This window comes from Limnohabitans sp. 15K (assembly GCF_002778285.1).
In the GTDB taxonomy this organism is placed as follows: Bacteria; Pseudomonadota; Gammaproteobacteria; order Burkholderiales; family Burkholderiaceae_C; genus Limnohabitans_A.
This window is the reverse complement of sequence record NZ_NESM01000001.1, coordinates 733,065-789,235: the sequence shown is the minus strand read 5'-3', so window position 1 is coordinate 789,235 and position 56,171 is coordinate 733,065. Positions and strand designations below refer to the sequence as shown.

The 56,171-nt window shown below is 56.7% G+C and carries 55 protein-coding genes and 1 tRNA gene (2 of these 56 cut by a window edge); 35 read left to right on the top strand and 21 right to left on the bottom strand.

The genetic code is table 11. From position 1 onward, the window contains the following. Window positions 1-1,011 carry the 5' portion of a magnesium chelatase ATPase subunit I gene (gene bchI, locus B9Z40_RS03700; protein ID WP_100171940.1) on the bottom strand. 30 nt of this gene lie to the left of the window's left edge, so the window shows 1,011 of its 1,041 coding nt (coding positions 1-1,011); it begins with the start codon at window positions 1,009-1,011; the stop codon falls past the left edge of the window. Between the two features lie 342 nt (window positions 1,012-1,353). Here bchI and dxs point away from each other — a divergent pair, with 342 nt between their 5' ends. The 7 genes from dxs to B9Z40_RS03665 all read left to right on the top strand — a co-directional run bounded on the left by dxs (window position 1,354) and on the right by B9Z40_RS03665 (window position 10,864). Continuing rightward, entirely contained in the window at window positions 1,354-3,231 is a 1,878-nt protein-coding gene (gene dxs / locus B9Z40_RS03695; protein WP_100171939.1) for a 1-deoxy-D-xylulose-5-phosphate synthase, read from the top strand. After that, window positions 3,232-4,485, top strand: a complete 1,254-nt coding sequence (gene hemA, locus B9Z40_RS03690) for a glutamyl-tRNA reductase (RefSeq protein ID WP_100171938.1) — start codon at window positions 3,232-3,234, stop codon at window positions 4,483-4,485. A 61-nt stretch (window positions 4,486-4,546) separates the two neighbouring features. Further along, window positions 4,547-5,434 (top strand): chlorophyll synthase ChlG, encoded by an 888-nt coding sequence (gene chlG / locus B9Z40_RS03685; RefSeq protein WP_100171937.1) that lies wholly within the window; start codon window positions 4,547-4,549, stop codon window positions 5,432-5,434. Then, window positions 5,431-6,783 carry a BCD family MFS transporter gene (locus tag B9Z40_RS03680; RefSeq protein ID WP_100171936.1) on the top strand — a complete coding sequence of 451 codons (1,353 nt, stop codon included), beginning with the start codon at window positions 5,431-5,433 and terminating at the stop codon, window positions 6,781-6,783. The genes chlG and B9Z40_RS03680 overlap by 4 nt, the downstream gene beginning before the upstream one ends. A 3-nt stretch (window positions 6,784-6,786) precedes the next feature. After that, the gene (locus tag B9Z40_RS03675) at window positions 6,787-7,998 is read left to right on the top strand and encodes a geranylgeranyl diphosphate reductase (RefSeq protein ID WP_100171935.1); all 1,212 of its coding nucleotides are present in this window, start codon (window positions 6,787-6,789) and stop codon (window positions 7,996-7,998) included. Between the two features lie 56 nt (window positions 7,999-8,054). Next, window positions 8,055-9,803: an ABC transporter transmembrane domain-containing protein gene (locus tag B9Z40_RS03670; RefSeq protein ID WP_100171934.1), complete on the top strand. Its 1,749-nt coding sequence runs from the start codon at window positions 8,055-8,057 to the stop codon at window positions 9,801-9,803. Window positions 9,804-9,835: 32 nt separating this feature from the next. Beyond that, window positions 9,836-10,864, top strand: coding sequence for an NAD(P)H-binding protein (locus B9Z40_RS03665; protein ID WP_100171933.1), 1,029 nt, complete (start codon window positions 9,836-9,838; stop codon window positions 10,862-10,864). 19 nt (window positions 10,865-10,883) lie between these two features. On the opposite strand, the gene B9Z40_RS03660 is transcribed toward B9Z40_RS03665, so the two are convergent. Genes B9Z40_RS03660 through hemC form a run of 3 tightly spaced genes read right to left on the bottom strand, consistent with a single transcriptional unit; the run spans window position 10,884 to window position 14,030 of the window. Beyond that, entirely contained in the window at window positions 10,884-11,879 is a 996-nt protein-coding gene (locus tag B9Z40_RS03660) for a protochlorophyllide reductase (RefSeq protein ID WP_100171932.1), read from the bottom strand. A 45-nt stretch (window positions 11,880-11,924) separates the two neighbouring features. Continuing rightward, window positions 11,925-13,040, bottom strand: a complete 1,116-nt coding sequence (gene hemE, locus B9Z40_RS03655) for a uroporphyrinogen decarboxylase (RefSeq protein ID WP_100171931.1) — start codon at window positions 13,038-13,040, stop codon at window positions 11,925-11,927. Between the two features lie 12 nt (window positions 13,041-13,052). Then, the gene (gene hemC / locus B9Z40_RS03650; protein WP_100171930.1) at window positions 13,053-14,030 is read right to left on the bottom strand and encodes a hydroxymethylbilane synthase; all 978 of its coding nucleotides are present in this window, start codon (window positions 14,028-14,030) and stop codon (window positions 13,053-13,055) included. 306 nt (window positions 14,031-14,336) lie between these two features. Between hemC and ccmA the strand changes: the two genes are divergently transcribed. The 12 genes from ccmA (at window position 14,337) to B9Z40_RS03590 (ending at window position 24,473) form a co-directional block, all read left to right on the top strand. Next, window positions 14,337-14,951 carry a cytochrome c biogenesis heme-transporting ATPase CcmA gene (ccmA, locus tag B9Z40_RS03645; protein ID WP_100171929.1) on the top strand — a complete coding sequence of 205 codons (615 nt, stop codon included), beginning with the start codon at window positions 14,337-14,339 and terminating at the stop codon, window positions 14,949-14,951. Next, window positions 14,948-15,613 (top strand): heme exporter protein CcmB, encoded by a 666-nt coding sequence (gene ccmB, locus B9Z40_RS03640; protein ID WP_199172486.1) that lies wholly within the window; start codon window positions 14,948-14,950, stop codon window positions 15,611-15,613. Before ccmA ends, ccmB begins: the two co-directional genes overlap by 4 nt. A 13-nt stretch (window positions 15,614-15,626) precedes the next feature. Next, on the top strand, window positions 15,627-16,382 hold the full coding sequence (ccmC, locus tag B9Z40_RS03635) for a heme ABC transporter permease CcmC (protein ID WP_199172485.1): 756 nt from the start codon (window positions 15,627-15,629) through the stop codon (window positions 16,380-16,382). Next, window positions 16,379-16,570: a heme exporter protein CcmD gene (ccmD, locus tag B9Z40_RS03630; protein ID WP_100171927.1), complete on the top strand. Its 192-nt coding sequence runs from the start codon at window positions 16,379-16,381 to the stop codon at window positions 16,568-16,570. Before ccmC ends, ccmD begins: the two co-directional genes overlap by 4 nt. Further along, window positions 16,567-17,013: a cytochrome c maturation protein CcmE gene (ccmE, locus tag B9Z40_RS03625; protein WP_100171926.1), complete on the top strand. Its 447-nt coding sequence runs from the start codon at window positions 16,567-16,569 to the stop codon at window positions 17,011-17,013. The genes ccmD and ccmE overlap by 4 nt, the downstream gene beginning before the upstream one ends. A 30-nt stretch (window positions 17,014-17,043) precedes the next feature. Next, window positions 17,044-19,002 (top strand): heme lyase CcmF/NrfE family subunit, encoded by a 1,959-nt coding sequence (locus B9Z40_RS03620; RefSeq protein ID WP_100171925.1) that lies wholly within the window; start codon window positions 17,044-17,046, stop codon window positions 19,000-19,002. 9 nt (window positions 19,003-19,011) lie between these two features. Then, window positions 19,012-19,602 carry a DsbE family thiol:disulfide interchange protein gene (locus B9Z40_RS03615; protein WP_100171924.1) on the top strand — a complete coding sequence of 197 codons (591 nt, stop codon included), beginning with the start codon at window positions 19,012-19,014 and terminating at the stop codon, window positions 19,600-19,602. Next, entirely contained in the window at window positions 19,599-20,102 is a 504-nt protein-coding gene (locus tag B9Z40_RS03610) for a cytochrome c-type biogenesis protein (RefSeq protein WP_199172484.1), read from the top strand. The genes B9Z40_RS03615 and B9Z40_RS03610 overlap by 4 nt, the downstream gene beginning before the upstream one ends. Further along, window positions 20,099-21,337, top strand: a complete 1,239-nt coding sequence (ccmI, locus tag B9Z40_RS03605; protein WP_100171923.1) for a c-type cytochrome biogenesis protein CcmI — start codon at window positions 20,099-20,101, stop codon at window positions 21,335-21,337. Before B9Z40_RS03610 ends, ccmI begins: the two co-directional genes overlap by 4 nt. Window positions 21,338-21,882: 545 nt before the next feature. Then, the gene (locus B9Z40_RS03600; RefSeq protein WP_100171922.1) at window positions 21,883-22,365 is read left to right on the top strand and encodes a GreA/GreB family elongation factor; all 483 of its coding nucleotides are present in this window, start codon (window positions 21,883-21,885) and stop codon (window positions 22,363-22,365) included. A 298-nt stretch (window positions 22,366-22,663) separates the two neighbouring features. After that, window positions 22,664-23,014, top strand: a complete 351-nt coding sequence (locus tag B9Z40_RS03595) for a helix-turn-helix domain-containing protein (protein ID WP_100171921.1) — start codon at window positions 22,664-22,666, stop codon at window positions 23,012-23,014. After that, the gene (locus B9Z40_RS03590; protein ID WP_100171920.1) at window positions 23,007-24,473 is read left to right on the top strand and encodes a HipA domain-containing protein; all 1,467 of its coding nucleotides are present in this window, start codon (window positions 23,007-23,009) and stop codon (window positions 24,471-24,473) included. Before B9Z40_RS03595 ends, B9Z40_RS03590 begins: the two co-directional genes overlap by 8 nt. A 252-nt stretch (window positions 24,474-24,725) precedes the next feature. Here the strand turns inward: B9Z40_RS03590 and B9Z40_RS03585 are convergent, their stop codons facing one another. Beyond that, complete coding sequence (locus tag B9Z40_RS03585; RefSeq protein WP_100171919.1) at window positions 24,726-25,982, bottom strand: type II toxin-antitoxin system HipA family toxin; 1,257 nt, start codon at window positions 25,980-25,982, stop codon at window positions 24,726-24,728. Beyond that, window positions 25,979-26,347, bottom strand: coding sequence for a helix-turn-helix domain-containing protein (locus B9Z40_RS03580; RefSeq protein WP_100171918.1), 369 nt, complete (start codon window positions 26,345-26,347; stop codon window positions 25,979-25,981). Before B9Z40_RS03580 ends, B9Z40_RS03585 begins: the two co-directional genes overlap by 4 nt. A gap of 29 nt (window positions 26,348-26,376) precedes the next feature. On the opposite strand from B9Z40_RS03580, the gene B9Z40_RS17040 reads away from it, so the two are divergent. Next, entirely contained in the window at window positions 26,377-26,580 is a 204-nt protein-coding gene (locus tag B9Z40_RS17040) for a hypothetical protein (protein ID WP_143473920.1), read from the top strand. A gap of 174 nt (window positions 26,581-26,754) precedes the next feature. Here B9Z40_RS17040 and B9Z40_RS03575 read toward each other — a convergent pair. After that, a tRNA-Leu gene (locus B9Z40_RS03575) sits at window positions 26,755-26,839 on the bottom strand. 39 nt (window positions 26,840-26,878) lie between these two features. Here B9Z40_RS03575 and cysM point away from each other — a divergent pair. Genes cysM through B9Z40_RS03560 form a run of 3 tightly spaced genes read left to right on the top strand, consistent with a single transcriptional unit; the run spans window position 26,879 to window position 28,580 of the window. Then, window positions 26,879-27,781, top strand: coding sequence for a cysteine synthase CysM (gene cysM, locus B9Z40_RS03570; RefSeq protein WP_100171917.1), 903 nt, complete (start codon window positions 26,879-26,881; stop codon window positions 27,779-27,781). A gap of 14 nt (window positions 27,782-27,795) precedes the next feature. Next, window positions 27,796-28,353: an NUDIX domain-containing protein gene (locus B9Z40_RS03565; protein ID WP_100171916.1), complete on the top strand. Its 558-nt coding sequence runs from the start codon at window positions 27,796-27,798 to the stop codon at window positions 28,351-28,353. Continuing rightward, the gene (locus B9Z40_RS03560; protein WP_199172483.1) at window positions 28,353-28,580 is read left to right on the top strand and encodes a sulfurtransferase TusA family protein; all 228 of its coding nucleotides are present in this window, start codon (window positions 28,353-28,355) and stop codon (window positions 28,578-28,580) included. The genes B9Z40_RS03565 and B9Z40_RS03560 overlap by 1 nt, the downstream gene beginning before the upstream one ends. Here B9Z40_RS03560 and galU read toward each other — a convergent pair whose 3' ends face one another. Both galU and B9Z40_RS03550 read right to left on the bottom strand, forming a co-directional pair. Next, window positions 28,581-29,465, bottom strand: a complete 885-nt coding sequence (gene galU, locus B9Z40_RS03555; RefSeq protein ID WP_100171914.1) for a UTP--glucose-1-phosphate uridylyltransferase GalU — start codon at window positions 29,463-29,465, stop codon at window positions 28,581-28,583. A 26-nt stretch (window positions 29,466-29,491) separates the two neighbouring features. Further along, window positions 29,492-32,491, bottom strand: coding sequence for a valine--tRNA ligase (locus tag B9Z40_RS03550; RefSeq protein WP_100171913.1), 3,000 nt, complete (start codon window positions 32,489-32,491; stop codon window positions 29,492-29,494). 253 nt (window positions 32,492-32,744) lie between these two features. On the opposite strand from B9Z40_RS03550, the gene B9Z40_RS03545 reads away from it, so the two are divergent. The 3 genes from B9Z40_RS03545 (at window position 32,745) to B9Z40_RS03535 (ending at window position 35,229) form a co-directional block, all read left to right on the top strand. Beyond that, complete coding sequence (locus tag B9Z40_RS03545; protein WP_062408037.1) at window positions 32,745-33,167, top strand: rubrerythrin family protein; 423 nt, start codon at window positions 32,745-32,747, stop codon at window positions 33,165-33,167. A 110-nt stretch (window positions 33,168-33,277) separates the two neighbouring features. Beyond that, the gene (locus tag B9Z40_RS03540; RefSeq protein WP_100171912.1) at window positions 33,278-34,627 is read left to right on the top strand and encodes a (Fe-S)-binding protein; all 1,350 of its coding nucleotides are present in this window, start codon (window positions 33,278-33,280) and stop codon (window positions 34,625-34,627) included. A gap of 11 nt (window positions 34,628-34,638) precedes the next feature. Further along, a complete protein-coding gene (locus B9Z40_RS03535; protein ID WP_100171911.1) occupies window positions 34,639-35,229 on the top strand; it encodes a DUF3501 family protein in 591 nt (196 codons plus the stop codon). Between the two features lie 72 nt (window positions 35,230-35,301). Here the strand turns inward: B9Z40_RS03535 and B9Z40_RS03530 are convergent, their stop codons facing one another. From B9Z40_RS03530 to B9Z40_RS03515, 3 genes are all read right to left on the bottom strand, one after another. Further along, window positions 35,302-36,273, bottom strand: a complete 972-nt coding sequence (locus tag B9Z40_RS03530) for a tripartite tricarboxylate transporter substrate binding protein (RefSeq protein WP_100171910.1) — start codon at window positions 36,271-36,273, stop codon at window positions 35,302-35,304. Window positions 36,274-36,301: 28 nt separating this feature from the next. Next, entirely contained in the window at window positions 36,302-37,423 is a 1,122-nt protein-coding gene (locus B9Z40_RS03525) for an NADH:flavin oxidoreductase/NADH oxidase (RefSeq protein WP_100171909.1), read from the bottom strand. Between the two features lie 256 nt (window positions 37,424-37,679). Further along, the gene (locus B9Z40_RS03515; protein WP_100171907.1) at window positions 37,680-38,390 is read right to left on the bottom strand and encodes a pseudouridine synthase; all 711 of its coding nucleotides are present in this window, start codon (window positions 38,388-38,390) and stop codon (window positions 37,680-37,682) included. Here B9Z40_RS03515 and yaaA point away from each other — a divergent pair. From yaaA to B9Z40_RS03475, 8 genes are all read left to right on the top strand, one after another. Continuing rightward, window positions 38,389-39,165, top strand: coding sequence for a peroxide stress protein YaaA (gene yaaA / locus B9Z40_RS03510; RefSeq protein WP_199172482.1), 777 nt, complete (start codon window positions 38,389-38,391; stop codon window positions 39,163-39,165). The genes B9Z40_RS03515 and yaaA overlap by 2 nt on opposite strands. 2 nt (window positions 39,166-39,167) lie before the next feature. Then, window positions 39,168-40,013: an NADPH-dependent 7-cyano-7-deazaguanine reductase QueF gene (gene queF, locus B9Z40_RS03505; protein WP_100172895.1), complete on the top strand. Its 846-nt coding sequence runs from the start codon at window positions 39,168-39,170 to the stop codon at window positions 40,011-40,013. 23 nt (window positions 40,014-40,036) lie between these two features. Next, the gene (locus tag B9Z40_RS03500) at window positions 40,037-40,477 is read left to right on the top strand and encodes a PACE efflux transporter (protein WP_100171905.1); all 441 of its coding nucleotides are present in this window, start codon (window positions 40,037-40,039) and stop codon (window positions 40,475-40,477) included. 215 nt (window positions 40,478-40,692) lie between these two features. Then, entirely contained in the window at window positions 40,693-41,181 is a 489-nt protein-coding gene (locus B9Z40_RS03495; RefSeq protein WP_100171904.1) for a low molecular weight protein-tyrosine-phosphatase, read from the top strand. A gap of 45 nt (window positions 41,182-41,226) precedes the next feature. Further along, complete coding sequence (locus B9Z40_RS03490) at window positions 41,227-43,281, top strand: AAA domain-containing protein (protein ID WP_233204769.1); 2,055 nt, start codon at window positions 41,227-41,229, stop codon at window positions 43,279-43,281. 100 nt (window positions 43,282-43,381) lie between these two features. Beyond that, a complete protein-coding gene (locus tag B9Z40_RS03485) occupies window positions 43,382-43,741 on the top strand; it encodes a type II toxin-antitoxin system RelE/ParE family toxin (protein WP_100171902.1) in 360 nt (119 codons plus the stop codon). Beyond that, entirely contained in the window at window positions 43,738-44,025 is a 288-nt protein-coding gene (locus tag B9Z40_RS03480) for a helix-turn-helix transcriptional regulator (protein ID WP_100171901.1), read from the top strand. Before B9Z40_RS03485 ends, B9Z40_RS03480 begins: the two co-directional genes overlap by 4 nt. Window positions 44,026-44,050: 25 nt before the next feature. Then, entirely contained in the window at window positions 44,051-44,260 is a 210-nt protein-coding gene (locus B9Z40_RS03475) for a C-terminal helicase domain-containing protein (RefSeq protein WP_199172481.1), read from the top strand. 357 nt (window positions 44,261-44,617) lie between these two features. Here the strand turns inward: B9Z40_RS03475 and B9Z40_RS03470 are convergent, their stop codons facing one another. From B9Z40_RS03470 to B9Z40_RS03460, 3 genes are all read right to left on the bottom strand, one after another. Continuing rightward, window positions 44,618-45,661 (bottom strand): hypothetical protein, encoded by a 1,044-nt coding sequence (locus B9Z40_RS03470; RefSeq protein WP_100171900.1) that lies wholly within the window; start codon window positions 45,659-45,661, stop codon window positions 44,618-44,620. A gap of 257 nt (window positions 45,662-45,918) precedes the next feature. Further along, window positions 45,919-48,708 carry a DNA methyltransferase gene (locus B9Z40_RS03465; RefSeq protein WP_100171899.1) on the bottom strand — a complete coding sequence of 930 codons (2,790 nt, stop codon included), beginning with the start codon at window positions 48,706-48,708 and terminating at the stop codon, window positions 45,919-45,921. Between the two features lie 163 nt (window positions 48,709-48,871). Beyond that, window positions 48,872-49,195, bottom strand: a complete 324-nt coding sequence (locus B9Z40_RS03460) for a DNA-binding protein (RefSeq protein ID WP_100171898.1) — start codon at window positions 49,193-49,195, stop codon at window positions 48,872-48,874. Between the two features lie 293 nt (window positions 49,196-49,488). On the opposite strand from B9Z40_RS03460, the gene B9Z40_RS03455 reads away from it, so the two are divergent. Then, window positions 49,489-50,895 carry a Fic family protein gene (locus B9Z40_RS03455; RefSeq protein WP_100171897.1) on the top strand — a complete coding sequence of 469 codons (1,407 nt, stop codon included), beginning with the start codon at window positions 49,489-49,491 and terminating at the stop codon, window positions 50,893-50,895. 75 nt (window positions 50,896-50,970) lie between these two features. On the opposite strand, the gene B9Z40_RS03450 is transcribed toward B9Z40_RS03455, so the two are convergent. From B9Z40_RS03450 to B9Z40_RS03425, 6 genes are all read right to left on the bottom strand, one after another. After that, window positions 50,971-52,023 carry a histone deacetylase family protein gene (locus B9Z40_RS03450; RefSeq protein WP_100171896.1) on the bottom strand — a complete coding sequence of 351 codons (1,053 nt, stop codon included), beginning with the start codon at window positions 52,021-52,023 and terminating at the stop codon, window positions 50,971-50,973. Then, entirely contained in the window at window positions 52,020-52,460 is a 441-nt protein-coding gene (locus tag B9Z40_RS17410) for a DUF2384 domain-containing protein (protein ID WP_100171895.1), read from the bottom strand. The genes B9Z40_RS03450 and B9Z40_RS17410 overlap by 4 nt, the downstream gene beginning before the upstream one ends. Window positions 52,461-52,657: 197 nt before the next feature. Then, window positions 52,658-53,500, bottom strand: a complete 843-nt coding sequence (locus tag B9Z40_RS03440) for an enoyl-CoA hydratase-related protein (protein ID WP_100172894.1) — start codon at window positions 53,498-53,500, stop codon at window positions 52,658-52,660. Beyond that, window positions 53,466-54,713, bottom strand: coding sequence for a DNA polymerase IV (gene dinB, locus B9Z40_RS03435; RefSeq protein WP_100172893.1), 1,248 nt, complete (start codon window positions 54,711-54,713; stop codon window positions 53,466-53,468). The genes B9Z40_RS03440 and dinB overlap by 35 nt, the downstream gene beginning before the upstream one ends. An 83-nt stretch (window positions 54,714-54,796) precedes the next feature. After that, the gene (locus tag B9Z40_RS03430; protein ID WP_100172892.1) at window positions 54,797-55,951 is read right to left on the bottom strand and encodes an alpha-hydroxy acid oxidase; all 1,155 of its coding nucleotides are present in this window, start codon (window positions 55,949-55,951) and stop codon (window positions 54,797-54,799) included. 154 nt (window positions 55,952-56,105) lie between these two features. Continuing rightward, on the bottom strand, window positions 56,106-56,171 hold the final stretch of the coding sequence (locus tag B9Z40_RS03425; protein ID WP_100171894.1) for an NAD(P)-dependent oxidoreductase. It continues 756 nt past the right edge of the window; the window shows 66 of its 822 coding nt (coding positions 757-822); its start codon lies off the right edge, out of view — the gene reads right to left on this strand; it ends in the stop codon at window positions 56,106-56,108.

Here is a 56,171-nt window from a genome sequence, read left to right as displayed (position 1 = left end):
GTTGACGCGTTCACCGGAGTCGGTATCGTCCAGTGGGTTGCGCCGCAAGCGGTGGCGCAAGGCCAAGGGTGCAATGGTTTTGAGGTGTTCGGTGGTGACCTTCTTGTGGCCTTGCATCGCCGCCAGGGCGCGTGTGGCTCGGAGCAGGGTCAACTCTGCGCGCAAGCCATCGGTGCCAAGCTGCTGGCAAAGCCTGGCGCACAGGGTGAGCATGTCGTCATCGACCACCACCGATGCCAGCAATTTGCGTGCTTTGACAATGCGCTTTTGAAGCTTGTCGCTTTCACCTTGCCATTGCGCTTTGTAGGCAGCAGGGTCTTTGTCAAAGGCGTCACGTCGCTTGATCACGTCCACCCGAAGCGCCACATCTTGGGGTGTTTTGACCTGAACCGACAAACCAAATCGATCGAGCAGTTGGGGCCGAAGTTCCCCTTCCTCAGGGTTGCCGCTGCCCACCAAGACGAACCGAGCAGGGTGCCGGATGCTCAAGCCTTCTCTCTCGACCAAGTTTTCTCCAGAAGCGGCCACGTCAATCAGCAGGTCTACCAAATGGTCATCCAACAAGTTCACTTCGTCGATGTACAAAAAACCGCGATGTGCTTGTGCCAACAGGCCAGGAGAAAACTCTTTGATGCCTTGGGAGAGGGCTTTTTCCAAATCGAGCGCGCCCACTATGCGGTCTTCTGTGGCACCCAATGGCAAGTCCACGACGCTCACAGCCCTGCTTTCGGTCGCCAATTTGCAAGCGGATCGTCCCTTCAAGGGCTTTTGAGCCTGGCAGACGGGGCAGGCTTGAGCGGGTTTGGCAGGATCACATTTGTAAGGGCATCCCTTGACCACTTGAATGGGGGGGAGCAAATCAGCCAAAGCTCTGACCGCGGTGGATTTGCCAGTACCCCTGTCACCTAAGACCAACACCCCGCCCACGGTCGGGTCAATGGCGACGACTTGAATGGCCAGCGTCATCTCGTCTTGACCGACGATCGCTGCAAAGGGAAACGTAATAGCCATGACTGATTTCTTTTAACCCAGTGATTGGACAGATGCCCATCATCCAAAGATCCTCCAAAACTGTCAAGTTGAATTTACACTTTTCGGGTTTTCACCATGTTTCAAACCCGAATCAGAAATGAAAGCTTGTTGGAGTCGTCGCCGTTGTTTCGTTCAGCTTCAAAGCTTGCAAAAAGTCATTTCTCCTCTGACGAAGATGCCATCGAGCACGCATGACACCTAGGGAAAACACTCAATTTTCGCGATTGTCAATGAAATAAAACACTCAAAGTGTCAATTTAACTTGACGTTTTTTTGAATCCCGCTAAATTAAGGCTTGGTCAAACCTCTCGCACGTCCATCATGGAAGCTTTACTCGAACAAATTGAATCGCCTTCTCATTTGAGAAAGCTCTCGCGTGAAAGTCTGAAAGGACTGGCCACAGAGCTTCGATCGCGTTTGATTGAAACGGTTTCCCAAACAGGGGGGCACTTCAGCTCCAACTTGGGCACCGTTGAATTGACCATTGCGCTTCACTATGTGTTCAACACACCAGAAGATCGCATCATTTGGGATGTTGGCCACCAAACCTATTCGCACAAAATATTGACGGGTCGAAACGCCCGCATGGGCACCATCCGCCAGCAAGGGGGCCTCAGTGGTTTCCCTCGGCGCGAAGAAAGTGTTTACGACGCTTTTGGCACCGCACATTCATCGACCAGCATTTCGGCCGCTTTGGGGATGGCCGCCGCTGCGCAGCTGTCCGGCAGTCAACGCAAAGCGGTGGCCATCATTGGTGATGGCGCTTTGACCGCCGGCATGGCTTATGAAGCTTTGAACAATGCAGGCGCAAGTACTTGCGATGTGCTGGTCATCTTGAATGACAACGACATGTCGATCAGCCCACCCGTGGGTGCTTTGAACCAATACTTGGCAGAGTTGATGTCAGGCCGCTTTTATGCAGAGGCTAAAAAACTGGGCAGTGAGGTGTTGCGCAATGCCCCGCCATTGTTCGCTTTGGCCAGGCACATCGAAAAACAAACACAAACCCTGATCCAGTCGAACACCATTTTTGAAAAACTTGGCTTTACCTATACGGGGCCTATCGATGGTCATGATGTGAACGGCTTGGTTGAGGCGCTTGAAAAGTTGTCCAAAGCCAAGGGGCCGCAGTTTTTGCATGTGGTCACCCGAAAAGGTCAGGGGTACGAAAAGGCCGAAATCGATCCGGTGACTTACCACGGCCCGGGAAAGTTCAATCCCTCGGTCGGTGTGGTGCCCAGTGCGAGCACAAAAACCACCTTCACCCAGGTTTTTGGCCAATGGCTCTGCGATATGGCGGCCAAAGATCCGCGCTTGGTGGGGATCACGCCAGCGATGCGAGAAGGTTCAGGCATGGTGGAATTCAGCCAGCGCTTTCCCAATCGTTACCACGACGTGGGCATCGCTGAGCAGCATGCCGTGACCTTTGCTGCAGGTTTGGCGTGTGAAGGTTTCAAACCTGTGGTGGCCATCTACTCGACATTTTTGCAGCGCGCATACGACCAACTGATTCACGACGTGGCTTTGCAAAATTTGCCAGTGGTGTTTGCACTCGACCGAGCGGGCCTGGTGGGGGCAGATGGACCGACCCATGCGGGGATGTATGACATTGCCTTTACCCGCTGTATTCCAAACATGAGCGTCGCCTGCCCTGCAGACGAAAACGAGTGCCGCCAGTTGTTGAGCACGGCGTATGCACAAGACCATGCGGTCACGGTGCGTTACCCCAGGGGCGCAGGCGTGGGCACCCCGTTGCAAAAAGATTTAACGCCTTTGCCTTTTGGCAAAGCAGAGCTCGTTCGCCAAGGTGAAAGCCTTGCCATTTTGTGTTTTGGCCCTTTGCTCCACGAAGCGCTCAAAGTGGCGCCATCGTTGAATGCCACGGTCGTGAACATGCGATGGGCCAAGCCCCTGGATTTGCAAATGCTGCGTGAAATCGCCCAATCGCATGATCGGCTGGTCACGCTGGAAGACGGGACGCGTTCAGGTGGTGCAGGCTCAGCGGTGCTTGAGGCCTTGCAAGAGATGCAAATCTCCAAGCAAGTGCTGGTCGTGGGCTTTGAAGACGAGTTCACCGAGCATGGTGACCCTGCTTTGTTGATGCAGCAATATGGATTGACAGCCATCGGCATCCAAAAAAGCATTGAAGCGCGTTGGCCGGTGGCTCAGCCCTCGTCCAATCTCAGAAGGGTTGTTTGAATGGCTGTTTGGACGTTAGGTCTCAATCACCGCACCGCACCGATTGATTTGCGTGAACGGTTTGCCTTTGCTTCGGAAAAGCTGGCGCAATCTTTGCAGGGCTTGCAGCAAAAGTTTGCAACGCACAAAGAAGTGACCATTTTGTCGACCTGCAACAGAACTGAAATTTACTGTGCAGGCGATGAAACCCACTTGCCTCAAACCCTGGCTTGGCTGGCAGAAACGGGCCAAACACAGGTTGATGTGTTGGCATCCCACACCTACCGACTCGAAGGGGATGCATCCGCGCGTCATGCTTTCCGAGTGGCCAGTGGCCTTGACTCGATGGTGTTGGGTGAGTCTCAGATCTTGGGGCAACTCAAAGATGCGGTGAAGTTGGCAACCGACACCGGTACCTTGGGCACCACGCTCAATCAACTCTTTCAACGCTCCTTTGCGGTGGCCAAAGAAGTTCGCACCATGACTGAAATTGGCGCCCACTCCATCAGCATGGCCGCAGCCAGTGTGCGATTGGCGACGGGCATTTTTGAAAACATCAAAGACACCCGCATTTTGTTTGTCGGTGCTGGAGAAATGATCGAATTGTGTGTGGCGCACTTCGCGGCCAAGTCACCGCGTTCGATCACGATTGCCAACCGATCGCCGCAGAGGGCTGAGGCCTTGGCGTCTTTGCACGGCGCAAGTTGCATTGCATTGGCCGACCTGCCTAAAAAGTTACACGAATTCGACATCGTGATCAGCTGTACGGCCAGTACCTTGCCTTTGATTGGTTTGGGGGCTGTTCAAAGTGCACTCCGCGCCCGAAAAAATCGGCCCATGTTCATGGTCGACCTGGCTGTTCCCCGAGACATTGAGCCCGAAGTTAAAAAATTGAACGATGTGTATTTGTACACCGTCGACGATCTGAACGACATCATCCAAAGTGGTCAGGCTCATCGGCAGGCTGCCGTCACGGATGCAGAGGTCATCATTGATCAGGGTGTTCACAAGTTCATGTCTTGGCTTGAGCACAGAAGACATGTGCCTTTGATTCTCGAACTGAATGTGCAAGCAGATGCCTGGCGACAGGCTGAATTACACAAAGCCCGAAAACTGATCGAAAAGGGCGACGATTTAGACGCCGTCTTGGAATCGCTGTCCATGGGGTTGATGAAAAAAATGCTGAACGGACCCTTGCGAGAACTCCACCATGCAGAGGATGCGCACCTCGAAACGACCCGCGATGCGATCCGACACATGTTTTTAAAGGCCTAGCCAAACCAGCAAAGGTGTAAACCCTGATTGACACTATGGGGCTTGATGACAAAATTGACACATGCAACGACCTGCCTTATCTACCGTCGCTGAGCTTTTGAAGCCCATCACATGGTTTCCACCGATGTGGGCGTTTGCGTGTGGCGTGGTGTCCTCAGGCAAGCCGCTTGCCGATAACTGGTTTTTGATCATTTGGGGCATTTTGTTGGCCGGCCCTCTTGTGTGTGCCAGCAGCCAAGCCGTGAACGATTGGTTTGACCGGCATGTCGATGCCATCAACGAACCGAATCGCCCCATTCCTTCTGGACGGATGCCCGGAAATTGGGGCTTTTACATCGCGGTGATGTGGACCCTGCTGTCTCTGCTTTGGGCCTGGCCGCTGGGCACTTGGGGTTTTGCGGCGACGGGCTTGGGTTTGCTCTTGTCGTGGGCTTACAGCATGCCCCCGATTCGCTTGAAAAACAACGGCTGGTGGGGCAACGCGGCTTGTGGACTGAGTTACGAAGGCTTGGCCTGGGTCACTGGGGCTGCCGTGATGCTGGGGGGAGAGATGCCCACAGACAAGACCATCGTGTTGGCTTTGCTTTACAGCTTTGGCGCCCACGGCATCATGACCTTGAACGACTTCAAAGCGGTACAGGGCGATGCGCACATGGGTGTGCGCTCACTGCCCGTACAACTGGGCGTGACCCGAGCAGCTTGTTACGCCTGCACATTCATGTTGGTGGCGCAATGGGCTGTGGCCATCTTGCTCTGGGTATGGGGTTCTCCCATTTCTGCTTTGGCAGTGTTGGTGCTGAGCCTTTGCCAACTGCCATTGATGATCCCCTTTGTGCGAAGCCCTGTTGACAAAGCACTGAGTGTCAGCGCCTTTGGTGTGCCCCTGTTTGTGAGCGGCATGATGGTCAGTGCTTGGGCCTTGAGGGCGATGGAGGAAGCGTCTACATGAACGCATTACCTCCTTTGGGTTGGTTGCACATCGCACGCTTGGGTTTGGTCCAAGCTTGTATGGGCGCGATCGTGGTGGTGACCACATCGACGCTCAACCGCATCATGGTGGTGGAGCTGGCACTTCCGGCCATGCTTCCGGGCTTTTTGGTCGGCTTTCACTACCTCGTGCAAATGGTGCGTCCCCGCATGGGCTTTGGTGCTGACCAAGGCAGGCGTTGTACCCCCTGGATGATGGGCGGCATGGCGGTTTTGGCGCTGGGCGGATTTTTGGCAAGTCTCGCCACAGTTTGGATGGCAAAGGATTTGAGCCAAGGCATTGCCTTGTCGATCTTGGCCTTCATGCTGATTGGCTTTGGTGTGAGTGCCTGTGGCACTTCCTTGTTGGTCCTCATGTCCAAGCGGGTTGCAGAGACGCGACGCGCCCCAGCAGCCACCGTTGTTTGGATGATGATGATCGTCGGCTTTGCTGTCACCGCCATCACCGTTGGCAAGTTGCTCGACCCCTACACACCTGAGCGTTTGTTGGAAATCAGTGGCGTACTCAGCTTGGTCGTGGTCCTGATCTCGTGCCTGTGTTTGTGGAATTTAGAAGGGCATGCCGGCTCTTCGGTACCAGCAGCGTCAATCCAGGCACAGCCGGAAAAGAAGCTGGATTTCAAGAAAACATTGCACATGGTTTGGTCTGAACCACAGGCCAAGGCCTTTACGGTGTTTGTTTTCTTGTCCATGTTGGCCTACAGCTCTCAAGACCTCATCTTGGAGCCCTTTGCGGGCGCTTTGTTTGGTCTGACCCCAGGTGAAACCACGCAGTTGTCTGGCTTGCACCACACGGGTGTTTTGTGTGGCATGTTGGCCGTCGCATTGGCCGGCAGCGCCCGTGTGGCAGGTCGTTTGGGGTCGATTCAAAGTTGGATGGTGGGTGGCTGCTGGGTCTCCGCCCTGGCGATGTTGGGCTTGTGTTGGGCGGCTGCTGATGGCCCGCCTTGGCCCTTGAAGCCCAATGTGATTTTGCTGGGCATCGCCAATGGCAGTTTTTCGATCGCAGCCATTGCCACCATGATGCGTTTAGCCACTGCTGGCGGTGATCAGCACGCGGGCACCCGCATGGGCTTGTGGGGTGCCGCACAAGCCATCGCTTTTGGCCTGGGCGGTTTGCTGGGCACTGCTGCCAGTGACTTGGCGCACCATGTTTTGGCAGAACAAGGCACGGCTTATGCCTACGTGTTTGGCTTTGAAACAGTCATGTTTGTGTTGGCGGCCGCGTGTGCTATTTGGGTGGGTCAGTACGACCGCAAAGATGCAGCAAAAAGCCACTCCCCTTTGTCGTTGGTCCTGGAAAGGAATTGAGCCATGAGTACTGAAACCTATGATGTGGTTGTGATTGGTGGCGGACCTTCTGGGTCCACGGCAGCCGATGATCTTGCTGGCCGAGGTTGGAATGTGCTGTTGCTGGACCGTCAAGGTCGAACCAAGCCCTGTGGCGGCGCCATCCCCCCACGATTGATCAAAGACTTTGAAATTCCGGACCATTTGTTGGTGGCCAAAGCGCGTTGCGCCAGGATGATTTCGCCCAAAGACAACAAAGTTGATATTCCCATTGAAAATGGGTTTGTCGGGATGGTGAACCGTGATGAATTTGATGAATGGTTGCGCGAAAGAGCGCGATCGCATGGCGCGCAACGCATGCGAGGCACATTTGAAAAATTGACCCGTGATGACGACGGGGTTGCACGGATACACATCGCCTTGCAATCGCCAGCACCGTCTCATGGACAGGCTTCGCACCCAGAGGTCACGAGTATTCGCACACGGTTTGTGGTCGGAGCCGATGGCGCCAAGTCAGAAGTCGCCCGCCAAACGGTCAAAGGCGCAGAGCGCACCAAGTATGTGTTTGCTTATCACGAGATCGTCAAGGCACCCAAGCAACAAGCGGACTACGATGCCGACCGATGCGATGTCTACTACCGCGGCGCTTTGTCACCCGATTTTTACGGCTGGGTCTTTCCACACGGCGACACCATGAGCATTGGCACCGGCAGCGCAGACAAAGGTTTTTCTTTGCGCAACGCTGTGGCCAGGTTGCGCGAAACGGCCGGCTTACAAAACGCCGAAACCTTACGTCGAGAGGGTGCGCCCATCCCCATGAAGCCTTTGCCGCATTGGGACAACGGCAAAGACGTCGTTTTGGCGGGTGATGCAGCTGGCGTTGTCGCACCGGCTTCGGGTGAAGGTATTTATTACGCGATGGCTTGCGGTCGCATGGCGGCCGATGCGGTTGAACAAGCCTTGAAAACAGGACAGTCTTCTTGCCTGAAGAAAGCGCGCAAAACATTCATGCGGCAGCACGGCACCGTGTTTTGGGTGTTGGGCATCATGCAGTATTTTTGGTACAAGAGTGACAAACGCCGTGAGAAGTTTGTCACCATCTGCGAAGACAAGGATGTGCAACAACTCACGTTTGAGTCCTACATGAACAAAGTGCTGGTGAGGAAGAAACCGATGGCACATGTGCGCATCTTCTTCAAAGACTTGGCACACCTGTTTGGCATGGTCAAAACATAAACTTGGCGGATCCTCTGGGCGAAGATTTTGACTTCGTGCAGCGTTAAACTGTGTCGATGACTTCTTCGCCCAAATCGCTTTCTGGATTACTGCCTTTTATTCGCCCTTACCGCAAGCAGGTCGTGTTGGCGGGTTTGTTTTTGCTGCTCGCTGCAGGCACAACACTGGCGTTTCCATTGGCCCTCAAGGTCTTGATTGACCAAGGCTTGGCGGCGACAGCAGGCACGGATGCATTGGCTGAAAAGTTCTTTGAATTGTTTTTGGTCGCTGCTGCACTGGCTTTTTTTTCCGCTGGCCGTTTTTACACGGTCACTTGGCTGGGTGAAAAAATCACGGCGGATGTGAAGAACAAGGTCTATGCCCATGTGCTGGAGCAAAGCCCTACTTTTTTTGAAACGACGCAATCGGGTGAGGTGTTGTCACGCTTGACCAGCGATACCACCTTGGTCCAAACCGTGGTGGGTTCATCGTTGTCGATGGGTTTGCGCAATTTGGTGATGGGCTTGGGTGCAGTGGGCATGTTGGTTTGGTCCAATCCCTTGTTGATGTTGCAAGTGATCGGTGTCTTGATCGTGGTGGTCTTCCCCAGTGTGTATTTGGGTCGCAAAGTCAGGCGCCTGTCACGGGCCAGTCAAGACAGGGTGGCCGATTCAAGCGCCATTGCTTCTGAGGTTCTCAACGCCATTTCGGTGGTGCAAAGTTACACCGCTGAAAAACGTGAAGCAGACCGTTTCACGTCCTCCACGGCCCAAGCTTTGGGCACAGCTTTGCGGCGCACACGCGCTCGCTCATTCTTGGTGGGCTTCATCATTTTGGCCTCCAGCGCTGCATTGTTGTGGGGCTTGTATTTGGGCACCTTGTCGGTGCGTGCGGGTCAGACCACTGCTGGTGAATTAGGGCAAACCATCGTGTACGTGATCTTGTTGGCCAGTGCATTTGCGGTGCTGGGTGAGGTCTACGGCGATGTGCTGCGTGCGGCAGGTGCGACCGAACGGCTGATGGAGTTGCTGCACACACGTTCAGATGTGGGTTCTCCCTCGCATCCGAAAAAGGCGGCGTGGCCTGTGAATGGGTCTGGCTTGGTTTTGCGGGGAGTCAATTTCAATTACCCCTCGCGTCCAACGCAGCAGGCCTTGAATGGCTTGTCTGGCGAAGTGCGTGCGGGTCAAACCGTGGCCATTGTCGGTCCCAGTGGTGCAGGAAAAACCACTTTATTTTCTTTGTTGATGCGTTTTTATGCGCCGCAACAGGGCGAGGTCTTGTTAGACGGCATACCCATCGAACAAATGGATTTGCATGATTTGCGCCAGCGCATCGGCGTTGTGCCGCAAGAGGCGGTTGTTTTTTCTGGTTCGGTGATCGAGAACATCCGTTACGGCAAACCGGGTGCCAGTCACGATGAGGTGGTGGCTGCGGCCCATGCCGCTTTTGCGCACGAATTCATCACCGACTTGCCTCAGGGGTACGACACCTATTTGGGTGATCGAGGTGTGCGTTTGTCGGGGGGGCAGCGGCAACGCATTGCCATTGCCCGAGCCATTTTGAAAAACCCACCGCTTTTGTTGCTGGACGAGGCCACCAGTGCGCTGGACGCCAACAGCGAGCGCATGGTGCAAGCGGCTTTAGAAACCGCCATGAAGGGACGGACCACTTTGGTGATTGCCCATCGATTGGCCACCGTTCAACGTGCCGATTGCATTTGGGTGCTGGACAAAGGGCAATTGGTGGAGCAGGGCACACACACCGAGCTTATCGCTCGTGGTGGCTTGTACGCCAGTTTGGCCGCCTTGCAGTTTGCTGGATAAATTTTTCATCGACACAGAGACGAGAGCGCTCTATGGCATCGACTGAAACTTCCTCGAAATGGACAGCCGGTCCTGCACGCAGAGTGTTCTTGCTTGGCGCCACGGGCACGATCGGTTTGGCAACGGCTCAAGCACTGATCCAGCAGGGGCATGATGTGGTCTGTTTTTTGCGCCCCCGTCAAGGTGTAAAGCAGGAGGCCTCAGAAAACCTGAAGTTATCGGCCTTAAAGGGTGCCACGATTCGTTATGGTGACCCCACCGATGCGGCGTCTTTGGTGCGAGATGGTTTTGCCAATGAGCGCTTTGATGTGTTGGTTTCATGCATGGCCTCAAGAACCGGTAGCCCCCGGGATGCTTGGCGTGTCGACCACCAAGCCCATGTGCATGCACTTGAAGCAGCACCCGCTGCAGGGGTCCAGCATTTCGTGTTGCTTTCAGCGATTTGCGTTCAAAAACCTCTGTTGGCCTTTCAGCATGCCAAGCTTGCTTTTGAAAAGGCGTTGATCGAGTCAGGATTGACCTATTCCATCGTGCGTCCGACAGCCTTCTTCAAATCGTTGTCAGGTCAATTGGATCGGGTTAAAAAAGGGAAGCCTTTTTTGATTTTTGGCGACGGCCAGCTGACCGCTTGCAAGCCCATCAGTGACCATGATTTAGGCGACTTCATGGCCGGTTGTTTGGATGAACAAAGTCGGCACAACCAGATCTTGCCCGTCGGCGGCCCCGGCCCCGCCATCACACCCCGTCAGCAAGGTGAGTACTTGTTTCAACTGCTGGGAAAAGAGCCCCGTTTCAAAAGTGTGCCCGTGGGATTTTTAGACGTCATCATTGGCGTTTTAAATGCGATTGGCAAACTCATTCCAGCCGTTGCGGACAAAGCCGAACTGGCCCGCATTGGTCGTTACTACGCCACTGAGTCCATGCTGGTGTGGAATGCCGCATCGAACCAATACGATGCAGAGATCACCCCCTCACACGGCACGCAAACACTATTCGAGTCTTACGACAAGTGGGTGAACGGCCAAGCTGCACCCGACAGAGGCGAACACGCCGTTTTTTAAGTCGATCCAGTGCAGCGGGTCAATCTGCGATGCCCACAAGTTGGTTGCTGAGCTCCCAAAGTCGAATGCCCAGCTGCAATTGTGTGGCCTTTGCGGACAGGGGCTGCGCAAACGCTTGGCGACCTGGGACTTGACGGTTGCCCCAGCTCCAATGCACCCCTGACGTGGAGAAATCTTTGTCGACCACCACTTGTGCCACGCGTTGTCCTGCCAAGGTTTGGGTGACATAGCCCTTCGTGATGTTTTTTTGGAACCAAGGAAAGATGGTTTGAAAAGCCTGGGGTGTGTCGCGAAACAGCGCCGTGTCTGCCACGCACCCGGGATAGACCGTGCTGAAGATCAGGCCGGTGCTGTCGTGGTAACGGCGGTGCATTTCCCGGCTGATGATCATGTTGCACAGCTTGCTGTCTTTGTAAGCTTTGCCGGCTTTGAAGGCCTTCCCGTCAATCATCGCGATGGGCTCGTGAAAGCCTTGTTCGAGCCCTGCGAGATCCCCCAGATTGGCGGGTGCGGGAATCGGCACCTTGCCGCCAAACTCTTCAGAATTGGCAGTGACGGTGCCCAAGGTCACCAGCCGTGAGTGAAAATCCGGATGGGATACGCGTTCAGAGTCTTGTGTGCGGATCAGCAAGGGCATGAGCAAACGGCTCAGCAAAAAATGGCCCAAGTGGTTGGTGGCAACGCTGAGCTCATAGCCTTCAGGCGAGCGGGCGGGTGTTTTCAGACGCGGCTGATAACTCGCTGCGTTGTTGAGCAGTGCGTGCAAGGGCAACCCCTTGGATTCAAAGTCTTTCACAAATTCGCGAACACTTTGCAAAGAGCCCAAGTCCAATTTCATCAGGCTGAATTTGGACGCTTCCAGTTGCATTTCAGCAGCCACACGCGCTGCTTTTTGCAAGTCTCGGCAGGCCATGACCACATGCCAACCCTGTTGAATGAGTGCCACCGTGGCGTAAAGCCCGACGCCTGAAGAAGCGCCCGTGACAATGACATGTGGTTTTCGGAGGGTATTCATACAAGGATTCTTATTTCAAGAAATTTGCAAGTTCATGAACCGCGGTCAAACTTTGCTGTGCATGCGTTGGGCCCGTGAATACCGGTGCACAGCCTCGACCAACACGGCGACATTTTCTGGCGGCGTGAACTGGCTAATGCCATGGCCGAGGTTGAAAATGTGCGTGGGGCCTGAAGTGTTGGGGTCTGTATGGGGTGTTCCAAAGTCATCCAGAACTTTGTGGACCTGCTGTTCAATGGCCGTTGCAGAAGCAAACAAGACATTGGGGTCCAAATTGCCCTGCAACGCTTTGCCCGCTTGACCGGCCAAACCGCCGACGGCTTGTCGTGCCTTGGCAAGGTTGACGGTCCAATCCAGCCCCAAGACTTCGCAGTCCAGAGTGTTCATGTCTTCCAACCACAAACCACCACCTTTGGTGAACACAAGGCGGGGAATGGTCTGGCCTTCATGGCTTCGAATCAGTTGGTCGAGCACCCTTTTGGTGTAAGCCAAGCTGAAATTTTGAAATGCGCCATCGGCCAACACGCCGCCCCAGCTGTCAAACACCATCACCGCTTGCGCGCCGGCTTGGATTTGTGTGTTCAAGTAAAGCGCTACGGCATCTGCATTGATCTGCAAAATGTGGTGCATGAGGTCGGGTCTGCTGTACATCAATGTTTTGACATGGCGGTAGTCGTCTGAGCCCGCACCCTCCACCATGTAGCAGGCCAATGTCCAAGGACTGCCTGAAAAGCCGATCAAAGGCACACGGCCGTTCAAGGCTTTCCGAATGGATGTGACGGCGTCAAAAACATAACGCAGCTTGTTCATGTCCGGCACGGCCAATCCGGCGACAGCGGCTTCATCGCGGACGTTTTTGGCAAAGCGCGGCCCTTCGCCTTGTTCAAAGCTCAAGCCCAAACCCATGGCGTCGGGCACGGTCAAGATGTCACTGAACAAAATGGCGGCGTCCAGTGGGTAACGGTCTAAAGGCTGCAAGGTCACTTCGGTGGCGAAGTCGACGTTGGTGGCCAGTCCCATGAAACTGCCCGCTTTGGCGCGCGTGGCGCAGTACTCGGGCAAATAGCGTCCTGCTTGTCGCATCAACCACACAGGCGTGTGGTCAGTCGCTTGGCGCATGCAAGCTTGCAAGAAGGTGTTGTTTTGAAGAGGAGCGAACATGGGATTAGAAACTCAAAGGGTTTGGGAATGAGGCAGGGCGCTGGGCTGTGTGCTTGGCTGTTGGCTTGGAACAGCCCCTTGAGCGATCAATTTTTGAGCCACCGATTCACCCAATGCGCTGGCAACAGCGAGCATATTGGGGTCTTGCAAATCAACGTGGGTTTGGTCCTGGGCATGGATCAAAGGTGCACCTGCGTTCAGGTGATCGCCCCATGCCGAATGGATCGTCAAAATGCCACCATCCAGGGTGGCGTGTGCGGCCAATGGCATAGAGCAACTGCCCCCCATCGCTCGGCTGACGCCACGTTCCGCGTAAACGGCAGCAGCCGTGGTGATGTCGTTCAAGCCCGCCAGCGTTTGCACCAAGTCCATGCGGTCTGCACTGATTTCGATGCCAATCGCGCCTTGACCTGCAGCGGGGATCATTTGTTGGAGGTCAAAGATGTGCCTGATCTGATCTTTCAGACCCAGTCTTTTCAAGCCTGCCGATGCCAGGACGATGCCCGCGTATTGGCCTTCTTTGAGTTTCTTCAAACGTGTGTCCAGATTGCCACGCAGCGGTTCAATCTGCAAATCAGGGCGCAGCGCTTTCAACAAAACGGTTCTTCTCAGGCTCGATGTGCCCACCACAGCGCCACGGGGCAGGCTGTCCAAGCTTTTGAAGTGGGGTGACACCCAGGCGTCTCGCGGGTCTTCGCGCGACAAAATGCAGGCCAAATGAAAACCTTCTGGCAAATCCATGGGGACATCTTTGAGCGAATGCACCGCGATTTGGGCCGAGCCATTGGCCAGCGCGACCTCTAACTCTTTGATGAACAAGCCTTTGCCCCCAATTTTGCTCAAAGGCTGGTCCAGGATTTGGTCCCCCAGTGTGGTCATGCCCATGAGTGAGACCAAATGCCCGTTCGCCTCCAAGAGCTGCTTGACGTGGTTGGCTTGCCACAAAGCCAGGCGGCTCTCGCGTGTGGCAATGGTCAGTTGTGTTGTCATGTAAAAAGAATGGCCTCAATTGAGAGGGTGGATAGGGTTGTTGAATATGCATACCCACTTTTTCAAACGGGTTGAGTTTCTCGACGGAATGACACATCCATGAACGAGAAAGAACATATCAGATTAAATCGCTCTTGAAAGCCGAAAAAACCATTAGCCGTGTCACCGACGGCGCACATTTATCCATCTTCAATTCGCAGTGCCGAAAAGCCTTTTGAGTCATGGGTTTAGGGTAATTCACAATGGTCAAATCTCTCAAATAGAGATCAAATCGGTGTAAGTAGAAAAGCCCATGATTTAAGTCATATGTTGTCTGTGATGAATCTTTCTTGTGACCGCGGTGACCGACGCCTTTTTTCAGGCGTTGGTTTCCAATTGAGCGCGGGAACTTGCTTGCATTTGCAAGGCGACAACGGTGTCGGTAAAACCAGTTTGCTTCGACAAGTCAGCGGCTTGTCTCCGGTGTCTGAAGGCAATGTTTCTTGGTGCGGGCAGCCGATTGCTGACAACGAATCTTTCCGCGCTGAGCGTATTTACGTGGGACATGACCTTGCCATGAAAGAGGATCTGTCGGTCATGGAAAACCTGCAAACGGATGCCGCCATTGGCGGGCAAACGGTTCATCCAGAAACCGTGCTGATTGCTTTGAAAAGTTTGGGCCTTAAAGGGCGCGAACATTTGCCATTTCGGGTTTTGTCGCAGGGTCAAAAACGCCGAGCTGCATTGGCGAGGTTGATGACCCGCCGGGCCACTTTATGGATCTTGGACGAGCCGGTCTCGGCGCTCGATGTGCCTGCTCAAGCGGCCGTCGCCAAAATTCTGGAAGGCCATTTGGACCAGGGTGGCATGGTGTTGTTCACCAGCCATCAGCCCTTGCCCGTACCCAGCACGTCCTTGGCCGCTTACAGGTTAAAGGGATGAACCCCTACATGGCGGTGGTGCGCCGAGACTTGTCGCTGGCCTTGCGCCGTAAAAGCGAAGTCATGACCGCCGTTTTCTTCTTTGTCGTGGTGTCTTCTTTGTTTCCTTTGGGTATCGGACCCGAAATGAACACTTTGCGCCTGATTGCACCGGGTGTCTTGTGGGTGGGGGCCTTGTTGGCCAGCATGCTCTCTTTGGGGCGCTTGTTTTCGGGGGACCAACGAGATGGCACGCTGGAGCAAATGGTGCTGTCTTCCGCGTCATTGCCGGGTCTGGTGGGGGCCAAAATTTTGGCCCATTGGCTCCTCTCTGGTTTGCCTTTGGTCTTGTTATCGCCATTGCTGGCGCTGCAATTTGACTTGAGCACCGAAGCCATCGAAGTGCTCATGCTCACCTTGCTGCTGGGCACTCCCTTGTTGTCCTTGATCGGTGCAGTGGGCGCGGCTTTGACGCTGGGCGTGCGTGGCGCAGACGTTTTGTTGTCCCTTTTGGTACTGCCCTTGTACATGCCTGCGCTGGTTTTTGGGACGGGCGCAGTACAAGCCCAAACGGCAGGTTTGGGGGCTTCGGCCCATCTGTCTATTTTGGCGGCTATGCTGCTTGTTGCAGTGGTTCTGAGCCCTTGGGCATGCGCTGCGGCCCTGCGCATTGCACTTGAATAAATACCCGATGCTTATGTCTCAGCATTCCAATGTTCTGTTTCGTTTCGCTGCACCGCAGGCTTTTTATGGCTTGGCGTCTCGGCTGTGGCCGTGGTTGGCGGTTTTGGCTGCCGTGCTGGGTTGCTGGGGCTTGTGGATGGGGCTGTTCGTAGCGCCCATCGACTACAAGCAAGGGCAGGCTTACAGAATCATCTTCGTGCATGTGCCTGCGTCTTGGATGTCGATGCTGATTTACCTCGCTATGGCATTTTGGGCGGTGTTGGGTTTGGTCTTCAATACCCGTCTGTCCGGCATGATGAACCGTGCGCTCGCACCGACGGGTGCCATGTTTGCGTTCCTGTCCCTGTGGACGGGCGCACTTTGGGGCAAGCCCATGTGGGGAACATGGTGGGTCTGGGATGCCAGGCTGACTTCTGAGCTGATTTTGTTCTTCTTGTATTTGGGTTTCATGGGTCTGACCGCAGCGATTGATGACCCTCGCCGCGCGGACAAAGCGGGTGGATTGTTGGCTTTGGTGGGGGCGATCAACGTGCCGATCATTTATTTTTCAGTACGTTGGTGGAACACCTTGCACCAGGGCTCTTCGATTTCTGTGTCGCAAGGCGCCAGCATGGAACAAACCATGCTTTGGGCCATGTTGCTGATGGTCTGTGCTTTTTGGTTGTACTCCATTGCCATCGCTTTGTACCGGGTCCGCACGATCATCCTTGAACGTGAAAAACATGCGCAATGGGTCAATGTTGAACTGCGCACTGGAGTGTCAGCATGAATTGGAACAGCGCCAGTGAATTTTGGGCCATGGGCGGATATGGCCTGTACGTGTGGGGCAGCTTTGGTGTGACGGCTTTGGTGATGGGGCTTGAAGTGGTTCAGGCCTTCAACCGCCACAAGCACATCCGCGAAAGTTTGACAAAACAAGCTGCGGTGCAGGATTCGGCACAGGATTGGCAAGCATGAAAACACGGCACAAACGGTTTATTCTGATTATGTTGGGATTGCTTTTGCTGTCCGGGGCAGCCGTGCTGGTGTTGAACGCCTTCAACAGCAATTTGGTTTTCTTTTTCACGCCCACGCAGGTGGCCGCTGATGAGGCGCCACGGGGCAAAGCATTCCGTGTGGGCGGTATGGTCAAAGAGGGCAGCCTCTTGCGTGATTCAGAAACAGGCCGTTTCGTGGTGACCGACACCCAGAAAGATGTTGTGGTCCTTTACAAAGGCATGTTGCCCGACCTGTTCAAAGAAGGTCGTGGTGTCGTGGCGCAAGGTCGGCTGAATGCACAGGGTGAATTTGTCGCCAGTGAAGTCTTGGCCAAGCATGATGAAAACTACATGCCACCCGAAGCCAAGCACGCCATGGACCAGGCGGCTGCTCGACGCGCCCCCGAAACAACCAAACCATGATCCTTGTGGATTGATTTGAAAGAACGCTGAATGATTCCCGAACTTGGACACTATGCCTTGATATTGGCTTTTTGGATCGCGTTGGGGCAGGGCGTTCTCCCGCTGGCTGGCACTGTGTCCGGGCGTCTGGCTTGGCAATCCATCGCCAAGCCCTTTGCCACACTGCAATTTGTGTTGTTGCTCTTGTCTTTTCTGGCACTGACATGGTCTTTTGTGCAGAACGATTTTTCGGTGCTGTATGTCAGCCAACATTCCAACTCTCTTTTGCCCACGGTATTCCGAATAGCCGCAGTCTGGGGCGGTCATGAAGGCTCTTTGCTCTTGTGGGTCTTCTTGCTCGCCTTGTGGTCGGTTTCTGTCGCTGCTTTTTCGCGCACATTGCCGATGGCCATGTCAGCCAGAGTGCTCGGTGTTTTGGGTTTGATTTCCAGTGGTTTTTTGGGCTTCATCCTGACCACCTCCAACCCGTTTGATCGCTTGTTGCCCGCCGCAGCTGAAGGGCGCGATCTGAACCCCTTGCTGCAAGATGTGGGATTGATCATTCACCCCCCCATGTTGTACATGGGCTATGTGGGGTTTTCTGTGGCTTTTGCTTTTGCCATTTCCGCTTTGTTGTCCGGCCGTTTGGACGCGGCGTGGGCCAGATGGTCTCGGCCGTGGACTTTGGTGGCTTGGATCTTTTTGACCTTTGGCATCGGTCTGGGTTCTTGGTGGGCTTACCGCGAACTGGGGTGGGGTGGCTGGTGGTTCTGGGATCCGGTTGAAAACGCCTCTCTCATGCCTTGGCTCATCGGCACTGCCTTGATCCATGCCCTGATGGTCACCGAGAAGCGGGGCGGCTTCAAAGCTTGGACAGTCTTGTTGGCCATCGGTGCTTTTTCTTTGACATTGCTGGGGACCTTCCTGGTGCGTTCTGGCGTACTCACTTCGGTGCATGCTTTCGCATCCGATCCCAGCCGCGGCGTGTTCATTTTGATTTTTCTGGCAGTGGTGGTCGGCAGTTCACTCACGCTCTTTGCGTGGCGTGCGCCCAAGGTCAGCATGGGTGGCCACATTGGCTTGATTTCTCGAGAATCTTTCTTGTTGTCCAACAGTGTTTTGTTGGTCGTCGCCACGGGTGCCGTGCTCTTGGGCACCATTTATCCTTTGGTCATCGATGCCTTGAACTTGGGTAAATTGTCTGTGGGTGCGCCCTATTTCAATGCGGTTTTTGTGCCCTTGCTGGCACCCTTGCTCTTCTTGATGGTGCCTGGCGTTGCGGCTTCATGGAAAGAAGCCCGTTTGGCCCAGCTGGCCCATCGATTGCGATGGGTGGCGTTGGGGTCCTTGTTGCTCGCTTGTGCTGTCCCTGCCTATCTGGAAATGCGTAACCAGGGTGAGTGGCTGTGGAGTACGTCCCTTGGCATCCTCTTGTCCGCGTGGATCACGCTCGGGTCTTTGCAACATGTGGTGTTGCGCCTGCGCCAATCTGGACGGCCCCCCTTGTCCTATTGGGGCATGCAAGTCGCGCATCTGGGTATGGCCGTCGTCGTTTTGGGGATCACGATGGTCAAGGGCTATGAGCTCGAACGCGATGTTCGCATGGGCATAGGCGAGACGGTCACGCTCAGAGATTTCACCTTTGAGCTCAAACGTGTGGAGCAAGTCGATGGGCCCAATTACAAGGCCTCGCGTGCCACGCTGACCGTCAAAAAGGACCAACGCACCGTGGCGGAACTGCAACCGCAAAAGCGCAACTATTTCTCATCGACCATGCCGATGACAGAAGCGGCCGTTGACCTGGGTTGGTCCCGTGATCTTTATGTGTCCCTGGGTGACCCAGTGGAGCCTCACCCACAAACCAAAGCGCCCAGATGGAATTTGCGCGTCTACGACAAGCCTTTCATCTCCTGGATATGGGCAGGTGCTCTGTTGATGGTTTTGGGTGGTTTTATGGCGGCCATAGACAAACGGTACCGCCGCAAAACTGCGCGCAATGCCAACGCTTGAGGCCTCGCCATGAAAAAGCTTTTTTTGATTCCGCTGGTCTTGTTCTTGGGGCTGGTCATTTTTTTGGCGGTGGGCTTGCAGCGAGACCCCAAAGAAATTCCTTCGCCGCTTGTGGGTAAACCGGCACCTGCATTCAAACTTTTTACTTTGGCCGCAAACGATCAAACCTTTGAGCCGAAAGACATGCAAGGCCAAGTTTGGATGCTCAACGTCTGGGCCACATGGTGTGTTGCCTGCAAAGTGGAGCACCCCCTTTTGGTTGAGTTTTCCAAAATGCAAAATTTGCCCATCGTGGGCTTGAGCTACAAAGAAATTCAGCCACAAGATGAGCCCCTCGGCGTCAAGATGACCCCCGAGGCCAAGCTGCTTTTGGCCAGACAGCGCAGCGTAAATTTTTTACAGGCACAAGGTAACCCGTATGTTCTTACTGCCTTGGACATGGATGGTCGGGTGGGCATTGATTACGGCGTGTATGGCGTACCCGAAACCTATGTGATCGATCAACAAGGGGTGATTCGCTACAAACTTGTGGGGGCCATTACCCCAGAGATTTTGCTGAAGAAGATTTTGCCGCTCGTCAATGAACTGAAAAGAACATGAGTCTCCTGATGAATCGTTTTCTGCGTCTTTTCTGCCGGCCATCCTTTGTTCTCGCCTTCATCGGGCCACTCTTGGCTTGCTCTGCGATGGCGACGGAGGCACAGCCCACGGCCCAAGACCCCGTGGTCGAAGCTCGGTTGGTGAACATCTCCGGCGATTTGCGTTGTTTGGTCTGCCAAAACGAATCACTGGCTTCGTCGCATGCCAAATTGGCCGATGACTTGCGTGAAGAAGTGCGCAGCTTGATCAAGAAAAATCAAACGGATGAGGAGATCAAAACCTTTTTAACCGCACGGTATGGCGATTTTGTGTTGTACCGCCCGGTCGTCAAACCCATGACATGGGCTTTGTGGTTTGGTCCTTTCGTGCTCTTGTTGGTGGCTTTGGCGGCCATGCTGGTTTATTTGCGTCAACGGCAAAGGCAAGCCCCTGCGTCAGCATGGACCGACGAAGAGTTGAAAAAAGCTGAGCGGCTTTTGAAAGACGGAGAGTCTGCGTGAATCCCAATTTTGTTTTTATTTTGAGCGCCTTTGCCTTGACCGCTTTGGTGGTGGCCGTGGTGGTGTGGAGTTTTCTGCGCAACCGAGTGACGCAGGAGTCAAGTCAAGACAAGGCCAACACCAAGATCTACCAATTGCAGCTGTTGGATTTGGAAAAAGAGCATGCACAAGGCCTGATCTCGTCTGCAGCCTTTGAACGGTCTCGTGCCGAGTTGCTGGGCCGGATGCTGGAGGATACGGCGCTCGCCGATACACATGCAGACAAAAAAACGCAGCGAGCTTGGGTCAGTGCGGTGGTCGTGGCTGTTTTGTTACCAGTGGCTGCCATGTCGACCTATATGTGGCTGGGCCAGCCGCAAGGGCTTGAGCGGACAGTGGTGGCCACTGAAGAGTCTGACAACTTTGCCAATCTCGAAGGTATGGCGGCCAGCTTGGCGCAAAAACTGGCAGCCAATCCCGGTAACCCAGAGCAGTGGGTCATGCTGGGCCGCACTTACCGTGCTTTGAGTCAATTTGACAAAGCACTTCCCGCTTACCAAAAAGCATTGGAACTTGCGCAGGTGGATGACATCGCCTTGGAGCGTGCAGAAGTTTTGGCATTGATGCGCGGTGGCGATTTCAGCGGCGAACCTTGGGCTGTGATTCGGCAGGTGTTGGCCAAAGATGCGCGCCATTTCAACGGCCTGATATTGGCCGGAAGTGCATCTTATGCGCAAGAGGATTACAAGAAAGCCGTTCAATATTGGCAACAGGCGCGCAGCCAATTGGACGACAAGGCCCAAGCGGTAAAGGGCTTGGACGATGCGTTGAGCAAGGCGCGTGAAAAAGCAGGCGAGGCGTTGCCGGCGGCAAAAGGCGTATCTTCATCGCCTTCAAGCGCCCAGACCTCTGGCGCTGTGCTGAGCGGTCGGGTGTCTATCGATCCGGGTGTCAAGGCAAAGATGGCACCCACAGATGTGGTTTTTGTGTACGCCACGCCTGCCGATGGCCAGAAGATGCCCTTGGCCATTGTGCGAAAAACGGCCGACAACTTGCCTTTCGACTTTGTGCTGGACGACAGCACGGCCATGAACCCTGCAAGCAAGCTCTCTTCCCAAACCAAAGTCACACTGAAAGTGCGCATCTCTAAATCTGGAGACGCCATGACACGTTCAGGCGATTGGACGGGGGTCTTGGAAAACGTGGCTGTGGGTTCGCGCAATTTGAAGTTGGTGGTCAACCAGCAGGCACCCTGATCACGCCGTAGCGGCAAAAAAAAGGCCAACCCGTGAAGGTTGGCCTTTTTCGTTTGGAAACACCATGCTTGATGGGTTTCCAAAGATGGTGCCCGGGATTAAAAGTTCATTCCAAGCCCTAAAAATCAAGGGTTTCTCCATTAGCCTCTTGGAGTTACTGCAAGAGGCCTATACAACACAAGATTGCCCACACGCTAACGCTCAAGCCAGATCACAGGACTAAGTCTGCGTCTACTAAGACCCAGGAGCAAATATTGCATGTCATGGGGCAGCTTCAGGCTGTAAGCGGACTACGACAAGCTGGCACCAAGGGCAGTAACCGACGACAAAGCGGAAGTCCAAGCCAACAGGTTTGGCGTAGTCAAGCAGTCATTGATCATGGCCTGCGGCGGTCGGCCGGTTCCTACCGTTCGATGCACGGAAATGAGCGAGAGGACAGTGCGCATAGCTGAATTTAAGCTGCAGCCAACACAGGCGTAGAAGGCTAGTGGAGTCCCTCATAATCAAAACCTGCCCCTCTCTTGTCGATGTGCCGACCTTTCATCATGGATAAATTCTTGCTGCAGCAGCAGGTGCTGGACCGGCTCGCCGAGGACCTTCTGCAAGCAGAACAGGCAGTGCGTTCGGCCCATGAAACGGCGACTCACGAAGAAAACATTGCCGAAAACAAATACGACACACTTGGACTCGAAGCCGCCTACCTTGCCACCGGCCAGGCTCGGCGCGCTGAAGACATTCGCCAGGCGATGGCCAATTGGCGCCAATTCCGCCCGCGCCCCTATGACGCTAGCAAAGGTATACAGCTCGGCGCTCTGGTCTTCTTAGTCGATTCCGCCGACAAGCAGCAACTGCTCTTTCTCGGGCCGGATGGGGGCAGCATGAAGTTGGTCAGCGGCGCACAGCTCATTCAGGTCATCAGCAGCGAAGCCCCTTTGGGTAGGGCCATGCTGGGTAAATACGAGGGTGATGAGGTTTGGATACAGGTTGCTCCAATCCGACAGCAATTTGAGGTGCTGCGGGTCGATTAATCAGCAAGCAAGCCCAAGCCAAATTGGCATGCTGGCCCAGTGCCTGGCACCAAACCCAAGTGGCTGCTATTGGCCGGTATTTGCCCTCCTGCGGACCAACGCCGATGTCCGCTCCCGCTGCAGAGTTGTCTTCGACCTCAATGTTCAAGTTATTAAAAAGCAGGTATCAGTAAAATTCCTATTAATGTAGGAATATTTCAATTGAAGTGGTCGTGGAAATAAAAATTCCTTTTTTGGTAGGAAAATCATTGACTTTTCTGTATTGCCAATTAATAATTCCTGCGAATTTAGGAATTCCATGCAAATACCTCTTTCCTCTGTCCAAGACGCTGGTGTTGCCATTCGCACGATGCGTAAGCGAGCAGGCATTCGCATCGACGACTTCGCATTGACCGCCGGCGTGAGCAAACAATTCATGACCGACCTAGAAAATGGCAAGCCCTCGGTGCAAATGGGCATGGTGCTGAGTCTGCTTCAGCGGCTGAACATACGTGCCAGCCTAGACCTGCCCGATACAGCTATGGACACCTTTAGGACCGAATCCCTCAAGGTGGACAGCCGCCGCGCTAAGAAAGTCGCGTCCAAAAATCCTGACACTGATGTTGACTTGAAGGAGCGTTCTGCCACAGGTGAATCCTTCAATGACTAAAGAATCAACAGTGGAACTGACTGGGTTCAGCAGAAGCCTGAACATTTACATCAATGACGACCTGATCGGCACGCTCATTGAAGACAACGACATCTGGGCGCTGGCATATGACGAAAAGTGGGCGCATATGGAGGGCAGCTTCGACCTATCGCCAGCCTTACCACGCAGTCAGCTGTTCCACCGAGACGGTGCGACCATGCGCCCAGTGCAGTGGTACTTCGACAACCTGCTTCCAGAAGAAAAGTTGCGCGAGCAGATCGCGCTCGACGCAAGCCTTCGTGACAAGGACGATGCGTTTGCTTTGCTTGAATACCTTGGTGTGGAGTCCGCTGGGGCAATGATTTTGCTGCCACCAGGGCAGTCGCCCGAACGACATGCCGCTCTCAAGCCGCTCACCTACTCAGAACTAAGCCGGCGTATTTCAAATTTGCCAACAACTACGCTGACAAAAGAGGCCCCAAAGCGGATGTCTCTGGCGGGTGCCCAGCACAAGCTATTGGTTGTGCTCAAAGGGGATGATTTTTATGAGCCGGTAAGCGGAACACCTTCTACCCACATCCTCAAGCCTGACCATCCAGACAAACAGACTTACCCTGCCTCAACTTACCTAGAGTGGTTAACCATGCGATTAGCGATGGCCGCTCGCATGGAAGTGCCTTCGGTACGCTTGTTGACCGTGCCGGAGCCGGTGTACGTTATTGAACGATTTGACAGACGCTTCGCTCCCAAAGAATTGGCATCACAGTCGGGTTCTGAGCCCGCAGATGTGGAACGTTTGCACATCATCGATGCATGCCAATTGCTCAATAAATCGCGGGTCTATAAATACGCTGGGGCAAGCGTGCAAACGCTGCGAGAGATAGCGCTAGCTTGTTCTGACGAACTGGCTCTTCCGACACGGCTCTTTCGCTGGTTGGTTTTTAACTTGCTGGTGGCCAACGACGATTGTCATCTGAAAAATCTGTCTTTTCTCGTCTCTCCAAGTCGCTTCGAGCTGTCACCCCATTACGACCTATTGGCCACCGGGGTTTATCACACACGAGCCTTTGCTGATGAGCGTGCCACATGGCCTGCGGTGCCTCTGGCCGTCAGACTTTCAGAGCAAGTCACGCGGTTTGACCAGGTGACGCCTGCATCAATAATCAAAGCAGCCAGTGAATTGGGCTTACCCGCCTCTGTGGCGAAGCGCATCACCGGGGAAGTGATTCAGCGAACGATGCGTGAATTTGATGTGATTTTTGCAAGCCACTATCCAGAAGAACCAACGCTCGTCGAGCCCAAGGGCAGACCAGGCCCAAAGGTGTCGAAACAGCCCGCGTTATTCGATGAAGCAGTTGCAATAAAAGATGACGAAAAAACCTCGGACTGTGTCTCTCCTGAAGTGCTGGCACAGCAGCTAAAGATTTTGCGGGTCCTCAGATTCGTGGTGTTGCCAGAAATGGCGAAACGCCTAGTGTGATGGGCGCTGACCCAAGGGCCTGGCGTGCATGGGATGCCGTGGAACTGGTGGCCGCTGCGCGCTAGGAAAAGCTGCACCTGTTGGTGGACCAGGGTGATGCCGATGAGTGGCTTTATTTACACCAAGGTTGATCCATGTTGCTGCATGACATGGGTCCGGGGCGTTAACAGGGTAGGTTGAGATGGCGCACGCCTGATTGTTAGAGGCGTAAATTGCGCAACAACTAATCATTTTTTGGGCATAGAGATCGTTTCATGGCCTTTGCCAAGCCTCATGCGCACTGAACGCAGAGGCCGTGAGTTCGATATCTGCCCGAGAAATGCGGACGTGGCTCGCTACATCGCGCCAAGTGCCCACGACATCCATCACCTCGTCAACGATATGCCGCCCTTGTGCGGCCGTCAGGCCGTAAAACGCGGCCGTGTTCAACGCGGTTTGCAAGTCAGGACGGTTGTCCATATCGTCAATGTTCAGCACATGCTCGGCTTTGTCGATGTTCGGGTTCACATCAAACGCGGGTGCCAAACGCCAGCCCGTTGAGCTCAACACAAAGCCGTGATTGCGCAAATGGTCGTCCCGATTGCCTACCGCCACATTGAACACCACGCGCCTGAACAGCTGAGCCAGATCTGATTGAACCGTCGCTGCATCGCCACTGGCCCGCAGAAACTGCGCCAATTCCAGATAACTACAGCCCTCGCTTTGCTCCTTGCGCAGCAGCGTCATGGCCGATGCATAAAACCGCCGCTGACCACCGACACGGTCGAAGCGCTGCACACAAAAAGTATGAAACTCACCACCCAGGCGCAACAGCTTTGCAGCAGGGACATCGATGCCTGCACGTTGGGCCATTTGATGTGTGACGAACTCCCAAGCCCCGACATCACGGTCATCATCACGCGCCGGGAATTTGCCAATCCAAAGAGAACCGTCCAGCTCTGAGAAGTTGGCTTTGGGCCGAGCGCCCCCCAACGAAGCACCCGGTGCCACCAGAACCGTTAACCATTTGCGCAAAGCATCGAGATCGTCAATGCGCTTATGGGTCAGTTGCCAAGCCACCTGCTCCAGTTCGCGCAGCGTGGTCACGGGTGGCGCTGCAAAAGCATCGTTGCCCAAAAACGTTTGCGTGCCAGATGGGCGAAACCGCAACGCCCCTTGCCGCGTGACATCCTGCACGCCGATCAGGAAATCCCACGCATAAAGTGTTTTGGCCGGACGCTTTTGGTCCTTGGCCAGCAAGGCCTCACGCCGTTTCATCAGCGTCTGTCCCCAGCGGTCGGGTGATGAGTCGAGAAACACGCCAAAGTTGCCCAGCTCCGGCTTGGGGAAAAACGGGTGCGCGTCCAAAGACAAATCGGGGTCCAGCGCAAAAGCCCTCGGGTCGTTCAGCCAATCTTTGTCGTAATGAAAGCGAATCTGCCCTCGGTCATGCGACAAGTGGCCCACCAGACAAGCGGGCCCCAAATCGCAATCCAACCAGACCTCTAGCCCATCGAACTGCCCCGTCATGGCAGCACCTCAGAAGTGCTGTTGGCGGGCAATGTTGACTGTGTGCTTGTCCGACGCTGCCGCCGCGTTGCAGGCGATGGTGCCAAAGCCAAATCCTGCAGCTTGCGCCCCACTTTGTCGTCGGCGGCCAAGGCATTGAAATCTGCCTGCAGCCCGAGCACCGCCAGCACGCGCAGATAAGTGCCCAAAGTGGCACCCGCATCGCCGGCTTCGACCTTGTATACCGAAGTGCGCGACATGCCTGCCCGCTGCGCCACCACGGCCGTGCTCAGTTTGCGGCGCAAACGGGCTAGCCGCAGGCGCTCGCCCAAGGCCGTGATCAGCGTTTGCTCTTGGGGAAAAACAACTGGGGGCTTGCTAGACATTTCGCCATTATGGACAAAATTATTGATAAATGTCTATTTTGATTGAAATCAAGCCATGTTTTATGGCGCAGGCGCTATTCAGCCTGATCAACATTCATCACCTGGAACCCATCAGCAAGAGCAACACCTTGCGGGGGTTTCAGCGCTTGGATAGTCCGGTCGCTTTTGATCAATCTCATAGCTCTGTGTTGCCATTTCGTGTGTCACAGCTGTTGAAGGATGTGATGCAGTAACTTTTTTGCGGCAGCTCTCATTTTGAAAAGTTACTTCAGCAAAGACTGCAAAAGTGGCTGGTTTGAGGCGTTTTAATTCGGACTGTCTCGGACAGTACCGGACAACAAAAAAGCCCTAAGCTGTTGAAAGCAAAGGGCTTTTTGTATTTCGTCGTACTTTGACGAACTTAGCAGTGGTGCCCGGGGCCGGACTCGAACCGGCACGCCTTGCGGCGGGGGATTTTGAGTCCCCTGAGTCTACCAATTTCACCACCCGGGCAGGTATTCGTGAAGATATGAATTATGGCACATTATTGGGATGATTTATCCAACCATTGAAGATGCGATCGGCAAAACACCTTTGGTGGCTTTGCAGCGTTTGGGCGCAACCGACACGGCCGCTCGAAACAACGTGATTTTGGGCAAGCTGGAGGGCAACAACCCGGCAGGTTCTGTCAAAGATCGCCCGGCTTTGTCGATGATTCGACGGGCCGAAGAACGCGGCGAGATCAAACCGGGTGACACCCTGATCGAGGCCACCTCGGGCAACACCGGCATTGCCTTGGCCATGGCCGCGGCCATCAAGGGCTACCGCATGATTTTGATCATGCCCGAAGATTTGTCCATTGAGCGTGCACAGACCATGAAGGCTTTTGGCGCCGAGCTGATCCTCACGCCCAAGAGCGGGGGCATGGAATACGCCCGCGATTTGGCCGACAACATGGCCGTGCAGGGCAAGGGCCGCATCCTGGACCAATTTGCCAATGCCGACAACCCGCGCATCCATTACGAAACCACTGGCCCAGAGATCTGGGAGCAGACGGGCGGCAAGGTGACCCACTTTGTGAGCGCCATGGGCACCACCGGCACCATCACGGGCGTGTCGCGCTTTTTGAAAGAAAAGAACCCAGCCATTCGCATCATTGGCGCTCAGCCCAGTGAAGGTTCTCGCATTCCGGGCATCCGTAAATGGCCGGAGGAATACCTGCCCAAGATTTACGACCCGAGCCATGTGGATGAGCTGATGTATGTCAGCCAGACCGATGCCGAGGAGACATGCCGTCAGATGGCGCGCTCTGAAGGCATTTTTGCGGGCATTTCGGCTGCTGGCGCTTGCTGGGTGGCCCAGCAAGTGGCCAAGACAGCGCAAAACGCCACCATCGTTTTCATCGTGTGCGATCGCGGTGACCGTTATTTGTCGACGGGTGTTTTTCCCGCTTAATCGGAGTTGTTTGAATGGCTGAATACCGTTTTTGCCCCCAGTGCGCCAGCCCTCTTGCGTGGGTTTCACAAATGGAAGACGGAGGCGAGACCATGCGCCTGCGTTGTACGGCGTGCGACTTCACACACTGGAACAACCCAACGCCAGTGCTGGCGGGTATCGTGCAAGTGGGTGACCAAATTTTGTTGGCCCGCAATGCCGCATGGCCAGGACGCAGGTTTGCGCTGATCACCGGATTTATGGAGGCGGGCGAGACCCCCGAAGAAGGCATCACGCGTGAGATTGCCGAGGAAACCAATCTAAAAGTTACGGCGCTCAAGCTGATTGGTGTGTACGACTTCCAGCGCATGAACCAAGTCATCATTGCCTACCATGCAGTCGCCGAAGGCGAGGTGCGTTTGTCGCCCGAGTTGGCTGAGCACAAGATGTTTGATTTCAAAGATTTGATTTGCTGGCCAGCGGGCACAGGCTATGCCTTGGGCGACTGGTTGCGCACCATCGGCATCGAGCCAAAATTCATGTCATGGGAAGAGCGTGCCGCGCAAAGCCAAGAGCAGAATCAGGAGTCATGATGCAGATTGACAAAGAAATTGACACCAGCGGCTTGAACTGCCCTTTGCCCATCCTGAAGGCCAAAAAGGCATTGAACGACATGGTCAGTGGCCAGGTGCTCAAGGTGATCGCGACAGACCCTGGTGCTTCACGCGATTTTGAGGCCTTTGCCAAACAAACAGGCCATGAATTGGTCTTGCAGGAAAAGACAGAAGCGCACTTCGTCTTTGCTCTCAAGCGCCGTTGATCAGAGGCTCAGGCCTTTGAGGTATTCGCGGAACGACTCGCCCACCTGTGGGTGCTGCAAGGCCAGCTCGACAGTGGCCTCCAAAAAGCCCTCTTTGCTGCCGCAGTCGTAGCGTTTGCCTTGGTATTGAAAGGCGTACACCGCTTCGCGCTGCATCAGGCGAGCAATGGCATCGGTCAACTGAATCTCGCCCCCCACGCCTGTGGGTTGGTTGCGGATCTCTTCAAAAATGCCCGGCGTCAAAATGTAGCGGCCCGCCACACCCATGCGTGAAGGCGCTTGGTCTGGACTGGGCTTTTCCACGATCTGCTCTACCCGAATGAGCTGTTTGCCTGCGGGTTCACCGGCCACGATGCCGTAGCGTTTGACCTGCGCCAAAGGCACTTCTTGCACCGCCAAAATCGAGCGGCCTTGTTGGGTGTACGCAGACACCATCTGGCTCAAAACCGAGGGGCCACCTTGCATGCCGACCATCAGGTCGTCGGCCAGCAGCACTGCAAAAGGTTCATTGCCCACCATGGCTTCGGCGCACAACACCGCATGGCCTAAGCCCAGCGAACGGGGCTGACGCACATACGCACAGACCATGTCGTCGGGTTGCACCGAGCGGACCAAGGCCAACAGTTCGTCTTTGTGCGCTGCCTCCAGTTCGTTTTCGAGCTCGTAGGCGGTGTCAAAGTGGTCCTCGATGGCGCGCTTGCTGCGACCCGTGACAAAGATCATGTGACGCACACCCGCGCTGTAGGCTTCTTCGACTGCGTACTGGATCAGCGGTTTGTCCACCACGGGCAGCATCTCTTTGGGTGCCGCTTTGGTGGCGGGCAAAAAACGGGTGCCGAGGCCCGCGACGGGGAACACGGCTTTGCGGATGACGTTGTGGCTCACGGTCGATTCCTTGTCGAAGCAGGGCTTTAGCCCATGCGTTGCAGTTGCTGGCGGATTTTGTCGAGTGTGGCGCCGAAGTCGGCCACGCGCTTTTTGGTTTCGTCGAGCACGGCTTGCGGGGCTTTGGACACAAAGGCCTCATTGCCGAGTTTGGCATTGGCCTTGGTGATTTCGCCTTCCAAGCGAGCAGCTTCTTTAGTCAAACGAATTTTTTCTGCGGCGGCATCGACTTCGATGAACAGGCACAGGCGCGCTTCGCCCACCACGGCCACGGGTGCGGCTTGTGCAGCGGCAATCCATTCGGCTTCGGTTTCAAACACCTTGACTTCGCTCAGTTTGGCCAGCGATTGCAAAACCGGTGCCACGCTTTGCATGTAAGCGGTGTCGCCCAGCACATACATGGGCATGCGGGTGGCGGGCGAGACGTTCATCTCGCCGCGCAGGTTGCGGCAGGCGTCGACCAGCGTCTTGAGTTTCGCCACATGGGCTTCGGCATCCAAGTCGATACGTTCGGGCTGGCTCACGGGGTAGGCCGCAATGCTGACCGACTCACCCGGAAGACCCGCGACCACCGACACTTTTTGCCAGAGCTCTTCGGTGATGAAAGGAATGATGGGGTGCGCCAGGCGCATGATGGCTTCGAGTGTGCGAATCAGGGTGCGGCGAGTCGCCCGTTTTTGTGAGTCGTTGCCGATGTTGATCTGCACCTTGGCAATTTCGAGGTACCAGTCGCAGAACTCGTTCCAGACAAAGTCATAGATCGTGTTGGCCACGTTGTCCAAGCGGTACTCGGCAAAGCCTTTGGCCACGTCGGCCTCGACGCGTTGCAGCTGAGAGCTGATCCAGCGGTCGGCTTGGCTGAAGTTCATGTAGCCGTGCGCCGGACCACCCGGTTGGCATTCGGCTTTGGTGTGATTTTTCAAGCCGCAGTCTTGGCCTTCGCAGTTCATCAGTACGAAGCGGGTGGCGTTCCACAGCTTGTTGCAGAAGTTGCGGTAACCCTCGCAGCGCTTGCTGTCAAAGTTGATGCTGCGGCCAAGAGATGCGAGCGCCGCAAATGTGAAGCGCAGCGCATCGGCACCGTAGGCCGGGATGCCTTCGGGGAACTCTTTTTCGGTTTGCTTGCGCACCTTGGGGGCGGTCTCGGGCTTGCGCAGGCCTTGCGTGCGTTTGTCGAGCAAAGGCTCCAGCGTGATGCCGTCGATCAGGTCGACCGGGTCAAGCACGTTGCCTTCGGACTTGCTCATCTTCTTGCCTTGGGCATCGAGCACCAGGCCGTGGATGTAGACGTGTTTGAAGGGCACTTTGCCGGTGAAGTGGGTGGTCATCATGATCATCCGGGCGACCCAGAAGAAGATGATGTCGTAGCCTGTCACCAAGACGGAGGAAGGCAGGTAGAGGTCGTAGTCTGTTCCGCTGGCGAGCGTGCCGGAACCGGTCTTGCTCCCACTCGCTTCGCTCGCCATGTCGCTGCGTCCGGCTCCTGCACTCTCGCCAGCTGCGTTGCTTGTGTTTTCGTCGTTGCCCCAGCCCATGGTGCTGAACGGCACCAAGGCGCTGGAATACCAAGTGTCGAGCACGTCTTCGTCGCGCTTGAGTGTTTTGCCGGGGGCTTGGGCCTGCGCTTCGTCTTCGTTGCGGGCCACATACACCTTGCCGTCTTCGTCGTACCAAGCTGGAATCTGATGGCCCCACCACAGCTGACGCGAGATGCACCAGTCGGTGATGTTGTTCATCCACTGGTTGTAGGTGTTCACCCAGTTCTCGGGCACAAAGCTCACTTCGCCAGACTGCACCGCGTCGATGGCTTTTTGGGCAATGCTCTTGCCGGTGGCGTCGCCTTGGCCGACTTGGTTCATGGCCACAAACCACTGGTCGGTCAGCATGGGCTCAATCACCTGGCCCGTGCGGGCACAGCGGGGCACCATCAGTTTGTGTTTCTTGACTTCCACCAAAGCGCCTGCAGCTTCGAGGTCGGCCACCATGGCCTTGCGGGCCACAAAGCGGTCCAGGCCTTGGTACTTTTCTGGCGCATTGGTGTTGATCGTGGCGTCCAGGTTCAGCACGCAGATCATGTCCAGCTTGTGGCGCTGGCCGACTTGGTAGTCATTGGTGTCGTGCGCGGGCGTGACCTTCACCACGCCGGTGCCGAAGTCTTTGTCCACGTAGTCGTCAGCGATCACAGGAATGGTGCGGCCGCACAAAGGCAGGTTGACCTGTTGACCAATCAGGTGTTTGTAGCGCTCGTCTTCGGGGTGCACCATCACAGCCACGTCGCCCAGCAGGGTTTCGGGTCGGGTGGTCGCCACGGTCAGGCTGCCTGAACCATCGGCCAAGTCATAGCGGATGTGCCACATCGAGCCGTCTTCTTCGGCGCTTTCCACTTCCAGATCGGACACCGCGCTTTGGAGCACCGGGTCCCAGTTGACCAAGCGCTTGCCACGGTAGATCAGGCCTTGTTCATACAGCTGCACAAAGGTTTCGGTCACGGTCTTGGACAGCTTGGGGTCCATCGTGAAGTATTCGCGGCTCCAATCCACGCTGTCGCCCATGCGGCGCATCTGGCTGGTGATGGTGCTGCCGGACTCTTCTTTCCACTCCCAAACCTTGCTCACAAAGTTCTTGCGGGCTTCGGCAGGTGTGGGGCCCATGTCGTGGCGGCTGATGCCTTTGGCTTGCAGCTGGCGCTCCACCACGATTTGGGTGGCGATGCCCGCGTGGTCGGTGCCCGGAATCCAGGCGGTGTTGTGACCCAACATGCGGTGGTAGCGGGTCAACGAGTCCATGATGGTCTGGTTGAACGCGTGGCCCATGTGCAGCGTGCCGGTCACGTTGGGGGGCGGCAGCTGAATGGCGAACGCTGGCGCACCGTCTTTAGGCGCTTGTGTGCCTCGAAAACCAGCCACGCCGTAACCGCGTTTTTCCCACTCGGGGCCCCAATGGGCTTCAAGGGCTGCGGGCTCGAACGATTTGGACAGGCTCTCAAGTCCGGGTTGTTGGACTGGGGTGGCTGGGGCGTTGCTCATGGCGGGGGTCTTTTCAAAAATGAGAACGGCTGCTCAAAAAGAGGCCGCTCAGGACGATCAGCGTCCTAATGAAGTGATTTTACCTAGCCCCCTTTGAACATCTTGTGTCAGATACAGCCCGATGTGCTGATAGTTTCGATAAATGACGGGAATTGCATCAATTAATTGGGCGTTCCGCATTTAAAAGACTAATCTGTTGGGTCTCTGGCAATTTTGTCAGGGCAATCAACGTAAAACCCACAAGGAGATACCCATGGCAGCACTCAAAGGCTCGCGCACGGAACAATGCCTGAAAGACGCCTTCGCAGGCGAATCCCAGGCCAACCGTCGCTATCTGTACTTCGCGAACAAAGCTGACGTTGAAGGTCAGAACGACGTGGCAGCGCTGTTCCGTTCCACCGCCGAAGGTGAAACCGGTCACGCCCACGGCCACCTGGAATTCCTGGAGCAATCCGGCGACCCAGCAACCGGCATGCCCATCGGCTCGACCCGCGACAACCTGGCTTCGGCTGTGGCTGGCGAAACCCACGAGTACACCGACATGTACCCCGGCATGGCCAAAACCGCTCGCGAAGAAGGTTTTGACGAAATCGCCGACTGGTTCGAGACCCTGGCCAAGGCTGAGCGTTCACACGCCAACCGTTACCAGAAAGCCCTGAACGAACTGGTGGATTGATCCCCGGTGATTCGGCCTGCTGCACGGCCCCGTGCAGCGGGTTTTTCTCAGAACTTTCAAAAAGCAGAGTTCTCAGGCAAACCCAAAACAAAAAAATACAGGAGCACAACATGGCCAAAGAAGGCAACCTCGAAGCCCCCACACGACACGCCCTCGGCTGGGAGGGCCCCGACTTTTATAACGAAGAAAAATGCTTTGACGAGCTTGAGCGCATTTTTGACATTTGCCACGGTTGCCGCCGCTGTGTGAGCCTGTGCAACTCTTTCCCCACTTTGTTTGACTTGGTGGATGAGTCCAGCACCATGGAAGTCGATGGCGTCGACAAGAAGGACTACTGGAAAGTGGTGGACCAGTGCTTCATGTGTGACCTGTGCTACATGACCAAGTGCCCCTACACCCCGCCGCACGAGTGGAACCTGGACTTCCCGCACACCATGCTGCGGGCCAAGGCCATCAAGTTCAAAAAAGGCGAAGTGGGCGCTGCCGAAAAGTTCTTGGCTTCCACCGACACACACGGCTCGTTTGCAGGCATCCCGATCGTGGTGCAAGCCATCAACGCCATCAACAAAACCGAAGCTGCTCGCAGCATCATGGAAAGCGTGGCGGGCGTGGACAAAAACGCTTGGCTGCCTTCCTTGGCCACCCAAAAGTTCCGATCCAGTGCCCCGGATGCCCAGTCGGTCAAAGTGGTGGACGGCGAGAAAACACCGGGCAAAGTGGCGATTTATTCCACTTGCTACATCAACTACAACGAGCCCGGCATTGGCCACGACTTGCTCAAAATCCTGGACCACAACGCCATTCCTTATGTGCTGGTTGAGAAAGAAAAGTGCTGCGGCATGCCCAAGCTGGAGTTGGGCGATTTGGACTCGGTCAAGGACTCCAAAGAAGCCAACATTCCGGTGTTGGCCCAATACGCTAAAGACGGCTACGCCATCATCGCGGCGGTGCCCAGCTGCGCCTTGATGTTCAAGCAGGAAATCCCGCTGATGTTCCCCGATTGCGCCGACACTCAGTTGGTCAAAGAAGCCATGTGGGACCCGTTCGAATACTTCATGGCCCGTAAGCGCGACGGCTTGCTCAAGACCGAATTCCCGCAAGCCTTGGGCAATGTGAGCTACCAAATTCCTTGCCACGGCCGGGTGCAGAACATCGGTAAAAAAACCGAGGAAATGCTCAAGATGATCCCGGACACCGAGATCAACACCATCGAGCGTTGCTCGGGCCACGCTGGCACCTACGGCGTCAAAAAAGGCTCGCACGACATGGCCATGAAAATCGGCAAACCCGTGTTCAAGGCCATGGCCACCATGAAAGACGGCTCCAAACCCGACTTCATCAGCTCGGACTGCCCGCTGGGCGGCCACCACATTGCCCAAGGCTTTGAGGTCAACGGTTTGGGCGCTCCAGAACTGAACCACCCCTTGACCCTGGTGCGCAAAGCCTACGGTCTCAAATAAGGAAAACCGCCATGCAACTGACCGGAAAAATCACGCCCGAGACCCTGATGTCTTTGGAGGCGTACACCAAGTGGCGCAAGGTCCACAAGCCCGAGGTGATCGCCCACCGCAAGCTGCGCAGCGTACAGTTGGGTGAACACATCAACGTGCAGTTTGAGAGCGAAACCACCATCCGCTATCAAATTCAGGAAATGCTGCGCATCGAAAAAGTCTTCGAAGAAGAAGGCATCCTGCAAGAGATCGAGGCCTATGCCCCGCTGGTGCCAGACGGCAGCAACTGGAAGGCCACCATGATGATCGAGTACGTCGACATCAACGAGCGCAAGCGCGAGCTGGCCAAGCTGATCGGCGTGGAAGACCGCATGTTTGTCGAAGTCGAGGGCCATGCCCGCGTGTACGCCATTGCCGACGAAGACCTGGACCGCGAGACTGAAGAAAAAACCTCAGCGGTGCACTTTGTGCGCTTTGAACTCACCCCCGTCATGTGCGCGGCCGTGAAGGCGGGCGCTGGCGTCAAGATGGGTTGCGACCATACCCACTACCCCTCTCACCTCGATATCGCTGCTGACACCCTGGCCAGTTTGGCGGGCGATCTCAAGTAAACGACTGCGTTCAGCCCACAAAAAAGCCGGAGCAGGCCGCAAGGCCCACTCCGGCTTTTTGATGTCTGGTGCTCAGTCCAACTTGATGTTGGCGGCCTTGATGGCTTGCGTCCAGTCGGCGATGTCGCGGTCCAAAATTTTGGTCATTTCGGTGGGGGCGACAAAGCGCACTTCAATGCCAGCAGCATCGGCGCGTTGTTTGCTCTCGGGCAAGTCCAGGCTGCGCTTCACGGCGTCGGCCAATTGGGTCACCACGGCAGGTGGTGTGCCCGCTGGGGCGTACAAAGCCACCCACGATTCGAGGTCAAAGTTGGGGTAACCGGCTTCGGCCATGGTGGGTACTTGGGGCATGCCTGCGTGGCGCTTTTTGCCCGTGACGGCCAGGGCCTTGAGCTTGCCGCCCTGGATGTGCTGCATCACCGAAGGCGGTGTGGTCATGAAGACTTGCACTTGCCCGCCCAACACATCGGCAATGGCTTGGCCCGAACCCTTGTAGGGCACATGCACCAGGTTCACCCCGGTTTGCTGTTTGAAGATTTCGGTGCCGATGTGCGAGACGGAGCCGTTGCCCTGCGATGCATAGTTCAGCTTGCCCGGGTTTTGCTTGGCGTAAGCAATGAACTCTTTCATGTTGTTGGCTGGCACCGAGGGGTGCACCGCCACCACGTTGGTGGCTACGGTGATCAGGCCCACGGGCGTCAGGTCCTTCAGTTCCCAAGGCAGCTTGGTCATCAAGATGGGGTTGGCGACGTGGTAACCCGAGTAAGACACCAGCAGCGTGTGACCGTCTTTGTGCGCACGCGCCACTTGTTGGTAAGCCAAGTTGCCACTGGCGCCGCCTTTGTTTTCCACCACGATGGACTGGCCGATCAAGCGGCCCAAAGGCTCAGAAATCAAGCGGGCCGAGGTGTCGACCAAGCCACCGGGCGGCACGGGCACGACCAAGGTGATGGGCTTGCTGGGGAAGGCTTGCGCCATCAAGGCCAGGGGGGCGCAAAGGGCGGCCAATGCGAGCAGTTTGGAAACTTTGCGACGTGTGTTCATGTTTGTCTCTTTTTAAAGGGTGTGTAAATTAGCGCATGCCAATCTTGGCGTCGTTGAAAATGTTTTTGGCTTCGCGGGGCAGGCTGCGCCAGTACTGGTGTTGTGAGTCGACCGTGCCGCCCAAGGTCACGGCCGCTTCCCAGCCCCAACGGGGCTTGTACAAAAAGCTACGGGCCAGCGCCACCAAGTCGGCGTCGCCACGCTGCAGCACGGCTTCGGCCTGAGCAGGCTCGGTGATCAGACCCACGGCAATGGTGGTCAGGTCCGATGCCTCTTTGACCGCTTTGGCCAAGTGCACTTGGTACTCGGGACCTAAGGTAATTTTTTGCAGGGGCGAGACACCGCCCGAGGAGATATGCACGAACTGCGCCCCGGCTTGCTTGAGCTGCACGGACAGTTCTGCGGTTTCTTCGACCGTCCAGCCGCCGTCCACCCAGTCGGTGCCCGAGATACGCATGCCCAGCGTGCCGCCAAAGGCTTCGCGCACGGCTTTGAAGACTTCCAGCGGAAAGCGGATACGGTTTTCAAACGAGCCGCCGTATTGGTCAGTTCGCTGGTTAGACAAAGGCGACAAAAACTGGTGCAACAAATAGCCGTGCGCGGCGTGCAGTTCCACCGCCTCGATGCCCAGTTCGTGGCTGCGCTTGGCGGTGTTGACGAAGTCGGCCTTGATTTGTGCGATGTCCGCCAAGCTCAACTCTGTGGGCGCGGTTTCTTGGGGCAAGTGGGGCAGGGCGCTTGGCGCCACAGTCTGCCAGCCGCCGTTTTCGGGTGCGATCAACATGCCGCCGTCCCAAGGTGCTGCGCTCGAAGCTTTGCGGCCTGCATGGCTGATCTGGATGCACACAGGCATGTGCGGGGCCAGGCGGCGGGCGCGGTGCAGTTTGTCACCCAGCGCCGCTTGCGTGGCGTCGTCCCACAGGCCCAAACAACCGGGGCTGATGCGGCCCACGGCCGACACGGCGGTGGCCTCGATGGTGAACAGGCCCGCGCCGCTGTTGAGCATATTGGTCCAGTGCGTCAGGTGCCAGTCGGTGGCTTGGCCCTGGTCGGCCGAGTACTGGCACATGGGCGCGACCACGATGCGGTTGGGCAAAGTCAGGGGGCCAGCTGGGGCTTCGAAGGTGAAAGGCGAAAAAAGCAGGCTCATGAAATGGGTCGTCACGGTTTGTAAAAGCTTGGCGCACGATGGCGTCCGAGTTCGGCATCTTATGGAAAACCGGGCTGAACGTTATCCGTTGGGAGACAACCGCCCCTGCTGTGGGGATTTACCCTTGTGGGAGCGACGCCCCCGTCGCGAAAAGCCTTGTGCACCGCCACCTATCGCCCCGAGGGCGGGGCTCCCACAAAAATGGGGCGCAGTACCCATGTAGGAGCGACGCCCTCGTCGCGAAGGTTTTCTGAATTCAGCCGGATGCCCGTATGGCAAAAGCATCCCAAAGCCCCCACTCGTCAGGCAGTGGCGCAACCAAACGCAACAGCTGCCCAGTGACCGGGTGAGGCATTTCCAGACTTTCCGCATGCAACCACAGCCGCTGCAGCCCGATCAAATCTGCTACGGCCCGGTTGAGCGGCCCCTTGCCGTGCGTGGCGTCGCCGATGATGGGGTGGGCGATGTGTTTCATGTGTCGGCGCAGTTGGTGGCGGCGGCCCGTCAGCGGTTCCAGCGCCACTTCGGCACATCGGGTGCTGGCAAAGCCCTGCTGGGGCAGCGGTAGCTCAAAGTGGCGCAGGGTGGCAAAACGGCTTTGGGCGGGCTGGATTTCGGTGCGCTCGGTGCGCATGTCGTCGGGCATGCGCTTTAAGGGGTGGTCGATCAAGCCCTCATCGGCGGGCCAGCCCCGCACCACAGCGCGGTAAGTTTTTTGCAGACCATCGCCGCTTTCAAAGGCCTGGCCCAGCGTGCGCGCCACCTCGGCGCTCAGCGCAAACAGCAGCACGCCGCTGGTGCCTTTGTCCAAGCGGTGCACGGGCCAGACGTGCTGCCCTATTTGGTCACGCAGTGCTTGCAGCACAAAGCGGGTTTCACCCCTGTCCAACGGGGTGCGATGCACCAACCAGCCGGCGGGCTTGTTGACGATGGCGAGATAATCGTCCAGGTAAAGGATGTCGAGCATGTTGTTCTTATTGTCACCCGCTAAATCTCTGGATTACGAAACCCCCGCAGCGGGCGTGCCCCACACGCTGCCCCAGTTCGTGCCGCAATCGCAAGCCCTGATCGAGGTGTTGCGCCAAAAGTCGCCCCAGCAAATCGCCGAGCTGATGGACTTGTCGGACGCGCTTTCGGCCCTGAACGTGGCCCGCTACGAAGCCTGGACGCCCAAGTTCACCGCCAAAAACGCCAAGCAAGCCGTGCTGGCTTTTAATGGCGACGTTTACGAAGGGCTGGACGCCAAGACCTTGTCCGCGCAAGACCTGGACTGGGCGCAAACCCATGTGGGCATTTTGAGCGGCCTGTACGGCGTGTTGCGCCCGCTGGACTGGATGCAACCCTACCGCCTGGAAATGGGCACCACGCTGCAGACCGACAAGGGCAACAACCTGTACAAGTTTTGGGGGCCGCAAATTGCCGACTACCTGAACACCCAGCTGGCCAAAGACAAAACCCCGGTCATCGTGAACCTGGCCTCGCAGGAATACTTCAAATCGGTCGACCGCAAAACCCTCAAGGCTCGGGTGATCGAATGTGTGTTTGAAGACTTCAAGGGCGGCAAATACAAAATCATCAGCTTCAACGCCAAGCGGGCGCGGGGCTTGATGGCGCGGTTTGCCATCCAAAACAAAATCACCCACCCTGAAGGTCTGCTGGGTTTTGCCTTGGAAGGCTACGCCTACGACCCGCAAGTGTCCGAGCCTGACCGTTTGGTGTTCCGTCGCAAGGTGCAAGCATGAGCATGAACTCCCCTGAACAATCCCAGCTGGGCAAATCCAGCGCCTATGTGGACCAGTACGACGCGGGTTTGCTGTTCCCCATTCCGCGTGCCACCAAACGTGCCGAGATCGGCGTCACCGGCCAGCCCGTGTTTTTTGGGGCCGACTTGTGGACCGCGTTTGAGCTGTCCTGGCTCAATACCAAAGGCAAGCCACAGGTGGCGCTGGCGCACATCACCGTGCCCGCCGAGAGCACGCACATCGTGGAGAGCAAGTCCTTCAAGCTGTACCTGAACAGCTTCAACAACACCCGCCTGGAAAGTGCCGACGCGGTGCGCGACATGATCCGCCGCGATATCAGCGCCGCCATCTGGCAGGGCGGCGCGGTGCAGGCCAGCGTGGGCGTGAAGCTGCTGCTGCAAGAGCAATTTGACACCGAACCCGTGCACGAACTCGACGGCCTGAACCTGGACCGCATGGACATTGAGTGCACGCGGTACGAGCCTGCACCGGATCTGCTGAACGCCAACGCCGAAGAGCTGCCTGTGACCGAAACCCTGGTCAGCCACTTGCTCAAAAGCAATTGCCTTGTGACGGGCCAGCCCGACTGGGGCAGCGTGCAAATCACCTACAGCGGCCCACAGATCGAGCAAGCGGGTCTGCTGCAATACATCGTGAGCTATCGCAACCACAACGAGTTCCATGAGCAATGCGTCGAGCGCATCTTCATGGACATCTGGACGCGCTGCAAACCCACCCAATTGACGGTGTACGCCCGTTACACCCGCCGCGGCGGGCTGGACATCAACCCCTGGCGCACCAGCGCCCCGGGCAAGTTGCCACCCAACGTGCGCACGGCGCGGCAGTGAACGCATTCACCGCATTCCCCAACATGACCCCCACCACCCGCCGCGTTCTTCAGGCCCTTTTGTACGAGGCCATGGCCATCGCCGTGGTTGGGCCCGTGTTGAGTGTGGCTTTTGACAAGTCGCCCGCTTCCACCTTGGGATTGGCGGTCGTGTTGTCGAGCATTGCGCTGACGTGGAACTACGTCTTTAACTGGCTCTTTGAGCGCTGGGAGTCGCGCCAATCCGTCCGTGGCCGCTCCTTTGCCCGGCGGCTGGCCCAAGGGGCTGGTTTTGAAGGCGGCTTGGTCGTCATTCTTTTGCCCGTCATGTCGCTGTGGCTGGACATTTCGCTCACCGCTGCCTTGGTGGCTAATTTGAGCCTGCTGGCGTTCTTTTTCTTCTATGCCATAGCGTTCACCTGGTGCTTCGACCGGGTCTTCGGGTTGCCTGCCTCTGCCCAAGAGGGCGATGTCAAACAGGGCTGATGATCTGATTTTTCTTCTATTCATATCATCAATTGATATGAATAAGCCCTGAAATCGTATCAACGCTGGATTTTGCGCAGCCTGAATGGCCAGCGTCTATTCCCCAGACCTCATTGGGGGGATAGCCCCAAGCCTGTGCCATCCACCTGGCTGCTTGCCATAAGCTTTGGGCAGGTTTTTTGACCCTACAAACCCACCTCCCGCACCCGCACGACATGAACGAAACCGCTTACAAAATCCTGTTTGTCTGCATGGGCAACATCTGCCGAAGCCCCACAGCCGAGGCTGTTTTCTTCAAACGGCTGGCTGAGCAAAACCTCTTGCACAAAGTCCAAGTGGACTCGGCAGGCACACACAACTTTCACCCCGATGCGCCGCCCGATGAACGCAGCCAAAAGCATGCGCTCAAAAGAGGCTACGAGCTGGCGCACTTAAGGGCCAGGCCAGTGGTGGACAGTGACTTTGAAACCTTTGATTTGCTCTTGACCATGGATTGGGACAACCGCGCCCTCTTGGAAGAAAGATGCCCCGCGCAGCACCAACACAAGATCCGGGGCTTGGCGGAGTTTTTGCTCACCACGCAGGCCCCGGTCATCCCCGACCCATACTACGGTGGAGACCAGGGCTTTGAGCATGTGCTTGATTTGATCGAAGAAGCCAGCGAAGGCCTCGTGAAATTCGTCACGCACAAGGTGCAGCGTTAAAGCCCATCCCATTGGGTTAGAGTCGCGTCCACCCCTTTTTCCCCTTTGCGTTCCCTTTTGGCCGACCAAGACCCCACCCCCACCGCACATCTTTCTGTTGAACACGAGTTGCGCCATGTGCGTGCCCTCATGCACCTTGAGCAACAGGAAGACCAGGCGCAGTTCAAGCTCAAAAACGCCAGTGCCAGCATCAAAGAGCGCCGTCGGCGTGGCCTGACTTGGTACCCCGTCACCATCACCCAAGAAGACATCGGGTTTGGCGGCAAGGTGGTGCTGGAGCTGGAGCGCCCGGCGCATCGGCAAGACCTGCATTTGTTTCAGGTGGGGGCGGCTGCCGCGCTGTTCAGCAGTGCGCCCGGCTATTCGGGGCCTGACCGGCCTGTGGTCAGTGGCGTGGTGACCCGCGTGCGGCGCAACAAGCTGTTGCTGGCCACCACCAAAGAAGCGCTGCCCGACTGGGTGCGGGACGGCAGCAATCTAAACGGAAGCACCCCAAACGGCAGCACGCTGGGCATTGACCTGACCTTTGACGAGGTGAGCTACCGCGAGATGAACCAGGCCCTGAGCGCGGTCATGGCCGCAAACGGCAACCGCTTGGCCGAACTGCGCGACGTGTTGCTGGGCGCTCAGGCAGCCCGCTTTCGCGAGCCCCAAGCCGACGACCTGTTTTACCCCAGTGCGCTCAACGACTCGCAACTGGCCGCTGTGCGCCATGTGGTCACGGCGCAAGACGTGGCCATCATCCACGGCCCGCCCGGCACGGGCAAAACCACCACGCTGGTGCAAGCCATTTTGGAAACCATCCGGCGCGAACGGCGCGTGCTGGTGTGCGCCCCCTCGAATACCGCCGTGGACCTGCTGACCGAAAAGCTGGCCGAGTGCGGTGTGAATGTGATCCGCCTGGGCAACCCCAGCCGCGTGTCGGAGCTGCTGCTAAAGCACACGCTGGATGCCGGGGTGATGGCCCACGCCAGCTACGCCAAGATGCACGCCATGCGCCAAACCGCTGAACAGCACCGCGAGACGGCCAGCGAACGCGTGCGCAACTTTGGTTTTGAAGAGCGACAGCGCCGCCAATGGCTCAAAGATGAAGCCCGCACGCTGCGCCAAGCCGCCGAAGATTTAGAGCGCTTCATGACCGAGGACGTGCTCGAATCGGTGCAGGTCATCACCTGCACGCTGGTGGGTGCCAGCAACCGCAATATTCGCCACCTGGGCTTTGAGACCGTCTTCATCGACGAAGCCGCTCAGGCCCTGGAGCCGGGTTGCTGGATTCCCATTGCCAAGGGCCAGCGCCTGGTGTTGGCGGGCGACCACCACCAGCTGCCGCCCACCGTGAAAAGCGAAAAAGCCGCCCGCGAAGGCCTGCGCGAAACCCTGTTTGAAAAGTGCATCCAGCGCCAACCTAACACGGCACGCATGCTGAAGGTGCAATACCGCATGCACGCGCACATCATGGGCTTCAGCTCCGAGAAGTTTTATGGCGGCCAACTGGTGGCGCACCCCAGCGTGCGCGACGCTGACCTAGCCGCTTATGACCCGCGCTTTAATGACCCACGCTTTGCACCCGACCTGCCAGTGGAATTCATCGACACGGCGGGCTGCGGTTATCAAGAACTGGCCATTCCCGAAAGCCGTTCAACCGCAAACCCCGAAGAAGCCCACTTGCTGTTGGAGCGCCTGGCGCAGCTGCTGGCGCTCGGCGAACCCACCGACCCAGATCAGCGCCCGCTCACCATTGGCGTGATTGCGCCGTACCGCGCCCAAATCAATTATTTGAAAGACGCCATCGAAGACAGCGCTGTGCTGAACGACTTGCTGCTGCAACGCAGACTCAGCGTGGGCACCGTCGATTCGTTTCAGGGCCAAGAGCGCGACATCATTGCCATCACCTTGACGCGCAGCAACCCCCAAGGCGAGATCGGCTTCCTGTCTGACATCCGCCGCATGAACGTGGGCATGACCCGCGCACGGCGCAAACTGCTGCTGGTGGGCGATTCGTCCACGCTGTGCAGGCATCCGTTTTTTGGGGAGTTGTTGGCTTATGTGAAGGGCGTGGGGGGATACCGCGCGGCGCATGAGATGGCCAAACAGGGCTGACCCGAGGATTGCTATTGCGGAGGTTGTCACGCTAAGCTAACGCATAAAAATTGCCTGCATGCTGACAAAGCATGGATGAAGCGAGACCTAGGGGAGCAGCATGAAAAAGCCAAAAGATAGCAAAAAGGCTATACTCGAATCCCAATGGACTGTGACCCTGCATCCACTGGCGGAGCGTGAATTGCAGACCATCCCAGCCGATATGCAAGCCCGGTTTTTGCACATCGGTGAAATGCTGGAAGAGCTAGGGCCGCAGCGTGTGGGCTTGCCGCACATCCGGCCACTTGAAAGCAAGCTGTGGGAAATGCGCATGACGGGCCGCGATGGTATTGCCCGTGCCGTTTACGCCGCCGTTAAGGGGCGCACTTTACTGGTGCTGCATGTGTTTATAAAAAAGACGCAGACCACACCACGAAGCGCGATTGAAACCGCATTGAAACGCTTGGAGGAATCGACGTGAAAAGCTTGAAAGACGTGAAAGCCCAACTGCTGGCCAACCCCGCCGTTCGCCAAGCCTATGACGCACAAGCGCCCGAGTTTGAGCTGGCCCGTGAACTGATTGCAGCGCGTATGAAAGCGGGCCTGACGCAAGGCGATGTGGCCGCACGCATGGGTACGACCCAAAGCGTGGTGGCACGCATCGAAAGTGGCAGGGGCACGCCATCCATGCGAACAGTCCAACGCTTTGCCAATGCTGTGGGAGCGCGTGCCGTGGTGCGCATGGAGCCTTTGACGGCTGCCTGACCATCAGCTGCAACGCCGGCTCAGCGTGGGCACTGTCGATTCGTTTCAGGGCCAAGAGCGGGACATCATTGCTATTACCTTGACGCTCAGCAACCCCCAAGGCGAGATCAGCTTTTTGTCTGACATCCGCCGCATGAACGTGGGCATGACCCGCGCACGGCGCAAGCTGCTGCTGGTGGGCGATTCGTCCACGCTATGTTGCCATCCGTTTTTAGCGAGTTGCTGGCTTATGTGAAGGGAGTGGGGGGCTATCGCACGGCGCGTGAGATGGGCAAACAGGCCTTAGTCGGTGATGGCTATTGCGGCGAAGAGGTCACGCGCATCTGTATTGAACGGGTTGGTTGTTCACTAGTTACGCTGACAGACCCTCAACGCGGTATTACCCAGCGATTAAAGGATGGGCCGCGGACGGTGCCAAATTTTCGAAAGCCAGTGGGGCATCTGACAGATCATCTGATTGATGACGTGGGCAGGTCCATAAATCTCTAACGAACTAGCTATCCGGGCGAGGAGCTGCCTAACGTGCGAACTGCCTAGCAGTAAATCAGGCCGGATCGTTTTGTACAAATCTATGCAGGTCAGATTAAAGATCTCAGACCATTGATAGCGAGCGCCGGTATTCATTTAACAGGCCAGCGCAAGTCAGGTCGTTACGAAGTAGAACTGAATTCGCACCAAGCCTATTCTTCAAAAGAGCGGTGATCTTAGATTTATCCGAGTCTGAAATGGCGAGTGCAGAGCCATATACCTCTTGATTCAGATCGTTAAAGTTTAGCTCCTTGGGGGCCAAAAGATCGATGTTCAAGCGGTGGTAGGCAAACCCTAGGAACACTACCCTCGGTGCCGAACGCACATGCTCTCTAAGCTCTACGATTTCGCTCGCATCTTCATTTTTTCCCTCGGTAAATGTTTTGATCTGCTTGGCAATAGTTATGAGGTTTCTGGCGTCTGGTTTTGTACCGAAGTCCACCCCTTGTGGGGTACCCCAATCATTTGATGACCCAACAGATCCATAAGGGTGGAAGATTTTCACCAGCTTAAGGTAAGACTTCGCCTCAACATCTGTAAGGAAGTAAGTTTTGCGGAGTGCAGATACCAAGAATTGCTCAAAGCACCTGTCGTAATTGAAGATTACGAGCACAACTAACGAAAGTCTTTTTGCGAGATCTTTGCGTCGGCAATTCTCGGTAAGTAATTGGAAAAATGTTGTATACCAAGTATCTTCAATTTTCGAGAAGTTGACAGTAGCATCTGCAAGTGTTCGATCAACTTGAAGCTTGCTTTTGTTCTCGGCATTCAAAATGCTCGACACAATAGCGAGCTTGCCGCATATCTCCAATAGCTCGTTGCCTGAATGGATATCGATAAAGTTGTCGATCGAAATGGCTAGTGGCATCCCTTCACGTATTTTGTGTGCCTCTTTCAAATATGGATTTATATCGCGACTCGGTGGTGTGTTGCCTTCAACCAAAACGCGAAGAGCATGGGTGATTTCGAAATCTCCGCCAACTTGCTGACTGAAATGCTCAAATCGAATATTCAAGCTGTCAGAGATGATTCTCTTCAACTCCGCGCCCACGGGCAACCCTACTTCTTTGCTTGCGCCAGCCCCTATAACAAATACAGTTTTTTTCATGCTCTTCTACCTAGTTTGATGTTCAGCAATAAATCATTTTTTGAAGCATGAACTTCTCATATATGGAGACATAAGCTCTGCGGGCAATCTCGCAGTGGGCTATTGATGAACAAAGTGTGAGCAGCCATCTGAAGTCGACAATTACTTAAATAGCTGTTTTGTGATTGACACACTTTTAGCAACAATCGCTGCAAATAAGTCATTCACTTCAATCGCCCACTTTCGGCGATAGGTCAATCCGGTCATATTTTTTAACTTCATCCAAGTTTGGTCTTGCTGGGTTTCTTGACCGCCGGTTTAGGCAGCAAGCTGGTGATGCGATGGTAAAGCTCGAACAGGAATGCTACGCGTTCGGCGTCGGAGGCGTAGGTCTTTTTGCCGCCGCTGGGTTGGTAGGCGGCGTCTACGGCGGTGTCTAGTTTTTGGTGGGCCCTGAGCAGGGCCGGGGGCATCGTCAGCGGGTAGTAGAGGTCGGCCAGTGACGAGCTTGCGAATTGGGCGCGGGCGTCGAGCACGCATTGGGCGGCTTGTTCGATGGCGGTGCGGTGTTTGTCGCTGAGTGGCTCGCCAGCGAAGCCGGGCCAGGGGTAGTTGTTGTAGACGATGGTGTTGGAGTAACGGAAATCACTTTTCAGTCGTCCGCAGGTGAAGCGCATGAAGGCGTTGTGCATGCTGCTGGTCATGATGCCGAAGTCAAAAAGCGTGGCGTCGGGTACGGCATAGACCAGATTGCTCACGATGACATGGGCATCCATGAAACCGATCGGCACATAGTTGCGCCGCTCCGACGAGACGCTGGGAATCAACAGGTAATTGTTTGCGGGTTGCCTGATTTTTTGGAATTGTGTGGGCGTACCTGCGTCTTGTTGCGTTTGTTTGTCTGCGCTGGCCAAGCGCATGGCTTTGACCGATTGCACGCGCTTCATGACTTCTGGCATCAGCCGCAGTTCTTTGGGCGGGCAGTCCACCAACCACAGACACCAACGCGCTGTTTTGTTGATGAATTCTTCTGCGCCCATAAAAGGGCGAATCCATGGCGCGGCTCGTGGTTCCGCCTTGATCAGGCTTTCTTTTTCGGCATCGTCCAGCAGCAAATGCCCACCATCTGTTGGTTTGCTGCCATTGGTCATCTCGGTCACTTGGCAAATGGGTGTGCGACGCTTGTTCAGCAACACATCTGGCGCATCCACCAAATACGCATTGATGCGCTTGGCAGGCACGGCATGCGGCAGGCCTTTGATGTCTTCGTATTCGTAAATGGTTTTGACGGCTTGGTCTTCGGGGCCAAAGCCCACGATCACGCAATGCACGGCGGCTTTGCCGCTGGCTTCGTTGCTCCACTGAAATGTGCGGTGCGCAAAGTGGGTGTGCATGCCCAGGCGCTGCATTTCGCCCCACAGTACGGCCACTTGTTCGCCTTGGGTAATGCTGTTGGTCGACACAAAGGCGGCTTGCGTGCCCATGCGGCCTTGCATGTATTGCGCGGCCAGCACGTACCAGCCGCACACAAAGTCCAGATCACCGGCGCCGTGTATGCCGTGCATCACGGCAGCCAGGTCGGCTTTTTGTTCTTTGCTTTGGTAGGTCTTGCCCAAGAACGGTGGATTGCCCAGCACATAGCTGCACCGCTCCGCAGGCAGCACCTCGTGCCAGTCCAGCTGCAGCGCGTTGGCGTGGCGGATTTGCGGTGAGCTTTTGAGCGGGATGCGGGCAAAGTACAGGCCAAATTCCACGCTCACGCGCAGGTTCATTTGGTGGTCCATCAGCCACAGGGCCACCTGCGCAATCTGTGCCGGAAACTCTTCGATCTCGATGCCAAAGAATTGGTCCACGTTCACGCCGATCAGGCCATGCACGTCCACCGTCAGCTGGCCTTTGTGGGCGCTCAGTTCGTGGTCGGCCCGCAGTACCTTCAGCTCCAGCTCGCGCAGCTCGCGGTAGCTGATGACCAAGAAATTTCCGCACCCACAGGCCGGGTCAAAAAACGTCAGCTGGCGCAGCTTTTTGTGAAACTCAAACAGCTTGTTGCGGTGCCCTTTGACACGCTCAAACTCGGCGTGCAGTTCGTCCAGAAACAGCGGCTTGATCAGCTTGAGGATGTTGGCCTCAGACGTGTAGTGCGCGCCCAGGTTGCGGCGGGCTTTCTCGTCCATGATGCTCAGGAACAAGCTGCCAAAAATCGCCGGGCTGAGGGCCGACCAGTCGAGCGCACAGGCGTCCAGCAGGGCTTCGCGCATGGCGGTGCTGAAGTCGGCCATGGGCAGGGTTTCTTCAAACAGGCGGCCGTTGATGTAGGCAAACTGGCCCAGTTGTTCGTCGATGTTTTTGCTGCGTTGGCTCTCGTGCGTGTTGAGCACCTGAAACAGTTGCCCCAAGCGCGGCCCCAGGTCCGAGCCGTCGGGCGCGGTGCGTTCTTCGACAAAGTCTCTGAACGATTGCGCGGGCTGAAAGATGCCCGTGTCGTCGGCAAACAAACAAAACAGCAGGCGCACCAGCAGCACCTCGAGCGCGTGGCCTTGGTAGCCTGAGGCTTTCAGGGCGTCGTGCAGGCGGCCCATGCGTTCGGCGGCCTTGATGTTGACCGGGTCTTCCGAACGAATGTCTTGCACCTTGTAGCCCGCCAGCAGGCCAAAGAGCTTGACGTGTATGTGCAGGTGCTTGAGTTCAAACTCGACCGTCTCGCCCGTGGCCAGGCGCCGCACCCGAAAGCGGGCAAAGTCGCACACCACCACCAACTGCGGCAGGTCGCGCTCGGGCAGGTTGTGCAGGTAGCCAATGGCTTGGTCCACCGCGTCGTCCAGGCTTTTGCCGCGCGACTTGTGCTCCACCAACAGCACGCCGGGCCAAAACAGGTCCACAAAGCCTTGTGCGCCGCCGAGCTTTTTGACGTTCAGCTCAAAGGTGGCGACGCGTTTGTTGGTGATGCCAAAGATTTCAAAGAAGTCGATCCAAAAGGGCTTGGCCTGGCTGTCTTCGTTGCAGGCGTCGGCCCAGGTTTTGCTGAAAAACAATGCCCTGGATTTGATTTCGTTCCAATTAAGACCCATTTGGTGCTCATAAAGTGAGCTTGGATGTTAAGGAAAAGTTCTCTGTTTTTTGGATTGATGAGTGCTGGGGGTGTAACTAAAGGGTCTGTGGCGGGGGTGGTTGGTTCAAAGGCGGGCAGTTGGACACTGGCCTGCGGAGTGCTTGTCAGGTCATTTTTTGGGTTTAAGCCAACTCGACCACGCGGACATCGAAAGTCACTTTGAGCCAATTTCTGATGGCGTCGAAGATGGCAGCCAGGTTGTCCATGCTGGGGTTGCCTTTGGGTGAAAGCATGCGGTGCAGACTCTTGCTGGGTTTGTGAGTCAGTTCGGCCAAGCCTTCAAACCCGACGGTGGCGTTGACCAAATCGCGCAGGATCAATCGCGCCGAATCGGGCTCACCGCTCAGAAACAGCGTGGCCGCTTCGTCGAGCAGTGCTTTGGCAAAAGCCGGATCACGCTGCACCCGTTCAACCACGGTTTGCCTGAAATCACGCGTCAAGGTCATGTTGACTTTCCTTTTTTGTTGACAGCCAAGGCCTTCTTTCTGGCTTGACTTGGGTCGCCGCTTCGTGATTTTATGGTAACACTTGTGTTACTTATTTTTGGCATAGCGATCAGCGCTGCGATCATTGTGGGAGCCCCGCCCTCGGGGCGATGTGTGGTGGTCTGCAAGTCTCCTTCGCGGCGAGGGCGCCGCTCCCACCAAAAAGCGCTTATGTAATCCATATCGGCCCGGATCAATGATTAGCCACATCATGGGTTGCAAAATTGGCGCGATAATTTATAATCGCGCCAATCATGTCAGACTTCAATACCCAACTTTTGATAGCTATTCAAGCCCAGCCAGATGGTCTGTCGCTTGCTCAGGCGTCTGAAAAATGGCCCGATGTGCCTCGCCGCAGCTTGCAAAGAGCTTTGGCAAAGTGGGTGGCAGAAGGCAAAATCGCGCCAGTTGGCAAGGCGCGTGCTACCCGTTATGTGGCTAATATTGAAATCGCGCTAAAAGTGTTGGCTTACGCTTTGCCCACTTCGGTCGGGTTGTCAGAGTCATCCACTTGGCGGGCCGAAGAAGAACTCTCCACGGGCCAGTGGCCGCTCTCGCCCGACAGCAAAGACATCCGGGCCTATCTGGCCCAGCCCTGGAGCACGCGCAAACCCGTGGGTTACCAGTCTGAGTTTTTGCAGGCCTACCAGCCCAACGTCACGTTTTATCTGCCCCAGCCTGTGCGGGCGCAGTTGCACCGCATGGGCCGCACCGGGCCGGGGCCGCAACCGGCGGGCACCCATGGCCGCGCCGTGCTTGACCGTTTGTTGATCGATTTGTCTTGGGCGTCCAGCCACCTGGAGGGCAACACCTACACGCGCCTGGACACCCGCGCCCTGATCGCCCACGGCCAGCAGGCGCAAGGCCATGGCGTGACCGAGACGCAGATGATCCTGAACCACAAGGCCGCCATCGAGTTGCTCATGGACAACGTGGCCGCGCCACAGCTGAGCCGCTATGTGCTGATGAACCTGCACAGCGCCTTGTCAGAAAACCTGCTCGAAAGTCCCGAGGACGAAGGCCGCTTGCGCCTGCACCCGGTGCAAATTGGGCAAAGCAATTACCAGCCGCCATCGGGCCAGTTGCTCATCGGCACTTTGCTGGATGAAGCGCTGGCCAAATTCAACGCCATCCAAGACCCGTTTGAGCAGTCGTTTTTTGCCATGGTGCACCTGCCGTATTTGCAGCCCTTTGCCGACTGCAACAAGCGCACGTCGCGCCTGCTGGCCAACTGGCCGCTGCTGCGGGCGAACCTGTGCCCGCTCACGTTTTTGGGCGTGTCGCAGGACTGGTACACCGCTTCGGTGCTGGGTGTGTACGAGATGAGGCGCGTGGAGTTGCTGCGCGACCTGTTCATGTGGGCCTATGAGCGCTCGACCAAGGAATACCTGACCGCCAAGTCCAGCGTGGTCGAGCCCGATGTGCTGCGCCTGACTTACCGCGACGCCATTCGCCACATCGTCAAAGCCGTGGTGCAAAACCCCGAGCAAGACCCGCTGGCGCTGGTGGCCGATCAAGTGTTACTGGCTGCGCCTGGGCCAGATCGTGAAAACGTTCGGGCTTTGGTCATGCAAGAGCTGAGGCGTTTGCACGAAGGCGTGTTGGCTCGCTATGGCCTGCGCCCCGCAGAGCTGGAGCGCTGGCGCAGCATTCAGGGGTGACAAACCCCTGCACAGCGTCTGAATTTTGTAGGAGCCCACCCCTGGGGGCGAATGCTGGCATCACCGCTGTCGGCCTCAATGGCCAAGACCTTCCAGCACATTCACCGTGTTCACGCCCAAATCTGCCGCAGCGTAGCCACCTTCGAGCGTGAGCACCGTCGGCAAACCCAACTCCGAAATCGCTCGGCCGACCTGCAGGTAGTCCGCACTGCGCAACTTGAAGCCCGAGATCGGGTCGCCCTCAAAAGTGTCCAGCCCCAGCGGCACCACCAGTGCCTGCGGCGCAAAGTCGCTCACGGCTTGCATGGCGGATTGCAGCGCGGCCCACCAGGCTTCAAACCCGGTGCCGCGTGGCAGCGGCAGGTTGAGGTTGAAGCCCTCGCCAGCCCCATAGCCACGTTCGTCTGCATGGCCCAAAAAGAAGGGGTATTCGGTGCGCGGATCGCCGTGGATGGACGCCGTGAACACATCGCTGCGCTCGTAAAAGATGGTTTGTGTGCCGTTGCCGTGGTGGTAGTCCACATCCAGCACGGCCACGCGCTGCAGTCCGCCGTCGCGCAAGGCCTGCGCGGCCACGGCGGCGTTGTTGATGAAGCAATAGCCGCCCATGTAGTTGGGCCCCGCATGGTGGCCCGGTGGCCGGGTCAGCGCCATGGCAAAGCGCTCGCCCGCCAGTACCGCTTGCGCGGCGGCAAGCGCACAGGCCGCGCCCTCGCGTGCGGCGGCCCAGCTCCCCGCCATCAAGGGCGTGCCCGAGTCAAACGCGAATTGCCCCAGCCTCGCCGCAAAGTTGAGCGGCGGCACATCGGTCCGAAAGCCGTGCTTGGAGGCCAGCGGCCAGACCGAGGGCAGGGCGTCCACATTGGAATTGGCCGGGTCCAGCGCCACCCAGTCGCGCCAAGCGTGCGCCAAAAAGTCCAGATAGTCAGCGCTGTGCACTTGACGCAAAGCCGCGTCCAACGGCAGGTCGGCTGCTGGTTGCAACAGCGTGCCCACAGGCCGTCGCACCAGTTCGTCCAGCACATGCTGCAAGCGCTGCGGCACTTCGTGGCAATCGACCAAGCGGCCCCGGAACATTTCCTGGCGGCCTGAGTGCTCGGCGTGGCGGGTGTTGTGGAAGATTTTCATGGGCTTGATGGGTCAAAGGATGTTGATCTGCTGCCATGCCAGTGGGTCATGAAGTCCAGGACTTTCTGACCATCTTTTTCGTTGCTGAGCATGTCCAGGGGGAGTGCTTGGCCCCAGTAGGGGTTGGGTTGCTGTAGCCACTTGTAAACATCGCTCGACTTCATGCCGTTGGCGCTGCTGATTTGCAGCGCTTGTGCGATGAGATCTGGACGCGGATACCAAGAAATGGGCTTGGTGTAAGGGCGTCTGGTGGTGAAATACTTGATGCTCAGATTTTCAAGGTCAGGCCGCAGTTGCACGCCGTTTGACTGGGCTGTGATGGATGGAAGCACCTTGTATTTGAACAACTTCACCAGGTCAAGCCATTTGTGGCTTGTGCCCTTCAGGCAGCCGTAATAAAAGTTGTAGCCGTCGATGTAAACGCGGGTACGAAGCAAAAGGGCCCCCTGAAACGAAAAAACCGGCTTTCGCCGGCTTTTTCCCCCGTGCCCCAGATGGTCATGCCACGCTAAGAGCTCGGGTTAGTTGTTGACGAAATTATGCCGCAATTTTTGATGATGTCTTCTCAGGGGTAATCATCCTGCAAAAATTAAACTTTTGGATTGTTTATTTAAGGGTGAGGTGCCCAAGTCCTTCACCCAAATTCCCGAAACCCCTTGAGCGGCGGCAGCGGCGCAAAGTTCGCTTCGCGTTTTTGTTGCATGGCGCTGATGGCTTCGCGCACGTTGGCGTTGCTCCAGATCGCTCCTTGCAGCCAGCCCATGTGGCGCAGGCTGTCTTCGGTGCTGTGGTCGCGGGCGTAGTGCAGCACTTGCTTGGTGCCCCAGATGGCCACGGGTGGTTTGCTGGCGATTTCTTTGGCAGCTTGCAGGGCGGCGGCCACGGTGGCTTCGTGGGTGGGCAGCACCTCGTTCACCAAGCCGTGGGCCAGCGCTTTGTCGGCACTCAGGCGGCGGCCCGTGTAGGCCAGTTCTTTGACCAAGGCCATGGGCAATAACTTGGGCAAGCGTTGCAGAGTGCCCACGTCGGCAACCATGCCGATGTTGATTTCTTGGATGCAGAAGAACGCATCGGCCGAGGCATAGCGCATGCAGCAGGCGGTGACCATGTCCACCGCGCCGCCAATGCAGCCGCCGTGGATGGCTGCGATCACCGGGATGCGCAGTTCTTCGAGCAGGGTGAAGGTGTGCTGCATATCGGTCAGCAGGTCGTACACCGCAGAGCGGCCTTCGGCGCTGGTGTCGTCCATCTGGATGGCGCTGCCGAAGGTTTGCAGGTCCATGCCCGCGCTGAAGTGTTTGCCCGTGCTCGAGATCACCAGCGCCCGGGCGGTGCCTGCTTTGTGGATGTCGGTCAGCACCTCGTGCAGTTCGCGCCAGAAGGTGGGGTGCATGGTGTTCATCGCCTCGGGGCGGTTCATCACCAAATGGGCAACGTGGCCTTCAGTCGTCAAAGAAAAGCAGTTGAGTTTGTCCATGGTCATTCGCTTGGGGTGGTGGGGTGGCAATGGCTTCACTGTAAGACGCACCCGTGGCAGGCGCTGTCCCCGCCTTGACCAACGACCCCACCCGCACGCCCAGCAACCGAATGCGGCGTGACAAGTCCACGCGCTTGAGGCATTGGCCAGCCAATTGGCGGATGCGTTTGGCGTCTGCGGTGTAGCCGTCAATGCTTTGGTCGCGGGTCACGGCCTGGAAGTTGTCGTACCGCAGCTTGATGCCGATGGTTTTGCCTTCGTAGCCTTTGCGCTGCAAATCGGCGGCCACTTGTTCGCACAGCCGGGTGAAGACGGCCCCGAGCTCTTCGCGGTCGCGTACGGCGTGCAGGTCGCGCTCGAATGTCGTTTCGCGGCTCATGCTGACGGGTTCGCTTTCGGTCTCTACCGGGCGGTCGTCTCGGCCCCAAGCTGCTTCGTGCAGCCAAGCTCCGTAGCTTTTGCCAAAGTTTTCAATCAGCCAGTGCAGCTCACGCGCCGCCAAGTCGCCGATGGTGTGGATGCCAAAGCCCTTGAGCTTTTCATCGGCCTTGGGACCCACGCCGTTGATCTTGCGGCAAGCCAGGGGCCAGATGAGGGTCTGTAGGTCAGCCTCGTGCACGATCGAGATGCCGTTCGGCTTGTTGAACTCGCTGGCCATCTTGGCGATCAGCTTGTTGGGCGCCACGCCCACCGAGCAGGTCAGGCCTGTGGCCTCAAAAATACTTTTCTGGATCAGCCGCGCCAACACGCGCCCGCCTTCGCGTTGGCCACCGGGCACCTCGGTGAAGTCGATGTAAACCTCGTCCACCCCCCGGTCCTGCATGATAGGGGCGATGTCGGTGATGATGCTTTTGAAGGTACGCGAAAAGTGCCTGTAGCGGTCAAAGTCCACAGGCAGCAAGAGCGCTTGCGGGCAGAGCTTGGCGGCTTTCATCAGCCCCATGGCAGAGCCGATGCCAAACTGCCGCGCCGCATAGGTGGCGGTGGTGATCACGCCGCGCCCGGTGTAGCCCTCGATACGCGGGAAAAAATCGACCGGGATGCGGTCCAGCCGCTCGGCAAAAGTCTCTTCGGTCCACTCGCCTTCAGGGTAAGCCGCTTGCAGCTTGCTCAGCAGGTCGTCTTCTTTGCGGCGTCCGCCGCCAATGACCACTGGCAAGCCCTTGAGCTGCGGGTAGCGCAGCAACTCGCAAGACGCGTAAAACGCGTCCATGTCGAGGTGGGCGATGCGCCGGGGCAGCGGTGGTGAGGGTGTGGTGTCGGTCACCCTTGAAGCATAGCGCGAGCCGTCAGCGCTCAGGCTTTGGGGTAGGTGCCCGGCAACAAGATGTTGGTGTTGACGTTCTGGATGTTGGTGTGACCGCAAAAGGCCATGGTCACGTCCAGCTCTTTGTGGATGATTTGCAGCGCTTTGGTCACGCCTTCTTCGCCCATGGCGCCCAGGCCATAGACCATGGCACGGCCAATCATGACGCCCTTAGCGCCCAGCGCCCAGGCCTTGAGCACGTCTTGGCCGCTGCGGATGCCGCCGTCCATCCAGACTTCAATCTGGTCGCCGACAGCCGCCACGATGGCGGGCAAGGCTTCGATGCTGCTGGGGGCGCCGTCGAGCTGGCGGCCGCCGTGGTTACTCACCACAATCGCGTCGGCACCGCTGGCCACGGCCAGCTTGGCGTCTTCCACGTCCATGATGCCCTTCAAGATCAGCTTGCCGCCCCATTGCTTCTTGACCCAAGCGATGTCTTCCCAGTTGAGGGTTGGGTCAAACTGTTCGTTGGTCCATGAGGCCAGCGACTTCATGTTGGTCACGGATTTGACGTGGCCCACCAGGTTGCCAAAGGTGTGTCGTTTGGTGCCAGCCATGCCCAGGCACCAGCGTGGCTTGGTCATCAGGTTGATGATGTTGGCAATGGTGGGGCGGGGGGGCGCGGACAAGCCGTTTTTGATGTCTTTGTGGCGCTGGCCAATCACCTGCAAATCGAGTGTGAGCACCATGGCGCTCACGTTGGCGGCTTTGCAGCGGTCGATCATGCGGGCCATGGAATCGCGGTCGCGCATCATGTAGAGCTGAAACCAGAACGGCGCTTGGGTGTGGGCCGCAATGTCTTCAATCGAGCAGATGCTCATGGTCGACAGGGTGAAGGGGATGCCGAACTTCTTGGCGGCCATGGCGGCGTGCATTTCACCATCGGCGTGCTGCATGCCCGTGAGGCCCACGGGGGCGATGCAAACGGGCATTTTGGTGTCGATGCCGACCATCTTGGTGGCGGTGGTGCGGTTTTCCATGTTCACGGCCACGCGCTGGCGCAGCTTGATCTTATGGAAGTCCGTCTCGTTGGCGCGGTAGGTGCCCTCGGTCCAAGAGCCGCTGTCGGCGTAGTCATAAAACATGCGCGGCACGCGCTTTTCGGCCAGAACGCGCAGGTCTTCGATGTTGGTGATCACGGGCATTTTTGTCTCCTGCTGGGGGTAGAGCGATTTTTGAAAGTTGCCCATCGTAGCCGCAGGCCTTGCCGGTCGCTGTGAAACTTGAGACAGCCCTTTTGAAATTTATTGTGGGGCCGCTGGGTAAACGCTCCCCAGAGCAGGCTTGGGGGGCGTGTGCTTAGCCGTGGGGCGTGGCCTTGACGAAGGCGCCGCCTTGGTAAATGGCGGCTGGATCATGCTGGTC

Bases quoted from the DNA above. Each gene is read 5' to 3' on its own strand.
- B9Z40_RS03455 (WP_100171897.1), top strand. From the start codon at position 49,489: ATGTCAGACTTCAATACCCAACTTTTGATAGCTATTCAAGCCCAGCCA.
- B9Z40_RS03680 (WP_100171936.1), top strand. From the start codon at position 5,431: ATGAACGCATTACCTCCTTTGGGTTGGTTGCACATCGCACGCTTGGGT.
- B9Z40_RS03600 (WP_100171922.1), top strand. From the start codon at position 21,883: ATGGATAAATTCTTGCTGCAGCAGCAGGTGCTGGACCGGCTCGCCGAG.
- B9Z40_RS03615 (WP_100171924.1), top strand. From the start codon at position 19,012: ATGAAAAAGCTTTTTTTGATTCCGCTGGTCTTGTTCTTGGGGCTGGTC.
- B9Z40_RS17040 (WP_143473920.1), top strand. From the start codon at position 26,377: ATGTCTATTTTGATTGAAATCAAGCCATGTTTTATGGCGCAGGCGCTA.
- B9Z40_RS03550 (WP_100171913.1), bottom strand. From the start codon at position 32,491: ATGAGCAACGCCCCAGCCACCCCAGTCCAACAACCCGGACTTGAGAGC.
- B9Z40_RS03535 (WP_100171911.1), top strand. From the start codon at position 34,639: ATGCAACTGACCGGAAAAATCACGCCCGAGACCCTGATGTCTTTGGAG.
- B9Z40_RS03485 (WP_100171902.1), top strand. From the start codon at position 43,382: ATGAAAAAGCCAAAAGATAGCAAAAAGGCTATACTCGAATCCCAATGG.
- B9Z40_RS03450 (WP_100171896.1), bottom strand. From the start codon at position 52,023: ATGAAAATCTTCCACAACACCCGCCACGCCGAGCACTCAGGCCGCCAG.
- B9Z40_RS03560 (WP_199172483.1), top strand. From the start codon at position 28,353: ATGCAGATTGACAAAGAAATTGACACCAGCGGCTTGAACTGCCCTTTG.
- ccmE (WP_100171926.1), top strand. From the start codon at position 16,567: ATGAAAACACGGCACAAACGGTTTATTCTGATTATGTTGGGATTGCTT.
- ccmC (WP_199172485.1), top strand. From the start codon at position 15,627: ATGTCTCAGCATTCCAATGTTCTGTTTCGTTTCGCTGCACCGCAGGCT.
- dxs (WP_100171939.1), top strand. From the start codon at position 1,354: ATGGAAGCTTTACTCGAACAAATTGAATCGCCTTCTCATTTGAGAAAG.
- B9Z40_RS03585 (WP_100171919.1), bottom strand. From the start codon at position 25,982: ATGACGGGGCAGTTCGATGGGCTAGAGGTCTGGTTGGATTGCGATTTG.
- ccmD (WP_100171927.1), top strand. From the start codon at position 16,379: ATGAATTGGAACAGCGCCAGTGAATTTTGGGCCATGGGCGGATATGGC.
- B9Z40_RS03530 (WP_100171910.1), bottom strand. From the start codon at position 36,273: ATGAACACACGTCGCAAAGTTTCCAAACTGCTCGCATTGGCCGCCCTT.
- hemC (WP_100171930.1), bottom strand. From the start codon at position 14,030: ATGACAACACAACTGACCATTGCCACACGCGAGAGCCGCCTGGCTTTG.
- B9Z40_RS03430 (WP_100172892.1), bottom strand. From the start codon at position 55,951: ATGCCCGTGATCACCAACATCGAAGACCTGCGCGTTCTGGCCGAAAAG.
- B9Z40_RS03525 (WP_100171909.1), bottom strand. From the start codon at position 37,423: ATGAGCCTGCTTTTTTCGCCTTTCACCTTCGAAGCCCCAGCTGGCCCC.
- B9Z40_RS03565 (WP_100171916.1), top strand. From the start codon at position 27,796: ATGGCTGAATACCGTTTTTGCCCCCAGTGCGCCAGCCCTCTTGCGTGG.
- yaaA (WP_199172482.1), top strand. From the start codon at position 38,389: ATGTTGTTCTTATTGTCACCCGCTAAATCTCTGGATTACGAAACCCCC.
- chlG (WP_100171937.1), top strand. From the start codon at position 4,547: ATGCAACGACCTGCCTTATCTACCGTCGCTGAGCTTTTGAAGCCCATC.
- B9Z40_RS03515 (WP_100171907.1), bottom strand. From the start codon at position 38,390: ATGCTCGACATCCTTTACCTGGACGATTATCTCGCCATCGTCAACAAG.
- B9Z40_RS03660 (WP_100171932.1), bottom strand. From the start codon at position 11,879: ATGAATACCCTCCGAAAACCACATGTCATTGTCACGGGCGCTTCTTCA.
- B9Z40_RS03465 (WP_100171899.1), bottom strand. From the start codon at position 48,708: ATGGGTCTTAATTGGAACGAAATCAAATCCAGGGCATTGTTTTTCAGC.
- ccmA (WP_100171929.1), top strand. From the start codon at position 14,337: ATGTTGTCTGTGATGAATCTTTCTTGTGACCGCGGTGACCGACGCCTT.
- B9Z40_RS03590 (WP_100171920.1), top strand. From the start codon at position 23,007: ATGACTAAAGAATCAACAGTGGAACTGACTGGGTTCAGCAGAAGCCTG.
- hemA (WP_100171938.1), top strand. From the start codon at position 3,232: ATGGCTGTTTGGACGTTAGGTCTCAATCACCGCACCGCACCGATTGAT.
- ccmB (WP_199172486.1), top strand. From the start codon at position 14,948: ATGAACCCCTACATGGCGGTGGTGCGCCGAGACTTGTCGCTGGCCTTG.
- B9Z40_RS03670 (WP_100171934.1), top strand. From the start codon at position 8,055: ATGACTTCTTCGCCCAAATCGCTTTCTGGATTACTGCCTTTTATTCGC.
- queF (WP_100172895.1), top strand. From the start codon at position 39,168: ATGAACTCCCCTGAACAATCCCAGCTGGGCAAATCCAGCGCCTATGTG.
- B9Z40_RS03675 (WP_100171935.1), top strand. From the start codon at position 6,787: ATGAGTACTGAAACCTATGATGTGGTTGTGATTGGTGGCGGACCTTCT.
- B9Z40_RS03665 (WP_100171933.1), top strand. From the start codon at position 9,836: ATGGCATCGACTGAAACTTCCTCGAAATGGACAGCCGGTCCTGCACGC.
- B9Z40_RS03440 (WP_100172894.1), bottom strand. From the start codon at position 53,500: ATGGACAAACTCAACTGCTTTTCTTTGACGACTGAAGGCCACGTTGCC.
- B9Z40_RS03500 (WP_100171905.1), top strand. From the start codon at position 40,037: ATGACCCCCACCACCCGCCGCGTTCTTCAGGCCCTTTTGTACGAGGCC.
- cysM (WP_100171917.1), top strand. From the start codon at position 26,879: ATGATTTATCCAACCATTGAAGATGCGATCGGCAAAACACCTTTGGTG.
- B9Z40_RS03580 (WP_100171918.1), bottom strand. From the start codon at position 26,347: ATGTCTAGCAAGCCCCCAGTTGTTTTTCCCCAAGAGCAAACGCTGATC.
- dinB (WP_100172893.1), bottom strand. From the start codon at position 54,713: ATGGACGCGTTTTACGCGTCTTGCGAGTTGCTGCGCTACCCGCAGCTC.
- B9Z40_RS03610 (WP_199172484.1), top strand. From the start codon at position 19,599: ATGAGTCTCCTGATGAATCGTTTTCTGCGTCTTTTCTGCCGGCCATCC.
- hemE (WP_100171931.1), bottom strand. From the start codon at position 13,040: ATGTTCGCTCCTCTTCAAAACAACACCTTCTTGCAAGCTTGCATGCGC.
- B9Z40_RS03540 (WP_100171912.1), top strand. From the start codon at position 33,278: ATGGCCAAAGAAGGCAACCTCGAAGCCCCCACACGACACGCCCTCGGC.
- B9Z40_RS03470 (WP_100171900.1), bottom strand. From the start codon at position 45,661: ATGAAAAAAACTGTATTTGTTATAGGGGCTGGCGCAAGCAAAGAAGTA.
- B9Z40_RS03460 (WP_100171898.1), bottom strand. From the start codon at position 49,195: ATGACCTTGACGCGTGATTTCAGGCAAACCGTGGTTGAACGGGTGCAG.
- B9Z40_RS03545 (WP_062408037.1), top strand. From the start codon at position 32,745: ATGGCAGCACTCAAAGGCTCGCGCACGGAACAATGCCTGAAAGACGCC.
- B9Z40_RS03620 (WP_100171925.1), top strand. From the start codon at position 17,044: ATGATTCCCGAACTTGGACACTATGCCTTGATATTGGCTTTTTGGATC.
- B9Z40_RS03595 (WP_100171921.1), top strand. From the start codon at position 22,664: ATGCAAATACCTCTTTCCTCTGTCCAAGACGCTGGTGTTGCCATTCGC.
- B9Z40_RS03495 (WP_100171904.1), top strand. From the start codon at position 40,693: ATGAACGAAACCGCTTACAAAATCCTGTTTGTCTGCATGGGCAACATC.